Origin of the sequence: Reyranella sp., assembly GCF_052439685.1 — a bacterium.
Lineage (GTDB): Bacteria > Pseudomonadota > Alphaproteobacteria > Reyranellales > Reyranellaceae > Reyranella.
The window spans coordinates 226,706-278,635 of sequence record NZ_JBQVQG010000004.1; the positions used below are offsets into that span (position 1 = coordinate 226,706).

Consider the following 51,930-nt stretch of genomic DNA (forward strand, 5'->3'; position numbering starts at 1 on the left):
AAGGCGATGGATTCCGTCGGCGTCGACGGCGCGCTGCTGGTCTCGGTCTATACGATGTACCGCTGGGATGAGAGCTATGCGGTCGGCGTCCAGAAGGCGCATCCCGGCCGGTTCGGTGTCATCAAGCCCGTCAATGCCAACGATCCCGAGGTCGAGGGCACGATCGCCGACTGGGCGGCGATGGACGGCACGGTCGCCATCCGCATCATGTTCACGCCGGAAATCTCGACTGATGCGGCTGATCCCGGCATCAACCGCGTTCTCGCCGCCGCGGCCAAACATGATCTGCCGGTCAACCTGATGGCGCGCGGTCGCCTCCCGCAGGTCGCCGAGCTCGCCAGGCGCAATCCCAACACCACCCTGGTGATCGACCATCTCGGCCTGGAACAGCCGATGGCGCCGCCCGCACCGAAGGAGCCCTGGCACGAGCTGCCGCAACTGCTGGCCCTGGCGGAGCACAAGAACGTCGTCGTGAAGATCACCGGCGCCTGCACGCTCAGCCACGAGAAGTTCCCCTACAAGGACATGTGGGACCCGTTGGGCCGCATCTTCGATGCCTTCACCCTCGATCGCTGCATGTGGGGCACCGACTGGACCCGCGCCGTGGCGCTGCTCACCTACAAGGAGGGTGTCGATGCCTTCCGCGTCACCGACCGGCTGTCCGACAGCGACCGCGCGACGCTGATGGGCGGTTCCCTGCAGAAGATCTACGGCTGGTCGCCGGCGAAGAAGTAAGGCGGGCGGGCATCAGGGCAGGGACAGCGAGCCCCTGCCCAGGGGCCGCTGCATCAGGATCGAATCAACCCAGCGGCCGAACTTGAAGCCGACGGCGTCGAGCCTGCCGATCTGGCGAAAGCCCTGGCTGCCGTGCAGGCCGATCGAGCCGGCATTGGCGCTGTCGCCGATGACGGCCAGCATCTGCCGCCATGGCCCGCTCTCGCAGCGCTTGATGAGATCGCGCAGCAGCTCGCGGCCGACGCCGTTGCCCGCGAACCCGTCTCGGACATAGACCGAATCCTCGATCGTGTGGCGGTAGGCCGGCCGCGGGCGGTAGAGCGAGGCATAGCTGTAACCCACGATGCGGCCGTCCAACTCGGCCACGAGATAGGGCAGGCCGAGCTTCAGCACACTTTCGCGGCGGCCGATCATCTCGGCGACGGTGGGCGCTTCTTCCTCGAAGCTCGCCAGCCCGTGTCGCACATGGTGGGCGTAGATCTCCTGCACGAAGCGCATGTCGCCCTCGCGCGCGTCCCGAACTTCGACCGCCGTCCTCATCATCGTTCCTTCCGATAGAACCTGCTCGCGCGACAGGCCGATGTCCGACAGCAGCCGGTCGTCCAGGTTGCGCAGCGCCTCGCGCTGGCGGATGCGCGACCAGGGGGACCCGCCGATATAGCGACCGATCTCCATGAGGACCTCTCCCAACCCGCTGCGATGCGACACGGGTGCAATCTGCGGGCGACGAGTGCATAAGGAAAATCTTGTTTCCTTATGAAAAGCATAAGCAGGAATTTGAGATGCGCGGCCTCAATCTCGATCACGTCCATGCCTTCACCGAAGTCGTGCGACTGGGGTCCTTTTCTGCGGCGGCGTCCCATCTCAACCTGACGCAGCCCGCGATCAGCCAGCAGATCGGGCAGCTGGAGAGGCGGCTGGGCGTGCGGCTGCTAGAACGGATCGGGCGCCGCGCCATGCCAACGGCGGCCGGCAACGAGCTCCTGGACCATGCGGCCCGGATCGACGGCGCCGTGGCGTCGCTGCTCGAAGCGCTGGCACGGTTCGGAAGCGGCGAGGTCGGGCGGGTGCGGCTCGGTACTGGCGCGACGGCGGCCATCTTCCGCCTGCCGCCGCTGCTGCGGGCCTTGCGCCGCCGCCTGCCCGAGCTGGAGATCACCATCGCGACGGGCAACACGCCCGAGATCGTGAAGAGCGTTCAGGACAATGCACTCGACATCGGCCTGGTGACCCTGCCGGCGAGCGGGCGCGGACTAGACGTGACGCCCGTGCTCGACGACGAGTTCGTGGCGGTGACGGCGCGTGATGGCGTCGAACTGCCACGCCGGATCACGCCCGCGGTCATGGCGCGCCTGCCGGTCATCATGTTCGAGCCGGGCGGCCATACGCGCCTGGTGGCCGATCAGTGGTTCTTCCAGGGCGGCGTCGAACTCAAGCCGAAGATGGCGCTGGGCAGCGTCGAGGCGATCAAGCGGCTGGTGGAAGCGGGCCTGGGGTGCGCCATCCTGCCGGCGGTCGCCGTCCGCGAGGCGTCGGACCGTGCGAACCTCGTCGTTCGGCCCCTCTCACCGCGCCTCTACCGCAAGCTCGCGATCGTGATCCGCCGCGACAAGGTCCTGCATCTCGGCCTGCGCGAGACTATCCGTGCGCTGAAGGGACTGGCTAAAGCGCCTTGAGCGCTTCCTGGACCTCGTCGACGTGGCCGGCGACCTTGACCTTGCGCCAGATCCTGCGGACCATGCCTTCACTATCGATCAGGAAGGTGGCGCGGTCGATGCCCATGTACTTGCGGCCGTAGAGGCTCTTCTCGATCCAGGTCTCGTACTTCTCGCAGACCTTGCCGTCTTCGTCCGACACGAGCGGGAAGTTGAGCTCATACTTCGCCTTGAACTTGTCGTGGCGGGCGACGCTATCCTTCGAGACGCCGACCACCTGGGCCTTCAGCTTCTTGAAGGCCGCCGCGCCGTCGCGGAAGCCGCAGGCCTCGGTCGTGCAGCCGGGCGTGTCGTCCTTCGGGTAGAAATAGAGCACCACGGGCTTGCCGCGCAGGTCCGACAGTTTGAGCGTGCCGCCGCCATCGGTCGCAGCGGTGAAATCCGGGGCCTTCTTGCCTTCGACGACGCTCATTTCCTGCTCCTCGGTTGCCAGCCGGAAGCCAGGGCCGGCGTCTCCACGATCCGCTCGTATATAGCACGGACGATCTTCGATTCGGTTTGGATACGCGTCCGCAGGGCGGCCAGATCCGTCGCGCCCTCGGTGGCGGCGATCAGGCGCTGCTGGCCTTCTGGCGCTTTGCTCTCGTCGAACGCCGCCTCGTCGCCGTTGAGCGTGAGGCGGAGCAGGCTCTGGACATCCGACAGCAGAGTCCGCGTGGCGCGCAGCCGGTCGGCGTCCGCCGCCTCGATGAGCCCCGACGTCGTCATGCGTCGCAGCATCTCGGCGGGATGCGGATCGAGGATTTCGGGGTGTTCGCAGGCATGTCGGAGCGCCAGGTACTGCGCCACGAAGTCGATGTCGAAGAGGCCGCCGGGCAGATGCTTGAAGTCCCACAGGCTCTTGGCCGGCGCATGCTGGGCGATGCGGTCGCGCATGTCGGCGACGTCGCGGACCAGCGTCTCGGGATCGCGCGAGCGGCACAGCGTGCGCTTCACGATGTCGGTCAGGCGCTCGACCAGGGTCTCGGGTCCATGGATGACACGCATGCGCGTCAGCGCCATGTGTTCCCATGTCCACGACGACTGTGCGTGATAGTTCTCGAAGCCTTCCAGCGAGTTGGCGAGCGGTCCGGAGCGGCCCGACGGCCGCAGGCGCATGTCGACCTCGTAGAGCGCGCCCTCGTTGGTGTGGGCGGTCAGCGCCGTCACCATCTTCTGGCTGAGCCGCGTGTAGTACTGGATGGGTGACAGCGGCCTCGGCCCGTCGGACGCCTCCATGCCGCTCGGTATGTCGTAGACGAAGATCAGGTCGAGATCGGACGTCGCCGACATTTCGCGACTGCCGAGCTTGCCCAGTCCCAGCACCGCCAGCCGCTGACCCTGGAAGCCGCCATGGGTTTCCGCGAAGCGCTTCTCCACGCGGTCGCAGAGGGCGGAGATCGTGGCGGCGGCGATGTCGGAGTAGGCGTGGCCCGCCTCGGCCGGCGTGACGATGCGCTTCAGCTGCTGGACGCCGACCTGAAAGCGGCGGTCGTTGGCCCAGCGGCGCGCCAGGTCGAGAATGTCCTGTTCGTGATCGACCCGCGCGAGCGTCGCGGCGAGGTCGGCGGTCATCTCCGACGCGGGCGGCAGCGGGCCGTAGAAATCGGGTGAGAGCACCGAATCCAGCAGCAGGGCGCGGCGCGCGAGGTGGGCGGCGAGGCCCGGCGCGCTGCCCATGATCGTCGCCAGCAATTCGAGCAGGGCGGGATTGGCCTTGAACAGCGAGAAGAGCTGCACCCCTGCCGGCAGGTTGCTCAGGAACAGGTCGAAGTTCAGCAGCGCCTGGTCGGGCGCCGCCGTCCCGCCCAGTTCCTTCAGCAGGCCAGGCATTAATTCGGTGAGCAGTTCGCGGGCGCGGGCCGTCGCCGTCGACCGGTAGCGGCCGTGATGCCAGCGACGCACGATGCCCGCGGCGGCCGAGGCATCGCGGAAACCCAGCGACGTCAGGGTCTCGAGCGTGCCCGGATCGTCGTCGGTTCCCGTGAAAACCAGATTGCCGCCCGGGCCGGCGAGGCTGGGCGCCTCCTCGAAGAGCTTGGCGTAGTGGCCCTCGACGAGGCGCAACGTCTCGAGCAGGGCGGCCTGGAAGGCCTGCGACGTGTCGTATCCGAGAAAGGTCGCGACGGCCGCGACACCTGCCTCGCCGGCCGGGATCGAATGGGTCTGCCGGTCGTCGATCATCTGAAGGCGGTGCTCGACCCGGCGCAGGAAACCATAGGCCTCGATCAGCTCGTCGGCCGCCCGGTCGGTGATGTGGCCGGCAGCAGCGAGCGCCCGAAGGGTGGGGCAGGTGGCGCGCAGCCTGAGGGTGGGGTTACGACCGCCGAAGATCAGCTGCTGGGTCTGGGCGAAGAACTCGATCTCGCGGATGCCGCCGCGGCCGAGCTTCACATTGTGGCCCAGGACCTTGACCGTGCCGCCGCCGCGATGGGCGTCGATCTGGCGCTTGATCGAATGGATGTCGTGGATCGCCGCGAAGTCGAGATGCTTGCGCCAGATGTAGGGCGTCATGTCGGCCAGGAAGGCCGCGCCCACGGCTTCGTTGCCGGCCACGGGATGCGCCTTGATCATGGCGGCGCGCTCCCAGTTCTGGCCGACGCTCTCGTAGTAGAGCTCGGCCGCCTGCACCGACATGGCGAGCGGTGTCGAGCCCGGGTCCGGACGGAGTCGCAGGTCGGTGCGGAAGATGTAACCTTCGGCCGACGTCTCCGACATGAGCTGGACCAGCAGCCGGGCCGCCCGCACGAAGTGGCGCGACAACTGCTCGTTTCCGGCCAGCGCCGGCGCATCGCGGTCGTAGAAGAGGATCAGGTCGATGTCGCTGGAGTAGTTGAGTTCGCCGGCGCCCAGCTTGCCCATGCCCAGAACCGTGAAGGCCGCCGCGTCGGGCTTTCCGCCGAGCGTGAGTTGCCCGTCGCGTTCGAGCTGGAGCAGGATCGAATCGGTGAGGGCGCGGAGGCAGCCCGAGGCGAAGTCGCTGAGCTGGCCGGTGATGCGGTCGAGCGGCCAGGCGCCGGCGATGTCGGCGACGGCGACGGCGAGCGCCACGCGGCGCTTCAGGCGGCGAAGCCGGGAGGAGATCTCCGCCGGTGTCGCGCCCGTGCCGGAGTCGCTTCGCGCCACGGCGAGCTCGGCCATCAGGTCCGCGGTGGTGGCGTCCGGTCCACGACGCCATAGATCGGTCATAAAATCCGGGCTCTGTAGCGCCGTCTCCGTCAGGTAGGGACTGTTGCCGAACAAAGCATCGAGCAGCGCGACGGCCGCGGGATCGTCAGGCCGTGCGGCGCGCTCCTCCCAGCGAGTCCAGGCCACGGCGAGCCGCTCCGGATCGTGCGGACGTGGAAGGCGGGCAGTGGAAAGCCAAGACATTCAATCGGTCGACGGGTAAATTCTCATGTGCAGCGATACGCTTGCCCAAGCGTGTCGCCATCGTCAAGAAACGGAAGAGTCGAGTTTGGTCAAGCGGACCTGCCGGGTAGTTCTGCGTGTTGCGGTTGGTCTGGTGCTCGCCGCGACCGCGCTGGTCGTCGTCGCGGCGCTGCGGCTGATGGCGGGTCCCGTCGACCTCGACTTCATGAAGCCGCGCATCGCCCGGTTGATCGACGCGCCAGGAAACGACATCCATCCGGACTTCGACCGGATATATTTCGAATGGAGCGGGATAAGCCGGCCGATCCGGCTGGCCTTCACCGGTCTGCGTTTCACGAACGGGCAGAACCAGGTCATCGCCACCGCGCCTGAGGCGGCCCTGACGTTCGAACCGCGATCGGTCGTCCAGGGCATGCTCCTGCCGACCTCGATCTCCATCATCCGGCCGGTCATCGAGGCCGATGTCGCCCGCGAGGGCGGGGCCTTCCAGCGCATATTCACCTCGCCCGAGGGCGGTGCGCAGGGCGAGGCGATTTCGATTCTGGTCGACCAGCTGCTGGCGGAGCCCAATTACGACTCCCTGATCGGGCAGCTCGACTCGGTGGTGATCGAACACGCCAACGTCACGGTCCGGGATCTGAAGACCGGCCTCAGCTGGAATGCGCCGGACGCGGCGGCCGAACTCCGGCGCGACGCCGCGGGCGTCTTCATCACCGCCAACGCCCGGTTTGCCGGCCACGGCGACCCGGTCGACCTCTCCCTGTCGGGCGTTTATACGCGCGACCGCAGCCGCGTTTCCCTCGAGGCCAAGGTTTCCGGCTTCAAGCCCTGGATCTTCGCCGATCTTTCCTCGGATCTCGGCATCCTGCGCGGCGTCGACCTGGCGCTGGCGGGGCGGCTCCAGATCGAGGGCACGGGCAACGGCGAGGTCAAATCCGTCGCGGTCGACATCAACGGCGCCAATGGCACCGTGACCCTGCCGGGCATCCTGCCGGTGGCGCATCCGGTGCGCACGATGGATGCGCGCTTCAGCATCGACAATGTCGCGCACACCTCCAGGATCGATCACGTCGACTTCGATTTCGGGGCGGCGCGGGTCGTCGTCACCGGCGCCGGTCATCGCATCGCGGACACACGCCACTTCGCCGGCCGCGCCGAGATCAGGCGGATCCCGGTCGACAAGCTCGGCGACTATTGGCCGCTCGAGTTCGCCGAGGGCGGCCGAAAGTGGGCGATCGCCAACGTCACGGCCGGGACCGTCGACGTCGCCGCCGAGTTCACCGCGACCGCGCCGGTCGACCACATCGCCGACATCAAGGTGGACGGCATGGTGGCCTTCCTCGACTATGGCGGCCTGACCGTACGCTACATGCCGCATATGCCCGAGATGCAGGACGTGTCCGGCAAGGCCCGCTACGAGGGTGGCAGCCTGCACTTCGACATTGCCCGTGGTGGCGCGGTCAACCTGAAGGTGGCCGACGGAACGATCGACCTGACCGGGCTCGACAAGCAAGCGGGCCAGATGGCGGAGATCCGGCTGCCCATTGCCGGGTCTGCACAGGACGTCATGCGTTTCCTGGCGCGACCACAGCTCGGCCTGCCCAAGGAGACGCTCTACGACCACCGCCGGCTGGGTGGTCAGGTGGCGGTTGACGTGTCGCTGAGCTTCCCGCTGATCGATGCCCTGACGGTCGCCGAGATCGACGTCGGAGCCGACGCCCAGCTCACGTCCTTCTCGCTGAAGAACGTGCTGGGCAACGTCGATCTCACGGACGCTACGGCGCGGGTGAAGTACGGCAATTCCGAGCTGAGCGTGGTCGGACAAGGCAAGCTCGATGGCAGCACCGTCGACGTCACCTGGCGCGAGATGTTTGCGGCCAAGGCTCCGTTCCGCAGGCGTTACGACGTCAAGGGCACAGTGCCCGCGGGCCTCGTCGAAAAGGCCGGCTTCCCTTCGGTCGAACCCTATGTCGTCGGCCCCGTCGGCACCACCCTGCACTATCAGGTCGCGACGAACGGGACGGGCGAGGTCGGCGGCCGCTTCGACATGAAGGCTGCCAAGCTGTCGGTGGCGCCGCTGGCCTGGAGCAAGGAGGCCGGCACGGACGCTCTCGCCACCATGACCTTGAAGCTCGCCCCGGGCGGCAAGGTCACGACGACCGACTTCGATGCCCGGGGCGGCGGCCTGCAGACCAAGGGTCAGGTGCGCTTCGGCACCGATGGCAGCGTGCAGCAGATCAGCGTGCCGCAGGTCAGGCTCGACCAGACCGACGTGGCTGTCGACTGGCGGCGCAGTCCGGACGGTGTCGACATCGCGGTGAAGGGGCAGTCGCTCGAACTGCAGCGCGTTCGCGACATGCTGCGCGCGAGGAACGAGGTCCCGGCGGATGAGCCGAAGGGTGCGGCCTCGACTTCGAGGCAGAGCACGAGGGCCACGATCCAGCTGCAGAACGTGATCGTGAAACGGGGATCCCTCGGATACCTCAACGGCCGCCTCGAGATGAGGGGGGACCGGGTCGCCTCCGCGGATCTCACGATGGGTGGCGGCAAGGGGTCGACCTTCCGGGTGACGCCCTCCGGGCAGGGCCGCACGCTGTTCTTTTACGTGGCCGACTTCGGCCAGCTGCTGACGGAAGCGGGCTGGATCGACGGGCTGGTCAACGGGTACCTGCACATCGACGGGAAGTTCAACGATACCTGGGCCGACCCGCCACTCGAGGGCACGCTGAAGATGGGACCCTTCCGGCTCCAGCGCGTCACGGCCCGTCGCGACATCGGTACGCTGAACTCCGCGATCGACGGTCTGAACAGCGCCGGCAATGCGTTGCAGCAGTTCGATAGCCTGAGCGCCAACCTGACGAAGAGCGGCGACCGGATACAGGTCCGCAACGGGCGCACCAGCGGTCAGTCGATCGGGGTGACCACCCAGGGCGTCATCGACCTCGGCAATGATACGGCGCGGCTGAACGGCATCGTCGTGCCGGCCTTCGCGCTGAACAATATCCTGTCGAACGTTCCGCTTCTCGGACCGCTGCTGACCGGCGGCAAGGACGGCGGCATGTTCGCCGTGTCCTACCAGCTCCACGGTCCGTTTGACGACCTCAAGACGGATGTGAACATGATGTCGGCGATGGCGCCCGGTGCGCTGCGCGATCTGTTCAGCGCGCCCGCCAATGCCGGCGGGACGCCGACCCAGCCCGGCGGATCCCAGCCCGGCGGATCATCGGACGGGCAGCGCGCGCCCTGACCGAGGCTAGACGGCGCGGACCAGCACGTGGCGCTTGCGGCCGGCCGACAGCTTCAGCGTACCGTCGGAGCCGAGATCGGCTTCGGTCACCGTCACCGCGTCGTTGGCGATCGGCTTGTCGTTCAGCCGGCCGCCGCCGCCCTTGATGAGTTTGCGGGCCTCGTTCCTGCTCTCGGCGAGCCCGGCCTCATGCATGAGTTCGAACGCCGCGATGCCGGCTTTCAGCCTGGCGAGCGGCAGCTCGACGGTTGGCAGCGTGTCGGCCTTGGTGCCTTCCTCGAAGGTACGGCGCGCCGTTTCGGCGGCGGTCTCGGCGGCCTGCTTCCCGTGCGCGAGCGTGGTGACTTCGGTCGCCAGGATCTTCTTGGCCTCGTTGATCTCCTGGCCCTGCAGCGCTTCGAGGCGCGCCACCTCCGACAGCGGCAGGTCGGTGAACAGCTTCAGGAAGCGGCCGACATCGGCATCCTCGGTGTTGCGCCAATACTGCCAGAAATCGTACGGCGAGAGCCGTTCGGGATTGAGCCATACGGCGCCCGCCGCGGTCTTGCCCATCTTGGCGCCCGACGCCGTCGCCAGCAGGGGCGAGGTGAGGGCGAAGAGTTCGGCGCCCTGCATGCGCCGGCCGAGGTCGGCGCCCATGACGATGTTGCCCCACTGATCCGAGCCGCCCATCTGGACGATGCAGTCGTGGCGCTTGTTCAGCTCCACGAAATCGTAGGACTGCAGGATCATGTAGTTGAATTCCAGGAACGACAGTGGCTGGTCGCGTTCGAGCCGCAGCTTCACCGAATCCATCGTGAGCATGCGGTTGACCGAGAAGTGCCGGCCGACGTCGCGCAGCAGCGGAATGTAGAGCAGGCCGTCGAGCCAGTCGGCATTGTTGGCCATGACGGCGTCGGTCGCGCCCTCGCCGAAGCTGAGGTAGTTCGCGAAGCTTCTCTTGATGCTCGCCATATTGGCGTCGATCTGGGCGGTGGTGAGAAGCTGGCGCGTCTCGTCACGACCGGACGGATCGCCTACCTTGGTCGTGCCGCCGCCCATCAGCGCGATCGGCTTGTGGCCGCACTTCTGCCACCAGCGCAGGAGCATGACCTGCAGCAGATGGCCGACATGCAGCGAATCGGCGGTGCAGTCGAAGCCGATGTAAGCGGTGCGGACGCCACTCGACAGGAGTTCGTCCAGACGTGCGGTATCGCTGCACTGATGCACCATGCCGCGCTCGTGCACGATGCGCATGAAGTCCGACTTGAAGTCCGCCATCTCGCCGTCCGGCCGTTTGTTCCTGAAGGGCGGCGGGTGTAACACATTCCCGCCATGCCATCATCTCCCCTGCGGGCGCTCGGCCTGATGAGCGGCACCTCGCTCGACGGCGTCGACGTGGCGCTCATCGAAACAGACGGCGAGCGGATCGCGGCCTTCGGCCCCAGCCTGACCGTCCCCTACGCCGACGAGGTGCGTCGCACCGTCCGTGCGGCCTTCGGCGCCGAGCAGCCGTCGGACGCGACGCGCGCCGCCGAGGAGGCCGTGACCGCCGCACACGTGGCGGCGGTGCGCCGCTGGTCGAGCGAGCAGGGGGTGGACCTGTCGACCCTCGACCTCGTGGGATTCCACGGCCAGACCATCACCCACCGACCCGAACATCGCTTCACCTGGCAGATCGGCGACGGTGCGGCGCTTGCGCGGGAGTTGGGCGTGCGCGTCGTGAACGATCTGCGGACCGCCGACGTGGCGGCGGGCGGGCAGGGCGCGCCGCTGGTCCCCGTCTATCATGCCGCCTTGGCGGCGGACCTGCCGCGGCCGCTCGCGGTAGTGAACGTCGGCGGCGTCGGCAACGTGACCTGGATCGGTCCCGACGGGTCGCTGCTCGCCTTCGATACCGGGCCGGGCAACGGGCCGATCGACGACTGGTGCGCGCGTCGCGCCGGTCAGCGCTACGACAAGGAGGGGGCGCTGGCGGCGGCGGGCAAGGTCGATCGCGGCCGGCTGGAGCGCTTCGCGGAGCACCGCTTCTTCGCGAAGGTGCCACCCAAGTCGCTTGATCGCGGCGACTTCAACGATGCCTGGGCCGATGGCCTCAGCGTTGCCGACGGCGCCGCCACGTTGACCTGGGGCACGGCCCGCGCCATCGCATCTGCCGCACGGCATTTTCCGGCGCCCGTGTCGCACTGGGTGATCTGTGGCGGCGGTGCCCACAATCCGACGCTGCTTCGGGCCATTGCCGAAGAGACGGCGGCCAAAGTGCTGACGGCGGCGGACCTGGGCTGGGACGGCGATGCGCTGGAAGCGCAGGCCTTCGCCTTCCTCGCGGTGCGATCCCTGCGCGGCCTGCCGCTGACTTTTCCGGGCACCACCGGTGCCCCCCGTCCGATGACGGGCGGGCGCCTCAACGAACCTTAGTTCGGAAAGAGGGAGTCAGGGCTCTTTGTTGCTGGTGGCCCGGCCCGGCGGGTTGAGCAGGCTCTGGGCGACGTACTTGTCGACTTCGACGGCGAGCCGGTCGAGCGCGTCGTGGAAGAAGTGGTTGGCGCCCTTGATGGTCCGCGACTCGACGGTGATACCCTTCTGAAGCGACAGGCGCGCCACCAGCTTCTGGATGTCGGCCTGAGGCACGACTTCGTCCTTTTCCGCGCCGACGATGAGGCCGGATGAGGGGCAGGGGGCGAGGAAGGCGAAGTCGTAGGAGTTGGCCGGCGGCGCGACCGAGATGAAACAATCGATCTCGGGACGGCGCATCAGCAACTGCATGCCGATCCAGGCGCCGAACGAATAGCCGGCGATCCAGCACGACTTGGCGTTGGGATTCATGCCCTGCAGCCAGTCGAGTGCCGCTGCTGCGTCGGAAAGTTCGCCCATGCCGTTGTCGAAGCGGCCCTGGCTGCGGCCGACGCCGCGCGTGTTGAAGCGCAGCACCGAGAAGCCGCGATTCACGAACACGTGGAAGAGCGAAAAGACCACCTTGTGATTCATCGTCCCGCCATATTGCGGGTGCGGATGCAGGATCAGCGCGATGGGCGCGCGTTCTTCCTTGCTCTGGTGATAGCGACCTTCGAGACGACCCTCGGGGCCGGTAAACATCACGTCAGGCATCGAAACTCCGGTTCTTCACCTTATTCGACCCTCCGGTCGTAACCGATTCGGCGGCGGATTCGGGGGGATTCTTGATACTTGACCAACCTACTGGGATTAACTAAATCCGAGCTACGCAGTTGGTTTTGCCCAGAGCCCCAGTCTGGGGCGCTGGCATATCTTAGTAACGCTTTGGTTTTCAAGAACTTTAGGCGTTTCCATGGCGAAGGACGGCCGATTCGGGCCGTGAGGAGGATGCTGTGAAGCTCAGCACCAAGGGACGTTACGCTGTTATGGCGATGGTCGATCTCGCGCGCCACGCTCAGGTGAAGCCGGTTTCCCTGTCCGATATCGCGACCCGGCAGGAAATCTCTCTGTCCTATCTCGAGCAGCTTTTCGCCCGCTTGCGGCGCGCCGGTCTGGTGAAGAGTGTGCGGGGCCCCGGTGGCGGTTACCGTCTGGCCCGGGGCTCGTCGGAGACGCGGGTGTCGGAGATCATCCTGGCGGTCGACGAGCCGATCAGCGCCACGCGCTGCACCGAGATGGGCGCCACCGGCTGCCGCGCCGACCGCAGCAAGTGCCTGACCCACGATCTGTGGGAGGAGCTCGGCAATCAAATCCATCTGTTCCTGAGTTCGGTGACCCTGCTCGACGTGCTGGAGCGCAAGCTGGCGTCGCGCTTGATCGAGGCGCCGCCGGTCGCAACCTCCGAGACGATGGCAGCGGCCAGCTAGGCCGGTCCGTCGCTCGCGTCGATCTCATGCGCCCCATCGCTTACCTGGACCACAATGCCACCAGCCCCTTGAGGCCGGCGGCTTTCGACGCCATGGCGGAAGCGTTGCGGATGGGCGGCAATCCCTCGTCGGTCCACGCCTCGGGGCGACGGGCGCGGGCGACGGTCGACAAGGCTCGGCGGGAGGTGGCTTCGCTGTGCGGAGCCGCGTCTTCCGAGGTTGTCTTCACCTCGGGCGGTACTGAGGCCAACAATCTCGCCCTGTCGGGGGCTGGGCGCCGGCGCGTTCTGGTGTCGGCCGTCGAGCATGACAGCGTGCGTCGTGCGGTGCCGCACGCCGAAGTCCTTCCCGTCGACGGCGATGGTGTTCTCGACCTGGCGGCCTTGGAGCGCGCGCTCGCGGCGTCGGCCGAACCGGCCCTCGTGTCGGTGATGCTGGCCAACAACGAGACGGGTGTGCTGCAGCCGATCCGCGAAGTGGTGCGCCTCGCGCAGAGCGCTGGCGCCCTTGTTCATTGCGATGCCGTTCAGGGCGCAGGCAAGGTACCCGTCGGTTTGCGCGATCTTGGCGTCGACTACCTCAGCCTTTCGGCCCACAAGATCGGCGGGCCGACGGGTGTGGGAGCTCTCATGGTGCGCAAGTCTGCGCCGCTGTCGTCCGCTCTTCGCGGGGGAGGCCAGGAATCCAATCGCCGCGCCGGAACCGAGAACGTGGCGGGGATAGCCGGCTTCGGAGCCGCTGCCGTACTGGCGTCGTCGACACCGGACCTCGCGGGGTTGCGCGACGGGCTGGAATTTTCTCTTGTCCAGATTGCCCCGGCCGTCGCCGTTTTCGGCGCCGGTGCGCCGCGGCTCTCCAACACGAGCTGCATTTCCATGCCCGGCGTCCCTGCCGAGACGCAGGTCCTAGCGCTCGATCTTGCCGATGTCTGCATCAGCGCCGGGGCGGCCTGTTCCTCGGGGAGGGTTAAGCCATCGTCTGTGCTGGAGGCGATGGGGGTGCCGGCCACGGAAGCGGCCTGCGCGATCCGCGTGAGCTTGGGTTGGAATACCAAAGCCGCCGACATCGAATGCTTGATCGCGGCGTGGAAGGACTTATATCTCCGAGTGAAGCACTCGGATATTTCCCGGGCCGATCCTCAGGCAAGGGCAGCGTAGGAGTTTGAAGGGGTTAGCATGACAGCCATTACCCAAATCCGGCGCAACGATCAGCCGATTTACCTCGACTATCAGGCGACCACGCCGATGGATCCGCGGGTACTCGAGGCGATGATGCCTTACTTTACCCACAAGTTCGGCAATTCGGGTTCGCGCAGCCATGCCTACGGCTGGGAGGCCGAGGAGGGGACCGAGAAGGCGCGCGCCCAGGTCGCGAAGCTGATCGGCGCCGACGAGAAGGAAGTCATCTTCACCTCCGGCGCCACCGAGTCGAACAACCTCGCCATCCGCGGCGTGGCCGAGTTCTACAAGGACCGGAAGAACCACATCATCACGACGGTGACCGAGCACAAGTGCGTGCTCGACACCTGCCGCCATCTCGAGCAGCAGGGCTTCGAGGTCACCTATCTGCCGGTCCGCCAGGATGGGCTGCTCGATCTCGACGTGCTGCGCGCGGCGATCACCGACAAGACGGTGCTCGTCTCGGTCATGGCTGTGAACAACGAGATCGGTGTCATTCAGCCGCTGGCTGAGATCGGCAAGATCTGCCGCGAGAAGAAGGTGTTCTTCCACACCGATGCGGCCCAGGCCGCGGGCAAGATCTCGCTCGACGTCGAGGCGCTCAACATCGATCTGATGAGCATCTCGGGCCACAAGATCTATGGCCCGAAAGGCATCGGCGCGCTCTACGTCCGCCGCAAGCCGCGCGTGCGCCTCGTGCCGATGATCGTCGGCGGCGGGCAGGAGCGTGGCTTCCGGTCCGGGACCCTGCCGACGCCGCTGTGCGTCGGTCTGGGCGAGGCGGCCGAGATCTGCATGAAGGAGATGGAGGCCGAGGCGAAGCGGCTCAAGAAGCTGCAGGAGCGCATGCTGAACGGGCTGCGCGCCAAGCTCACCGACATCGTCGTCAATGGCGATCTCGAACAGCGCATTCCGGGCAACCTCAACATCAGCTTCGCGTATGTCGAAGGTGAATCGCTGATGATGGGCATCAAGAACCTGGCGGTTTCGTCCGGTTCGGCCTGCACCTCGGCCTCGCTGGAGCCCAGCTACGTGCTCCGCGCCCTCGGCGTGGAGGAGGAGATGGCCCACACGTCGCTGCGCATCGGCCTCGGCCGCTTCACGACCGAGCACGAGGTCGACACCGCGGTCGACGAGCTGGTGCGCCATGTCAACAAGCTGCGCGAGATGAGCCCGCTCTGGGAGATGGCCCAGGAAGGCATCGACATCAAGTCCATCGAGTGGGCTGCCCACTGACCTATCGGGCGCCGCTCGACAAATGAGGAGACAGTCATGGCTTACAGCGAAAAGCTGATCGATCACTACGAGAACCCGCGCAACATCGGCTCGTTCGACAAGGCGGCCGAGGATGTCGGCACCGGTCTTGTCGGCGCGCCGGCCTGCGGCGACGTGATGAAGCTGCAGATCAAGGTCGGTCCCGACGGGCTGATCGAGGACGCCAAGTTCAAGACCTTCGGTTGCGGCTCGGCCATCGCCTCGAGCTCGCTCGTCACCGAGTGGGTCAAGGGCAAGACGATCGACGAAGCCGAGACCATCAAGAACACCGACATCGCGCGCCACCTGGCGTTGCCGCCGGTGAAGATCCACTGCTCGGTCCTCGCCGAAGACGCGATCAAGGCGGCGATCGCCGACTATCGCGCGAAGGCGACCAAGAAGGCCGAGTAGCTCAAATCGGAGCCCAGCGTATGACCACGACCAGCGAAACCACCAAGCCGGCGGCGCCTGCCGCGCCGCGGGTACGCCGTCCCCGCCCGCAGCTGATGACGGTGACGCCGCTCGCGGGCGAACGCATAAAGGCGATGATCGAGGGACGGGGCAAGCCAACGGCCGGCATCCGCATCGGCGTTCGTACCAAAGGCTGTTCGGGCCTCAGCTATACGCTGGAGTTCGCCGACAAGCAGGAGCCGATGGACGAGGTCATCGAGGCCCACGACGTCAAGCTGCTGGTCGATCCGAAGGCGTCGCTCTTTCTGATCGGCACGGAGATGGATTACGAGGAGGAGAAGCTCAAATCGGGCTTCGTCTTCCGGAATCCGAACGAGAAGGGCCGCTGCGGCTGCGGCGAATCCTTTCACGTCTGAAGCCGGGGTCATGGATCATTTCGCGCGGCTGGGATTGCCGGCGGCGCTCGACCTGGACGCCGCGGCGTTGGACCGGGCCTATTTCACGCTCCAGCGGCAGTGGCATCCCGACCGTTTCGTCTCAAGGCCGCCCGATGAGCGGGCGCGCGCTTCGGCTGAGGCCGCCTCGCTGAACGAAGCCTATCGCACACTGAAGGACCCGCTGAGCCGTGCCTTCTACATGGCTGAGCTTGCGGAGGTCGACATGCCGGGCGACGGCAGGACGATCGACGATCCGGACCTGCTGATGGAAGCCATGGAAGCGCGTGAGGCGCTGCATGAGGCTGACACGCCGGGAGCGGTCGACCAATTGGCCGCCGAAGCCCGCCAGGACGTTCAGAAGGCCCTCGCGGGGCTGGGCAGTTTGTTCTTGGCAAACGACAGGGTCGCCCTCAGAAAGGCGCTCCTTCGCCTGCGCTACCTCGACAAGTTCGCCGAGGAGGCGCGGGCACGACGCATGAATCTTGATCGGTCGAACGCATGACCTTGCTGGAGATCCACGAGCCTGGCGAAACGCCGTTGCCGCATGCCGGCGAAGGCTCGCTGGCGGTCGGCATCGATCTCGGCACGACCAATTCGGTGGTGGCCATCGCACGTGACGGCAAGCCGGCGGCGCTCCACGACGAGACGGGCCGGGCGCTCGTACCGTCGGTGGTGGCCTATCCCGACGCGGGCGGTGTGCTGGTGGGAGACGAGGCGCGCGCCTTCACGGCCAGCGAGCCGCGCAACGTCGTGGCCTCGATCAAGCGCCTGATGGGCCGTGGGGCCGGCGATCTCCATGCTGTGGCCGGCGTACTGCCCTACGAGGTCGAGCCGGGCACCGGCGAGATCGACATGGTCAAGCTTCGCATCGGCGGCAAAGCGCGTTCGCCGGTGGAGATTTCCGCCGAGATCCTGAAGGCGCTGCGGACCCGCGCGGAGGCGGCCCTCGAAAAGCGGGTCGAGCGCGCCGTCATTACCGTGCCTGCCTATTTCGACGATGCCGCCCGCACCGCGACCCGGGACGCCGCCCGCGTCGCCGGCCTCGAAGTGTTGCGGCTGGTCAACGAGCCGACGGCCGCCGCTCTTGCGTATGGGTTGGATAAAGGCTCCGAAGGGCTCTACGCCGTCTACGATCTGGGCGGTGGTACTTTCGACTTCTCGCTGCTGCGGCTGGAGAAGGGCGTGTTCCAGGTGCTCGCGACCGGCGGCGACACGGCGCTGGGCGGTGACGATTTCGACCGCGCGATCGCCGAACGCCTTCTGGCGGAGCGCAAGCATGACGGTCTCGCGGACGAGGTCGACGAGACGGCCGTCAAGTCGGCGCTGGCGCTGGCGCGACACATGAAGGAGCAGCTGTCCGATCGCCACCAGACCTCGGGCCGGCTCGAGATTGCCGGCACACCGTCGTTCCATGCGCTTACCCGCGCTGAGTTCGATGCGATGGTGGCGACGCCCGTCGCGCGCACCCTGGAAATCGCCCGGAATGTGCTGGCCGATGCCGGCATGGTCGCAACCGAGATCGAGGGCGTGGTTCTGGTCGGCGGCTCGACGCGCGTGCCGCTGGTGCGTGCCAAGGTCGCCGGGATGATCGGCAAGCCGCCGCTGACGGACATCGATCCCGACGAGGTCGTGGCTCTGGGCGCGGCGCTGCAGGCCGAAGCCTTGACGGGTGGCGGCGATACGCTGCTGCTCGACGTCACGCCGCTGTCGCTCGGCCTCGAGACGATGGGCGGCATCGTCGAGAAGATCGTGCCGCGCAACACCCCGATCCCGGCGCAGCTCGCGCAGGATTTCACGACCTACGAGGACGGCCAGAGCGCCATGGCCATTCATGTCGTCCAGGGCGAACGCGAGATGGTCGCGGACTGCCGCAGCCTGGCGCGGTTCGAACTCACCGGCATTCCGCCGATGACGGCCGGTGCGGCGCGCATCCGCGTGAGCTTCGCGGTCGATGCCGACGGGCTGCTCACGGTCTCGGCCGAGGAGCGGACGACCGGCGTGGCGCAGCGGGTCGAGGTGAAGCCGTCCTACGGCCTCAGCCACGAGGACATGGCCGACATGCTCTACGACAGCATGGACAACGCCGAGGCCGATATGAACCTGCGCCTGCTGACCGAGGCGAGGGTGGAGGCGCGACGCGGTTTGCTGGCATTGGACGCTGCCCTCAAGAAGGATGGCGGATTGCTGTCGGCAGAGGAGCGCGCGGCAATCGACGCGGCGCGGATGCGGCTGGAAACGGCGATGGAAGGCGAGAGCCGGGACGAGATCAATGCGGCAGCCGAGGCGCTCGAGACGCTGTCCAAGCCCTTCGCGGAGCGGCGGATGGACCGCGGCATCCGCGAGGCGCTGTCGGGCATGTCGATGGGCGACCTCGAAAGCCGGGTCGGCGACTAAGCGGAGCGAGATCGGGACATGCCGAAGATGACGTTTATCCTGCGGGACGGGACGCGCAAGGAAGTCGATGCGCCACTGGGCCTCTCCGTGCTCGAGATCGCACACCGCAACCATGTCGACATCGAAGGCGCCTGCGAGGGCTCGCTCGCCTGTTCGACCTGTCATGTGGTGGTCGAGGGCGTGTGGTTCGAGAAGCTGGCGCCGGCCAGCGACGACGAGGAAGACATGCTCGACCTTGCGTTCGGTCTCACACATACCTCCCGCCTGGGCTGCCAGATCCGCATGACCGAGGCGCTCGACGGCCTGGTCGTCAAGCTGCCGGCGGCGACGCGCAACATGATGGTCGACAAGTAGGAGGGGCGGATGGCCCGGAAGCTGCGCTGGACCGACGTGCAGGACATCGCGATCGAGCTCGAGGAACGCCATCCCGATGTCGACAACGTCAATCTGCGGTTCACCGACCTGCATCGCTGGGTGATGGAGCTGCCGGGTTTCGAGGACGATGCGGCGCGCTCCAACGAGAAGATCCTCGAAGCCATCCAGGCCGCCTGGATCGACGAACGCGACTAGATCGGCGCTTGCCGCACGCCGTAATTTGGCCGGAAATATGGGCGACACACGGTGATCCGGGAGGGGTCCCCATGATCGCGACGAGAGTGCGTCCTCTGCTGCTGCCGCTGGTGCTGGCAGCGGGACTGGGCGCTTGTGCGTCCAACGCCGTTCAGCCCGGCATCGTGAGTTCGACGGCGCCGGCCTATGGCGGTCAGGCGAGCGCCCCGCCGCCTTCGCCGGCGGCGCCGACGCAGGTCGCCTACAGCGCGCCGGTCGGCGGGCCCGGACGTGTCGTGTCCATTCGCGACGTTGGCCTCGCGGGCGGCGGTGGCGGTTATGGCGGCGGCAACGGTGCCGTCATGGGCGGTATCATCGGCGGCGGCGTGGGTGCAACGATCGGCGCCATCACCAGCCAGACGGTGGGCGGCGGCCTGGTCGGCCTTCTGCTCGGCACGGTCGGCGGTGCAATCGCCGGCACCATCGCCGACGGACAGCGCAGCGGCGGTCGTGGCATCGAGGTCACCGTCCAGCGCGACGACGGGCAGAGCGTTACCGTTGCGCAGCGCGACGACGGGGACATCCAGCTCGGTGACCGCGTACAGATCGTGCAGGATGATCGCGGCGTCGCTCACGTCGTACGCGATACGTCGCGCAGCCTGGATTGAATTCCTCACGTTCGTTTTGATCGAGAGTACGAAAGGTGTTCCTTCAAATGTTCGGCAAATGGCGGGTCGGCTTCCTCGTTCCAGCGGTCCTCGCAATGGGGCTGAGCGCCTGTAACGGCAGCAGCGGGGCGGTTCAGCCCGGCGTGGTCAACACCTCCTCGCAGGGCGCGAGTTACCGCGGCGAGCACGGACGGGTGGTCTCGATTCGCGAAGTGCAGGTTCGCGGAGGCCGGAGTTCCGGCGTGAGCGACGGCACGCTGATCGGCGGCGGCCTTGGCGCCGTGGGTGGAGCCGTGGCCGGCGGTGCCATCACCAATTCGGCGGGCGGCGCCGTGGTCGGCGGCCTTCTGGGCGCCGTAGCGGGCGGCATTGCCGGGACGGCGGTCGACCAGAACGCACCTCGGCGCGGCATCGAGGTGACGGTCCAGCGCGACGATGGCCAGCGGGTGACGGTTGCCCAGCGCGACGACGGCGATATTCAGATGGGTGACCGGGTCGCCATCGTCTACGACCGCAACGGCGTCGCCAAGGTCGTCCGCGACAGCGGCTACCGCCGCGACTAGCCCCGGCTGGCGGGGGCAGGGAGCAGGACTTATATAGGCCCCGCCATGACCCGCCATTCTACCCTCAATTCCCTCGGAATCGACAAGGCGCCCGCGGATACCCGCGTGGTGGTCGCCATGTCGGGCGGTGTCGATTCGTCGGTGACGGCGGCGCTCCTGAAGGAGCAGGGCTACGACGTCGTGGGCGTCACGCTCCAGCTCTACGATCACGGCGTCGCGGTGGGAAAGACGGGTGCCTGCTGTGCCGGCCAGGACATCCAGGACGCGCGCCAGGTCGCGGAGCGGCTGTCGATCCCGCACTACGTGCTCGACTATGAGAGTCGCTTCCGCACCGAGGTGATGGAGTCCTTCGCCGATGCCTATGCGCGCGGCGAGACACCGGTCCCGTGCATCGCCTGCAATCGGACCGTGAAGTTCCGAGACCTGCTGCGGACCGCGCGCGAGCTCGGCGCCGAGGCGCTGGCGACCGGCCACTATGTCCGCCGCGTGATGGGCGAGGGGGGCCCGGAGCTTCATCGCGGCGCCGATCCGGCGCGCGACCAGAGCTATTTCCTGTTCGGCACGACGCGCGACCAGCTCGATTTCCTGCGCTTCCCGCTGGGGGATCTGCCGAAGAGCGAGACGCGCGCGTTGGCCGGGCGCTTCGACCTCGTGGTCGCCGACAAGCCCGACAGCCAGGACATCTGCTTCGTGCCCCAGGGCAACTATGCGTCGGTCGTCCAGAAGCTGCGGCCGGAGGCCGTCGAGCCCGGCGATATCGTCGACATGGCAGGCAACATCGTCGGCCGCCACGAGGGCATCGTGCGCTACACGGTCGGCCAGCGCCGCGGCCTGGCGCTGGGCGGACGCGACGGCACCGACAACGATCCTCTGTATGTGGTGCGCCTCGAGCCCGCGACCCGGCGCGTCGTCGTCGGGCCGCGCTCTGCACTCGGTCGTGACGAGATCGTCCTGTACGACGTGAACTGGCTCGCCGGGCCCATCGACGGTCCGCAGCCCGTGCAGGTCCGCGTGCGTTCCAGCCAGTCCTTGCGGCCTGCCGTGATCGAGCTGACGGAGGAGGGCGCCATCGTGCGCTTCTTCGAGCCGGAAGTCGGCGTGTCGCCGGGACAAGCCTGCGTGGTGTACGACGCCGCGACAGGCAGTCGCGTGCTGGGCGGCGGCTTCATCCGACGCTCGACATGATCCTGTAACCGCCGCGTCACCCATTGCCCGGATAAGGCCGGGCATGACGAGCGAACTCACCCAGCGTCCCTTCTCGCGTCGCGATTCCCTCGCGGCACTCCTTCTGGCTTTCTCGGCGGCGGCCCCTTCCTCGGTGCGCGCGGACACCTATCCCGCCAAGCCGGTCAAGTTGATCATCCCCTATCCGCCGGGCGGCGGCACCGACATCACCGGGCGCGTCATGGCGGCACGCCTGTCGGACGTACTCGGCCAGACGGTGGTCATCGAGAACAAGCCCGGGGCCACCGGCATGATCGGGGCCGCGAGCGTCGCGAAGGCGCCGGCCGACGGCTACACGGTGCTGTTCGGCGCGGCGAGCGAGATGGCGATCAACGCCAGCCTGTTCAAGAACATGACCTACGACCCGCGCACCGACTTCGAGCCGGTGACGCTGGTGGCGACCTTCCCCCTGGTCTTCGTGGCACCGGCGACGACCTCGCAGTCGCTGCAGGAGCTGATCGAGATGGCGAAGGCTAAGCCCGACACCGTCAGCTACGGCTCGATCGGCAGCGGCAGCCCGCAGCATCTCGCGGCCGAACTCCTGTCGAGCATGGCGAAGGCCCGGTTCCTGCACATCCCCTACAAGGGCTCGGGGCCGCTGGTGCAGGATGCCGTGGGCGGGCACATCAACATGGCCGTGAGCAGTGTGCCGCCCGCCGTGCCGTTGGTTCGTTCGGGCAAGCTGCGCGCGCTCGCCGTGACCTCCTCTGTCAGGTCCGAGGCACTGCCGGACGTACCGACCATGGCCGAGCTGGGCTTTGCCGGCTACGAGTTCAACACGTGGGTCGGTGTCGCCGTGCCAAAGGGAACGCCCCAGGAGGTCGTCGACAGGCTGCGGGTCGGTCTCGTGGGCGCGCTCACCGCCGCCGACGTCCAGAGCGCCTTGCGCGAGCAGGGCGCGGTGCCGGTCGGCTCGACGGCCGAACAGTTCCGCCAGTTCGTGCGCGACGAGGTGGCCAAGAGCGACCGCATCGTTTCGCAGGCAGGCATCCAGCCGGAATGACGATTCCCCGGGGCCGGGCATGGTCTATCATGGTCTGATGAACGCTTCCCGGCCCCGTAGGGCGATCCTGATCGTGTGCGACGGCCTCGGCGCCGAATGGGTCAGCGAGGCTCGTACGCCGACCCTGGCGCGGCTGCTGGCCGGCCATTTTCGCGCCGACGATCATCGAGCGGTCTTTCCCTCGGTCACGCGCGTCTCCGCCGCCTCGATTGCGACGGGCTGCTTTCCCGGCCGGCATGGCCTCGAAGGCAACCAGATGGCGCTGGTCGAGGACGAGCGGATCACCGTGCACAATGTCGGCGCGCCGTCCTTCCGGCAGACGATGCGCCGTGTGACCGGCCGCACCCTTCGGGTTCCCACGATGGCCGAGCGGCTGGCGAAGTCGGGCGGCCAGATCGCCTATTCGAACGTCTCGCCCGGCGCGGCCTATTTCCTCGACCCCGACCATTTCGGCACGGTGCTTCATCGGGCCGGCTCGTTCGGCCCCGGCGGCACCTCGCTCACCGGCGCGGCCCATCTCGACGTGAGTCACGATCTCGACGGTGACATCGAGATGGTGCGGCGCTTCTGCGCCGAGGTCGTGCCGTCTTCGGATTTCAGGCTGGCCATCCTGTGGCTCGCCAATCCCGATCTCACCCTGCATCACGACCCGCTGGGCTCGCCTGCGCACATCCATGCGCTGGAGGTCACAGACCGGCTGGTGGCACAGGTCATCGAGACGGTGGAGGCGCATGAGGACCGGTTCGACACGTTGCTTGCGGTCGGGTCTGACCACGGCCACGAAACGATCGGCCGCTCCATCCATATCGGCAACTGGCTGGCTAAAAAGGGCCTCGAGGCAGAGTTGAGGGAAGGCCGCATCGGGATCGCGTCGCAGGGCACGTCGGCGCTGATCTATGCGACGGGCGCGGCGAGGGCGGCCGTCGAAGACCTGCTGCCGAAGATGCTCCAGGAACCGTGGGCCGGCTCGATCCTGACCGGCGAGGCGCTGGCCGCGACCGGTCTGACGGCCGATGCGCTGGTGGCCGCCGTGGACACGACGCGCCACGACGAGAACAACGACCATGGCGTCCCCGGCACGCGCTGGCTGGTCGAGGACGGCGAGGGCATGCCGGAAATCGGCTGCGGGCATCATGGCGGCTTGGGACCGGCCGAGACCCGGCCGTTCCTGACCTTCATCCATCCCGCATTCGGCCAGGGCGAGACCGGCCGCACGACAAGCCTGGTCGACATCGCGCCGACCATCCTGCGCTTTCTGGGAGAACCCGGGGAGGGCATGGACGGCGCCCCGGTCGGGGCCTGAACCGCCGGCCATGCACTGGATCATCCAGAACGCGATGCTGAGCGAGCCAGGCGTTCGCGAACTCGCCGAGCGTTTGCCCCGGCTGGGGATCCCGCACAGCTTCCATGACCTGGGCGATGACTGGAAACTCGTGCCGGAAGCGAACCTGGTCGGGAATGTCATCGTGATCGGGGCCTACGCAATCCGGTACGAAGCCAGACGCAAGGGCTGGGTTCCAGGGTTGTTGGAGGTGGAACACGACCATCTCGCCTATGTCCGCCATTGGGGCGACGCGATGCTGAACGCCGCGGCTTCGGTGTGGCGCTTCGCCGACGTGCCGCTGTCCTTCCTGCCTGAGCGGTTCTTTTGCCGGCCCGCCGAGGACAACAAGCTCTGGAAGGCCGGGCCTACGAGGCGGGACGAATTCCTGGAATGGCACGCCCAGGTGAGGTCGCTATGGGACGATCCGGAGGTCGAGTCCTCCATCCTGCCCGATACGCACATCGTCATCGGCCCGTTGAGAGAGATCGTCGAGGAGCATCGGTTCTGGATCGTCGGCGGCCGGGTGGTCACCAACTCCCTCTACAAGCGCGGTCAGAGGGTCATCTACGAGAACCACAGCGATGCGGATGTCGTCGCCTTCGCGGAGACGATTGCCGCTCATCCCTGGCAGCCGCAACGGGCCTATGCTTTGGACATCAGCGTGGGGCCCAAACGTGAACTCCACGTGATCGAGGTCAACAATCTGGGCTCGGCCGGGCTTTACGCGGCGAATGTGCAGAAGCTCGTCGATGCGATCGAGCAGATGGAATACTGAGGAGAGGCAGCGAGATCCGATGCGGTCGCAGTACTACATGCTTGCCGTCATCGGCATTTTGCTGGCCGCCTGTTCACCTCGCGTCCGTTCCGTGGATGCCAGCTCCGATGTGGTCTTCGTCCCCTTGTCGGAGGAGCCAAAAGACAAGCGAAATGCCGACCGTGTGGTGATTGGCATGTCTCGCCAGCAGGTCGACGCCATCATGGGGCCGAGCGTGAAGACATGCTGGATGTACCCGGCAGGCAACGTCAGGCAGAAAGTCTGCTTCAGTGACGATAAGGTCACCTCTGTCGCGAGGACGGAGCATGTGCCCGGCACGGATCGCGCTCTCATTGACGCCACCTTCGCGACTGACACATCGATCTCGCATTCCGTCCCGCCTGACATAGTGGCCGTTGGCGCGTCATCTCAGCACGTGCGACGGCTGTGGGGGGCTCCGCCGGTAACGGAGGAACAATACGCTTTGGGAGGCGAGTATTGGGCGACGTTCGAAAATGGCAGGGTGACCGGATTTAAGCGTATTGCGGTCCCACCTGCGTTCGCGACCCGTGCTGGCAGCGGGAACGCCAGACCCTAGCCGCGCCTTTCTTGACAGATCGCGGCCCCGCCGCATAAAAGCGCCCACCCATGGCTGGGTAGCTCAGCTGGTTAGAGCACGGCACTCATAATGCCGGGGTCGGCGGTTCAAGTCCGCCCCCAGCTACCAACCCCCTCGCTAAGTCATTGATTTAGCTGGAGGTTTTGTTCGAAAAGCTCCCACCGTCTCGAACCGGTGGGAGCTTTTCGTACTTTCGGGCCCGATGTATCAGCATGTCGTCGATCTTAATTCCGATCTCCGATGCTAGCCCCTGCACCGCTGTGGCCGCATGATCCAGGCGAACCCGAAACCACTCCCCCGACGTGCGCCACCGTGCCAGATGTCTGTGGGTGGCGCTTTCTACCTGTCTTGCCTCATCGACGCTGCGGACGCGATAGAGCCGCGCCAGCCGCAAGATTGATCCGCTGCCGACCTGGAGATAGGCGAGGCGCCGCTCTGCGTTGTTGCTGATCCCAATTTGACCCGGCCGGAGCCATGCGCGTGGATGATGTAGACGTAGTGACCAGGAGGCCGGCTGATCGGCGTGGCGGCAATGGCTATGGCAGCGGCGGCAGCGACTTCAGCGGCGAATTCGGGCGTGCCGGGCGTTTCACGCAGTCGCACCTTGGGCAGACCTTTCCGCCAGTAATACCGTCTCAGGTTCCCGTGCCGATCCCGGTCCTCGATGACGTACTTCACCGCTTGAAGCCCAGTAACGGCGCTGCGTGACCCGCCAATTTCTTGCGATTCGCCCGCTTCGTGTAGCGGTTGGCTTCCTTCTCGGTTTCCCAGCCAAACAGCGCCATGAGCTGACGATCGGTCGCACCGTTGTCGGCCGCATGTGTCGCTGCCGCTTTCCGCAGTCCATGAGCGGCCAGCCCGACCGGTAGGCCCGCCGCCTTCACCCAATCTTGGAACTTGTTGCCAAAGCCGTTCGCGGTGAATGGCACGCCGCGTTCCGTCACGAGATATGCGAAAGGTCCGATGATTGCCTGGCTGGCGTCGAGCACCTCGCGTAGCGGCTCGATGATTGGGATGTCGCGCTTTTTCGGCACGGCGCCGGCCTTCCGGCTGCCTTTGGTTTCGGTGAAGTGCAGCCATCCGTCGCGCTCATGCTGGGGGCCGAGCTTCACGACGTCCGACCGACGGACGCCTGTGTAGAGCAACAGGGCGAGGCATAGCCGGGCCTGCGTGCCCACTGGGTGGGCTTCCTCGAAGCGCTCGATGTGTGCGGCCGTCCAGGTCTCGAAGCCGTCACCGTGCATCTTGAGATAAGCCACCTCGGCCGCGGGATTTTTCGCCCCCGGCTTCTTCGCTCCCTGTGCCCATTTGAACAGCCGCCGCAGCGCCTTCACGCGATTGTTGGCAGCGCCGGGCAGCTCGAGCTTTTCGTCGCGGATCTCCTCGACGTGCCGGGGCTCCAGCAGGGCGTAGGGCAGGGCGCCGCGCTCCTGTCCGGTCTTCGGCGTCTTCGATCGGCTGATATCCTCAAGGATGAGGCGGTTCTGGCGCTGGGTCTTCTTGTCCAGCATGCGGAAATTCGCGCTGGCGAAATAGTCTAGGCAGAGCGCACGGAACGATGCCGGCGCAATCTCCCGCGCGGACTTCGGAGCAGCGGCGTCGCTCGCTGTTTTGGCCGCCTCGACCTCCGCCGCAAAGGCGACAGAGCCGGGCTCGGCGCGCAGCCGGATCTTCGGGCGACCCTTGCGCCAATAGTAGAGCCGCACGTTGCCGTGCCGGTCTGTGTCGGCCACGACGTAGGGGATGTTGAACTTCAAGCCGCCCCGCCTCAGTCCCATGGGTTGGAGACCTCCTCACCGTCCGTCGGAAGGGCGTCGAAGGCAAGGTCGAGTTTCTGGGTATCCCAGACCCGGCGGGCGTCTATGACCTTGGCGCGAGGCATGCGGCCGTCGCCGACCATCTCGTCGAACTTCCTGACGCTAACCCCGATGTAGACAGCAGCCTCTTCCCGCGACAGGCCGCGGCGAGGCTGCGACGAGCGCCGCAGTTCGCGTCCTGGCGAGAGGGGCTGTTGCACCGTCATGGCTCGATGGCGTCCGGAAACGACCGCACCTGCGGCGCCTGGTCGGCAGGCCCCTTGGCGAACACGACGACGTCGCCCGGTGCGATCTCGCGCTGCGCCCGGAGGTCCCATCCGAGGTGGAAGAAGTCCGGCTCGCCCCAGACGCGGCGCGCGCTGATGTACTCGTCGCCGCGGAAGCCGACGAAGTGAAGGGCGGGGCGGTGCGCGCTCATGCTATGTCCCGCAGATGGAAAATCTCACTCGGGAAGCCACCGCCCGCCGGAACCTCGCCCAGCGCATGGAGCGCTTCCTCGTAACGGTTGGCGAGAGAGATAAGCCGCTTGGGCCATGGGAAACCGATCTCCTCTGCCAAGTGCTGGTGCACCTGGGGCAGGGCTCGTTCTGGCTGGGCGAGGACGTGATGCTTCGGGTGGAGCGTCCAGACCTCTACCGCACGTATGCTGATGTTGCCGACGGTCCGACCCTGACGGTCGCCGGCGTGCGGGCCAAACTGGCGAAGGTGCTGGCGGGAAAGTAAGGCGCTCATGCCGCCCTCGCTGCGTCGATGTTCCGGCGCTCGACGGAGAACGAAACCGCCACGATCCACGGGTTCGCGTCCCACGCGCCGGCGCCGTTGATGACGTTCCACAGATCGCGATAGCTGGTGCGGAAATATCCTTCCGAGAAGGGAGCCGTCACACCCTCGGCCAGAGCGTCCGCCTCGCTGATCTCCTGCAGCCGCTGCACCCGCATGTCCGTCACGGTGAGCGTCAGGCGCGAGGCCCAGCGCGGCATGTGGATGGCGACCTTCGGTTTGGTCCAGTCGCCCTCGCGAGGCTCACCGTCAGCCCAATACCAGATCGGACCGCACGGGATTTCGCTTGGCTTGACGCCGCTCCACAGGTGCTCGGCGCTCCACGTCTCGCGGACGTAGAGGCGGTCTCCCTTGGCGAAGCGAGGCGAATAATGCGGGCTCACGCTTCCTTTTCCGGTAGGGCGCGTCAGATGTCTGCCTGCGGCATCCTTCATCTCAAAGACCGGCACGCCGGTGCGGCTGTCAGTGCCGACATGCACGAATTCGACGACATTCGCGACGCCGGGGAGGTTAATGATCCTCCTCGTCTGAGTCTTCCTGCCGTCGAGCAGTGATTTCACCATCGGCGCGCTGAACAATATCGGTCGATCGGTCATCTCGGATTCTCCGCGTTGAACTTCTCGATGGCATGGACGACGCGCTCGTATTCGCGCGGGTCCGTGACGGAGGGGCGGTTGAGGGCGATGACGTTGGCGGCCCACCACGCATCGAGCTCGTCGCGGTCTTTCCAGGGGCCGGCGATCATGCGGGGAACCCGCGATGCTCGCAGCCATCAAGCAGTGCGCCGGCGCGCGTCTTGCCAACCCGCCGCACCGTGGCGCCATCCTCGAAAGAGTGATGACGCCCCGCGCCCTCGACTTCGCTAACGGAGACCCACTCGCCCCATTGCTTGAAAAAGAACGGCACGCCGGCCGCTGCGCACTGGTCCCTCAAGGTGCGAAACCAGTCGGGATGCGCCGGCCGGGCGCGCGGGCCGGATTCACCGCCGACGATGACCCAGTCGAGCGAGCGCGTGATGCCGTGGACCGGGCTCCAGATGAGCGGGTTTGGGATCACCTCCATCAGATCGATTGGCCCCAGCAGTGGCTCCGCCGAGATGAACCTCTTCGCAGCAGGCGTATGGTAAAGGTGCGGGATGCGCTCGTCGGCGCGCGGCTGGTCTTCCGTCGAAACACCGAGATGCACATTCTCTAGGGGAGCCATCATGCCTGGCGCAGTCACGCGGGCGATGCGGTCGCGCGCGAGACGCGACCTCTCGGTGCGCATGGGAAACATCCGGTCAATCTCGCCGCAAATCTGAAAGCGCCGATCGGTCGTTAGGTAGGTCCGCATCCGCTTTGCGCGCTTCGTCAGCACCTGAAGCGTGTGCTGCGGCACCAGGGCCATGACGGCGAACACCTTGTCGATCGCCTCGTCCGGCAGGTTCTCGTGGAACAGGTCGGACATGCTGTTGACGAAGATCCGGCGCGGCTTCTTCCAGCGCAGCGGCAGGGTGAGCATGTCGTCGACCAGCGCCATCTTGCCAGTCCAGCGCCCGCCCTGCGTCGTGCGCTCGGCGAAGCCCTCGAACGGCTGGCCGGGCCCGGGAAAGCGCGCGGCGATCTGCTCGGCATAGCAGCCGCCCTGCCGATTCGGCCCGCCGCACCCCGCCGAAATCCGCGTGCACCCCCGCACAGGATTCCAAGTGGCGTCGGTCCATTCGATGGATGAATTGTCGGCCATCACCCGATCTCCTTCAGTGCTTCGTCGCGCGCCGTGTTGAGCATCGCCATGGCTTCGTGGCTGCCGCCCTGCAGGTCGGGATGGAACTGTTGGGCCATCTGGCGATAGAGCCGGTCGAGCTCGCCGCGGTTGGGTGTCACCGCTTCGTCGAGGCCGAACACCTTGCGCCACGGGATCTTGGCGACCGCACCCGGAGGCGGAAGCGCGTCGTAGCCAGCGAAGGCTTGGTCGAGGGTGCCGACGCCGTAGCGGTCGATGCCTCGGATGCACTCAATGTGCGCGGCAATGGCGGCCATGTTGTCGGCAACCGTCGTGAACGTGTCGCAGGCCAGCACGCGCGGCTTGCCCTTGAGGGTGAAGTAGGCCGCCACCCCGCGATCCGCCGGCTCCGGACGGCCAGACAACGGGGCGCCGCGCGCGCCGCGCTCGACGTTGCACGAGACAAGCCGGTCTTTGGCGCCCAGACGATCAAGTTCCGAGACCAACCGTTCAAAGCCTTGCGTCACGGTGAGCCATTTGCCGTGTTTCCGGAAAGTGGCTGGCCGCCGGCCTCCCACGGGAGAACGCTTCCAGCCGGTCGGCCAAGATAGAGGGTAGCGGGTCGCGTCGGTCATCGGTCGGCTCGTCCTTCAATCGCTGCTGTCGACGGATAGATTGATGCCGCACTTCGAGCAGTGGGCCGGCCGCCATCCGCGCATACGTCCCTGCGGCGTGCTGGTATCGACGACCTCGTGCTTGCAGATCGATAGCAGCCACGCGCTCGGCATCGCCGACTCGAGTTGGTGGTAGGGCACGTCCTCCATCGCGAGGACGGCTGCGGCGAGATCGCCCCGAGGCGCCTTGCGGTCGTGGACGGCCCGGCTCGCAGCCTTCACGACCGCATCGATAAGATGCGAAGGCTTGCGACTCGGCCCGCGCTCCCAGACAAGGGCGTGAGCTTGTCCGGTGTAGCCGCCACCCTGTGTCGTGTGCAGGAAGATGCGAGCCCAGTCGGCGCGCGCTTCGCCGGGCTTGGTCACCCACGCGATGCCGGGATAGGCGGCCCAGCCCGCGCACGCGGCGACGTTCGACAGCGTCTTCGCGAGATTGACCGGCTCGACATGCTCCCACGGCAGAGCGCCTTGAGCGCGCGGCACGATCTCGGTCCGGTAGTCGAACGCGCCCGGCTTGCGCGGCGGGGCCGACTCCAACTCGTCGTCGGGAAATCCGCGCGATGAATAGCGATTGTCGATGGGCGAGCATCGGTAGCCGCTGCCGTGATACTGGTTGGCGTCGTACCGCTCGACCGTGATCAACAGATCGCCCGTCGGCTTGTGACGAACGACCTGCGGGATGGCCAAAGCCACCGGGGCGGCGAGCGTCGTCATGCCGGCGCCTTGAAATACACGCCGACGATCTGGTGCTGGCACCACTCGCCGACCGCGACATCGCCGCGCCAGACCCGGACATACGGGATGTTGGCGTGCATGCCGGACTTCGTGCAGGCCTCGATGCGGGTCACGCCGTCGTAGCCGACGCGGTACGATTCGGGATAGCGGGCGCCGACCTCGACCAAGCCCTCGGTGCCATGCTCGATCACGATGTAGTCGATGTCCTGCCGGACGGGATGCTCTTCCACTATGTCGCCTCCTTGATGACGCGTCCGACCTTCCAGCTGTAGCGGTAGCCCGGCGGCGGTTTGGGAAAGGTCGATCGATCACGGATGCCGCGGTCCTTGTGGCTCCGCCGGACGTTCTTCGCGATGCATCCCTTGTCGATCTTCGTCTTCGGCTTGTGGCAGCAGTCCCAACCGAGAAGCTTGCCGTCGTCCGCTATCAGCGGGCGGCTCTTATCGAGGAACAGGGCTTCGGGGATGGTGTGGTCGATGTGCCAGGGCTTCCGCCCAAGGACCAGGCCGCAGCCCTCGCAGCAAAGACGGCCGCGCTCGTTCGTGGCGCGGTGGACGATCTCAGCGCGGACTGGCTTGGAGAACTCTCGCCGCTTCATCGTGGATCCCTGATCTTGATCCCGTTCATCACGGCCCAGGCGATCGTGTATTCGATCAGGCTGGTGCTGCGCTCCACGGACATGCTGGCCGACGATTCCCGGATCTCGACCATCTCTCCTTCGAGGCCGATGACTACGTCAGCCTCTAAGCCGGTTGCCGTCGCATGTGCCGAGATCAGCAATGTCTTCCACTCCTTGGCTGTCCGCTGGCAGCCGGCCCATTCCTTCCCGGACTTCGCAATGTCGCCGCAGAGCGCGTGAAAGATGGCGTTCTGCGAGAGCGTTCGCTTAGGGAGAGGAACGGCGACACCCATCACCTGATCGCGGTCTTCAGGTCTTCGTAGATGCGGACGCCAGGGATATTGGCTTCCTCGATCTTCGTGCCGTTGGCCTTGAAGGCTTCGACGCGGGCCTTGATGGCGGCCGGGTTCGGCATCAGCAGGTCGCGCGGCAGAAGGCTGGCGTCGACGATCTCGTGCGCCCACTTGATCGTAGCGCTGGCTGTCACGCGGCCCGCCGAGGAGACGACGCGCGCAACTTCCTTCGCGGCGACCGGCGGCGGAGGAGGGGGCGGAGCAGTGGCCGGCTCATCGTCTTGCCCCAGGGCGAGCGCGGCTTCCTTCGCTTTCTGCTCTTCCTGGCGCCGGGCGGCGGCAGCCTCGGCCTCGGCCTTGCGCTGTTCCTGTAGCCGCTTGAGCTGGCGGGCGTTGATCTCGCCCACGATCGCGTCGGCAGCGGCCGTCACGGGACCGGCGAGGCCTTTGAAGAAGTCCTCGATCGTCCGGCCATCCTTGTTGACCTGGTCCTTGGCGGTCTTCCGTGCCTTCTCGATCGCGCCGGCGACATCCTTCAATGCCTTGGCACGCTCGGAGTACAGGGCAAGATCCTCATCGACCATGATGGGCGGCAAGGCTTCCAGGGCGAGAACGTCCGCCGCCTTCTGCGCGAGGTCGGCGTGGTCGATCGCCAGCCGCTCCGACAGCGGCGGCAGGTTGCCGCCGATCGTGTCCCGCTTGTCGGCGGGTACCTGTGAAATGCTCATGACCGTTCCCTCGCTGTTGCGGTTTCCTTGGCTTCTTCGAAGGCCGCGACCAGGCGGGCGTATTCGGCCGGCGCCTCGCTCTCGAGCCAGGCGAGTGGCGAAACCTTCGCGCCCGGGTTCACCTTCTCGTTCTCGTCCCACCACGTAGACAGGGCCTCGACGGTCTGGCCGGGCAGGGCGAACAGTGCGATGGCGTTGTCGACGAACTTACGGCCGCGTGCGGTGGCAGGGCTTTCCGCAGGTGCGGGAGCAGCGGCAGGCGCCGCGAGCTGCCCCTTCGGGCGGTCTTGGTTCAGGGTCCCGTCGCGACGAGACTCCTCGACCCAGTTGCCGCCACCACGACGCTCGGGCCGGAATTCGGTGCCACCGCCCGCCTTACCGGCCGAGGCGGCATTGCCATCGTCGTCGTAGCTGACAACGATGTTGAAAATCATGCCGAGCAGGTAGCGCTTGGCATAGGTGAGGGCGGAGCCTGTGGCGTGGGTCCACGTCATGACGTCGACGTCTTTGGCGTCGCGCCCGTCGATCGGCATGTCGAGGAAGGGATGCTCCCGGTGTCCGCTGCAGTGGGCCACGCGGCAGGTGACGCGCACATGATCTTCCGGCGCACGCTCGCCCGTGGCGAAGCTCAGCGAGAAGCCGTGCCGCTGATAGATCGGCCGGATGGCATCATCGAGCGCGCCATAGGAGGCGTACTTGCTCTGCGTCTCGGGATTGGTCGCATCGGCGCGGACGGGCCCCATCTCCTTCTGCGTCGCCTCCATCGCAGCATCGAAGGCGAGCCGGGCCTGCCGAGACTGCATGCGCTCGTCCAGGGCAGCCAGGCGCTCGACCCTGTCGAGATCGATGCTGGGATCGATCACCGCGCGCGCGATCAGGTCGCGGATTGCCGAGCCGCCCTCAGACATGGCCGCTGGCGGCGGCGCCTGCGTGAACTCGATCTCAAGATTGGTGTCAGGCATCAGGCCCTCCTGTAAGTGCGGTTGCGTTGCGGCGGCGGCTCATGCCGGGCCTGCCGGGTTGAGGGCGGCGCGCACGGCGATAATCGTCGGGTTCGCGTTCACCATGTCGGCGATTTCCTGTTCGTCGAAATCGCCGTCCGCCAAGCCGGCGCGGCATGCGGTTACGAGCGAACGTTCGGCCTTCTCCAGCGCCTCCCGCATCGGCTGATACGCCTTCGCCGCTGCCAGGATCGCCTCGTTAAGCTCGACCTCCCGTTTGATCTCCGGGTCGTCGATGCCACGGAATGTCTGCAGACCTTCCTCGGCGAGTTTGATCGCGGCGACGAGGATGGTGGGATCGGGGGCGGTCACGCCGGCGCTCCGGGAGGCAACAGCGCTTCAAGCAACGCCTGCCTGGCCTCCGCCTTCTCGCGCCTGGCGCCAGCGACGTACGCGCCCGTCGCGCGCTCGTAGTCGACGACCGCCTGCTCCAGCCGGTCGAGCATCTGGCTCGCCTTCTCAGCATCCAGTGCCATCGCTCACTCTCCAATCAGCATTGAGAAGAAGCCCTGCAGACCAAGTGGCAGGACGATCATGGTGAGGGAGACCGAGACGACATCCCAAAGGGCGTCCCAGATCATCAGTAGGCCCGCCGCGACTCGGCGCGCGCCTCTTCAGCCTCGTCCGCGCGGGCGGCCCAATCGTCCATGGCCTGCTCGGTGGCCTGCGCCTGGCCTTCGTCGCCCCGCAGCCATGCCTCGGCGATGGCGTCGAGCGCCGACTGCTCCAGGTCGGCATAGGCCCCGGATGGCGAGCTTTCCTTGCCTGCGGCATCGACATAGACGCACGATACGAACTCGATCTCGTCGGGATCGGCGGGCTGTCCTCCGCTGGCGTAGGTCGGTCCCTGCTCGGGCGCGCCTTTCAGGAACGTGTAGGTGATGCGCAGATCGACCTCGGCGCCGAGGTCCGGGTCGCCGATGCCGAGGCAGGTGTCGACCTTGTGGGTTGTGGCGGGCATCACGCAGCCCTCGCTGCTGCGTCAGTGCGGACCTTGTCGGCGTGATCGGCAGCTTCGACGAGCGTGGCCGCCAAACGCCGAGCCTCTGCAGCGCTCATGTTGAGGTTCTGGCTGATGTAGGCGGTCTGCGTGTCAGCGTGTGCGACGTTCGCGTAGACCGACAGCACCACCGACACGTCGGAGGACGGTGCGCCCCAAGCCTGAATGTCGCCGATGCTCGTACGGAGGAGGATCCTGTTGGGATCGCGGGTGCAAATGGCGTCCATCACGCAGCCCTCGCGAAGGCCGGAGCATCGATCTTGGCTCGCTCTACCTGATAGGCTCGCACGGCCTTGAGGAAGCCCGCCCAGAGGTAGCGGCGACGCGCCAGCCAGTCCGCCCGGGTCTTCGCCTTCCAGTCGCACCACGGCACGAAGTCGAAAGGCGTGCGCTTCGCACTCTCGTGGGTCTGGAGATGCAGCAGCCAGATGAGAGCAATGGCCGCCCGCGCCTCGTGGAGAAACTGGCCTTGCTCTTCGTAGGTCTCCGATCCGCGGAAGGACGCTTAGATGCTGACGTCTCAGCAACTCAAGCTGCTGGAGTTCATCCAGGCTTACATGACCGAGCATCGTGGCGCGGCGCCCAGCTACGACCAGATGGCGGTGGGGATCGGGCTTCATTCGAAGTCCGGCGTCTATCGTCTTATCGGCGGCCTGGAGGAGCGGGGCTTCGTCGAGCGTCGGGCCCGTCAGGCGCGATCCATCGAGATCCTGCGCATGCCGGGCGACCGCCGCGATCCGCTGGACGACCTGCAGCAGTCGGCGAGGCGCCTGCGGGACAAAACCGGGACCAAGACCGCGCTGGCGCTCATGGCCGACCTGATGCGCCAGATGGCGGACGATGACCGGACGCAGGCGCGTGCCGTCTATCTCTCGGCAGGGAGGGTCTAGATGGGCGCTCCGTCTCGCGTCACCAAAGGCCACTGCGGCGCCGTGTTCGGCCTGATGCTGGCCGGCATTTCCTTCACGAAGGCATCCGCCATCATCGGCGTGAGTTGCGAGCGCCTCCGGCCGTATGTGCCTGAGGATTGGCGCCGCTCGCCCATGCCGCTGCGCGTGCGTGAAATGACGCCCGACCAGCACAAAATCTATCGGAAGCTCATCCCGGTACTCGGTCGCAGAGCCACCCTGCAGGTGCTGACGGCATGACCTATCCATCATCGTACAACCGGGGGGACGCGGGCCACGCCTTGAACTGTGGGGTGGCGTGGCCCGCGCGCGATCGCCGAGCGGGGATGCACGGCGTTCGCGTTCTCGTCGATCACCAGACTGCTGCGAGTTCCCCCAACGCCATTGCTCGCAGCACAGGGCCGATGGGGCTCCGCCCCGCGCTTCATCGGCCCGCTTTTATCGGTCGCGCTGGCCTGGAGAATTGCGGCGGTGACGTCGCCCAGGCGCTTCCAGCTGCCGCCGCGCTTCAGTTCGTTCATGCACGTTGTTTAGCGGCGCGCATGCATTGCCAGCGACTGGAACAGCCCATGCATTTTCCCGGGAGGATCTGATGGGCAGCGTAGCCGCCTTCAATCCGATGAAGCCTCGCGACGTGACGACAACCAAGGGCGCGGTCTCAGCCCTGTTCGATCAGATCGGCGGGATCAAGGAGGCGATGTTCCGCCTCGAGATCAGCCAGACACGGGCATATGCCTTCGCTGATCCGATGGAGCGCGAATCGCACATCAGCTTCGATCGTGTTGCCGCACTGACATCGCCGACCTCGACCGCCGCCGCGGAATTCCTGTGTTTCCGGGCGGGCGGGATCTACCTACCCGTCGTCGACAAGGCGAGCTGCAGGACGCCCGAGCTCGTCGAGATCGCCGACCAGGCCAAGGCAAACGGCGAGGCGGTCTCCGCCCTCCTGCATGCAGTGCACGACGGGTCGGTCACAGCGGCCGAGCGCCAGCAGGTTCTTCCCCGCATCGATGAAGCTTTGCGCGGCCTTGCCCGTCTACGCGCCTGCATCGTTGCCGAAGGGGATCAGTGATGGCCCGGCAGGCGCGCACCCCAATCGACCCGGAACGGATGGCGACTGAACAAGCCGCCCTGCGCGAATCCATGCACGGGAGCCTCAACTGGCCCGCTCACTGGAGCGCCCAGCGCGAGGCCGCCAAGCCTTCCCTCTGGCAGCGCTTCAGGTGGTGGTTCGCATGAGCAGGCCGGTGAAGAGTGGGCCTGTTTCGGCGGGCCGCCTGAAGAGCTTTGTCGAGCGGATCGAAAGATTGCGCGAGGAAAAAAAGGCGATCGGGCAGGACGAGCGCGATGTCTTCGCGGAGGCAAAGGGCGTCGGCTACGACGCACCTACGATCCGATGGCTTCTGAAGGAGCGCGAGCTTGATGCCGCCGATCGGGCGGAACGCGACACTCTGCGCGATGTCTATGCCCATGCGCTTGGCGAGGCAGTGCACTTGGTGCTCGTCGAGGGGCTGTCCCTGAGACAAGCAGAGGCCGCCACTGGTGCGTCAAAGTCTAGCATTCACAGGGCTTTATCTGTCCCAGAACTGTCCCGCGAGATGGTCGCGGACGACCTCGGCACCTATCAGGCCGAGACTTTTCAGGAGGTGGAACCTCAAGGGCGAGCCGGAGCGCCCAGTGAACCAAGCTCCCCTGCGGCGGAAGCCGTCAATGCTTGTCCACCTTCTGCCGCCGGTGGCGGGGACGTGAGTATCGGGCAAGGGGAGTATTCCGGCACCCATTCAGAGCCGGGGGTTGCCAAGTCCCCGGCGCGGGCGGGAGGCACCTGCGAAGACGAGCGCAGCCGGCACCCGCCCGCCACCCCATCGGTCAGCTCGGCAGAGGCGATGCCGGCCGTCGATGACGACCTGACGATTCCGCACTTCCTTCGGCGGGTGAAGCCCGATGGCGAGACGTCCAAGCCTTCGTGACCAACACGCCGCCGCCTTGCGTGCTGCTCAGAACGCCCAGCGCGGCCGCAAGCAGTTCTGGCGGGCGGAGGTCGCCCGCCTGGCTACCGAGATCCTCAAGCACGACGTGAAGCGGGGAAGAGTATGCAAGTCGGATCAGCCCCAAGACGGCGCCCAGGCGTGACGGCTCACCGGGTCATCTCGACGCCGCTCGACGGCGCGGCCGTGAGGGACGGGCGGCTGACACTGTCGAGCCCGCCGCCGTCTCTCAACAACGCCTTCGTGAATGGCAAGCGCGGCCGCTTCAAGTCGGCAACCTACAAGGCCTGGCTGAGCCTCGCGCACGGCGATCTGCGAAATCATCCGTCCTGGCACGTGCCCGGGACGATCCGCGTGCGCATCGTCTACAGCCGCGCCGAAACTGGCGCCGATCTCGATAACCTGATCAAGCCTGTCCTCGACCTGCTCGTCGCGGCGGGCCGGATTTCCGACGATCGCAACGTCGCGAAGATCGAGGCCGGATTCGATCCAGCCATCCAAGGTGTCCTCGTCTTGGTGGACCGGTGGGCGGCGGAGCAGGCGAGGGCGGCAGCGTGACCCGCGACCCGTTCCTCATTGAAGGCTTCGGACTTTTTTCATTCAGCGGCGGGCGCACCAGCTCCTTCATGCTGCGCGAGATCGTGGTGGCCGCTGGCGCGCTGATGAGGTCGCCATGACCAGCTGGCGATCAGTCGAGCTCGATTTTGCCAATGCGGATGGTCAACCTCGCATTGTAGTCGGAGCCGTCATCGCCGGCGTGAACGCGTCGGTGGCAAGTAGGACACAAAGCAATGACGTGCTGGGGATGGTCCGGCCCGCCATCGCTCAGTCGCAGCAGATGGTGCGCCTCCATGTATGGCGTACCGTCCGGGCGCTTGAACGGCGCGGGGCAACCACACCCCTCGCAATTTCCGCCGGATCTGGCGAGGACATACTCCCGAACCGCTTGGCTCCGCTCATAGACCGTCCGCTTTGCCACGGACGATTGAACGGTCGTCGTCGCGGCCGCGATGGCGCGGGCCCTGAGTTCTTCCAAAGGGGCGGTACCGGCCCGCGCGCTCATGTCGGCGTCATCAAGAGCTTCGAGGGGCCGAAGCTCGAAAACCAAGGCCTTACGAAGTTCCCCCGTGCGGTCTGGGCTTTGTCTCGCGAAAAGCCCTTCGCAGACCATTTCTCCCTCGAATTGAACGCCGCCGCGCACCTTACGGAAGAGGAGAAGGGACTTGCCAGCGCGGGTGTGCTCGGCAATCGCGAGGTTCCCTCTCGTGAGGGTCATGTCTCCCACCTGGCCCTCGCCAAAATATTCGAAAGTGCCATCGGGGCGGAAGCGATCCTCGTAGCCATGCTGATGGCCCTCTTCGCCTGTGATGATGACCACCAAGCCGAACCGAGACGGGGTGACAATGCCACCCTGCTGCTGACCGCCGAAGCGGCCATGGATGTCCGCGCGCCGATTGTAGACGCGCCCACGTTGAAAGCCCCAGGCCATATAGTTCCCCCACACATATGGCGATCCGCAGGTCGAGAATTCTGCAGGATATCAATTCGCCAAGTCCAACTTCACCCAAGCCGAGCCGATGAGCGACTCCATTTTAGGAACGTCGTGCCGATCAGGATGGGCCGCGCCCTGGTGAGTGCGGCCCATTTGGACATGGCGGCATGAGGCGGCGCCTCAACTCCGAACGCGACATCAATCGCCACTCCGCCCGCGTCTACCTCGCTGAGGCCCGACGGCGCCGTGGGACCTGGTTCGCGCCGGTCCTGCTGCAGTGGGCCAAGAACGCCCGGCGCCGATCGAACGAAGCCACACAGCGCGACCTGTTCGGGAGAGTGGCATGACCGTCACCATCCTCCTGGGCGATGTCCGCGAGCAGCTGAAGACGCTGACCGACGAGAGTGTGAACTGCGTGGTGACGTCGCCGCCGTATTGGGCGCTTCGCGATTATGGCGTTGCCGGCCAACTCGGCCTCGAGCCGACGCCCCAGGAGCACGTCGCCGCCATGGTCGACGTCTTCCGAGAAATCCGGCGAGTACTTCGAAGGGACGGCGTCTGCTGGGTCAATTACGGCGACAGCTATGCCGGCAACGTGAACGGGCGCAGCGCGGCCGACACCAAGGCGACCGGCAACGACGACCGGACCTTCCGCGACAAACCGATCAACAATGCGGTCGGCGGCCTGAAACCCAAGGACCTCTGCATGGTGCCGTTCCGCTTCGCTTTGGCGATGCAGGACGATGGCTGGTGGTTGCGATCAATCTTGCCCTGGGTGAAACGCAACGGCATGCCGGAGAGCATCAAGGACCGGCCGGCCAGCGCCGTCGAGTACGTGTTCATGTTCACACGGGCGGCGCGCTATGCCTACGACGCCGACGCCGTGCGTCGTCTCCTGGCGCCGGCGAGCGTTGGCCGCCTGTCGCAAGATGTGGACGCGCAAGAGGGGAGCGCCAGGGCGAACGGCGGCCGCAAAACGAACGGCAACATGAAGGCAGTCGGACGCTTTCGCGCGGTCCCGCCGCGCCACGCCCAGTACGAAAGCTCCGACCAAAGTGGACTTGACGAAGTGCCGCGGGGTGACCGCAACTTCAGAAACGCCGACCTATTCTTCGAAAGCCTGGGCGGTCCCTATGGACTGCTCTCCGCCGAAAACGGCGAACCACTCGCGCTAGATGTTCCGCCGCAGCCCTTCCGAGACGCCCATTTCGCGACCTTCCCGCCGAAGCTGATTGAGCCGCTGATCAAGGCTGGCTGCCCCAAGGGCGGCGTGGTGCTTGATCCATTTGGTGGTGCCGGCACCACCGGCCTCGTCGCCGATCGCCAGCAGCGCGACGCCATCCTGATCGAGCTCAACCCTGAATACGCGGCCATCGCGGAGCGTCGCATCAAGGGTGACGCCAGCCTGCTCGCCGACGTCACCAGCCCGAAGGAGGCCGCGTAGATGGCCGACGCGCCGAAGTCCGACGTGTGGATGGCGTTCTACGTCGGGACCTACCTTGCCAACACCCTCAACCTCTCCCGCGAGCGCCACGGCAGTTACCTCATGCTGATCCTGGCGGCTTTCAAGAATGGCGGGTGGCTGCCCAACGACGATGTCGAACTGGCGATCATCGCTCGCTGCACCCCGAAGGAGTGGAAGGCGGAGCGTCGCGTCTACGAAGCGTTCTTCGAGGTGACCGAAGATCGGTGGGTGCACACGTTCGTCGAGGGCCAGCTCGAACGTGCGGCCCGGCTTACGCAGGCGAAGAGCGCGGCCGGAAAGAAGGGGGCGGAAAACAGATGGCAAAAGGATAGCAGACCCATGGCAGGGCCATCGCCCAGCCAAAGGCAAACCGATGCACAGTCAGAGTCACATCCACATAATTCTTGTTCTCATGGAAAGACCATTGATGACGCCGCGCGCGCGTCGGCTAGCCCTGACGGGCCGCCGCGCCCTCGGCTTCCCGAAAGCGCGAAGTGGGCCGAACGCTTGGACAGCTATCGCCCCTGGCTGCCGCACACCGATCCGCTGAGAGGCCGTTGGCACTCAAGTTGGGGCCTACCCCCTGACAGCGCGGGCAACAATCCCTTGATCCCAACGGACTTGCTCGCGGCATGGCGGGCGAAATTCGATGCCGAGATGGAAAAGCTCCGGAGCGCAGCATGACAGAGAAGACCTGCTCGAGATGCGACGGCCCGAGGAACCGCACAGGCCAGCGGTTCTGCCGAGCCTGTCACGCCGCCTATACCCGCACCTGGCGAAAGACACACGGGCCGTCAGAAGAGGAGCGGCGGAAGGGCATTGCACGCGCAACAGCTCGCGTGGCGGTGATCCGAGGGCACATGAAACAAAAGCCCTGCCAGAAATGCGGGGAGGGCAAATCCGAGCGCCATCACCCTGACTATTCTCGGCCGCTTTTCGTGATTTTCCTCTGCCGGCCGTGTCACCTCGCACTGCATGCAGCGGAGCGCCGACAAAATGTTTCATGTGAAAAAGCCGAACAACGCAGGGTGGCATGACCGATCTGGCGGAGACGGTGGCGTAGTGGCGCGTCCAATCTACTCTCCTATCACCAAGAACCGCTACGCCAGCGACCGCATGCGCAGCAGCCTCGACCGCGTCGTCGGAGAAGCGCCCACGGGCGAATCCGCTCTCAGGGCGATGCTGGCGAAGGCGCGAGAGGAGCATGACGTGGTCGTCTTCAAGCTGGCCGACCTGCGCGATTGGGACCGGGAAATCGTCAGGCGCATCCATAGCGAGACCTATCCCAAGCAGCATCTTCCGGCGCTTCGGGGCCAAAAATGAACCTCGAACCCCTCTACACGACACGGAGAACAACCATGGCAAAGGCGAGTGAAGTGGCGAAGGACTGGGGCCTCGGCAGCCAGACCCGCGCGAAGGCCAATCCGCCCGCGAGGGCGCCGAAGGTCCAGGAGGTGAAGCCGTCCGGCAAGCCGCGAAAAGAGCAGGCCACCCCCGAGACGCGCGAGAAGCTGCAGCCAGACTTTCTCGAAAAGCTCCTGCGCGCCGGGCCGGACGAGGGGGGAATCGACGACCAGCAGTTTGAGGCGCTGTTCGAGATCGAAGATGCGCACACCATCATCGGAAAGCTCACGTCGGCTCGATCCTCCTCCTTGGAATTGTCAGGCGGGGGCGATCCGACCGACATGTCTGACGGAGAGGCGAGGGTGTGGGCTATCTGGATCGCCTGGGGGACTACATTCCATCAGCGCACCGGCATTGCTGGCACGAGGATCGCCGAGCTCATCAAGGCCCGCTTCCCGGTCGATGAGGCATTCGTGGGCCATTACCGGACGGCCGCCGCCTTGTGGGACGAAGAGAAGCGGAAGCACCACGCCGGCACCAAGAGCGGTCGGGACCAGGCACTGTCTCAGTTTGAAAATTGACGCCCCACCGGCCGTGCAGGCGGCTCGGCATCCGGTATACTATGTCGCGACATACTGGAGGAAGGCATGCGCTCCACAGACTACGCAGATTTGCTCAAGGAGGCGCGCGAAGGCAGCGCTAGAATCGAACTTCTTAGGCTGAAGGGCGATGCCCTAGAGGCGGTTCGGTTTTCTTGGTGGCCCAATGAAAAGATGGCGCTTCGGCCGCTAGATATTTCCGAGATTGATTTCTTTTTCCTCTTTTCCAAGGCGCTGAAAGCCGGCGTTTTTTCTCCCGAGTTTAAGAGCAAGCTCCGGGCCGAACTTGATTCCGAGGAGTAGCCATGCCCACCGGACCCAAAGGCCAGAAGCGCCCCGCCGACGTGATCGGCAACGCCGTCAAGGTGATGCGGATCGCGACGGGGGAAGAGCAGGAAACCGACCCCAGCGCCGGGAAGAACCCTACGGCCGTTGCTTTGGGGAAGCTCGGCGGCGCGAAGGGCGGGAAGGCCCGGGCTTCTTCTCTTTCGCCTGAGGAGCGGAAGAGGATCGCTCAAGCTGCTGCGTCGGCTCGGTGGAAGAAGAGCTAGCTTTAGAATCGGCGCCTTCTTGCCTCAAAAAAGTGAGGTGCGCGCACAATATCTCCTCGCCGACACCTGTGCTCAAGTAGGCTTCAATACGTCCCGGCGCCGCTACAGCAACTGGCGCGAGATGGCTGCGAACGATTACTCCAGCGTAGGGCTTGTCGGCGGCAAGCTCTCTTGCGCGATTGACCACCGCAGCATCTATCTGCCCTAAAGACTCTCTAGATCCGTCCAGCATTCGAATCGTGATTTCCATTGGATTTGGATCAATCTTCGGGTCGATCTGCAAGCGTAAGTAGAAGGCGATCCTCGGAACCATGCCAGGTATTTCCTCCAGCGCGACACTGTCGGGCAAGATACCAACCAGGCTGTCGATGCCGCCTATCTCTCGGCGGATTGAATCACAAAACAGCGCCAAAGCAATAACCGGCGGCCTCATGCTGGCTGAGCCTCCAGAGGCTTGGCTGACGCCGCATCAAAGCGACTCCCAGAGTCGCTCGCATCCGGGTTGCCGACACGTTTGTTCGTGCGCCTTGCGCGAGAAGGCAATGACACGCGGATTGGTCGGTCCAACGCAAAAGCGAGGTCGGCTAGCGTTTCAAGGGTCATATTGCGGGAGCCAGAAAGCAATTTGGTGATCGACGCACGATTCCATCCCAAGGCCGCAGCCATCTGCGCGCGCGTGAGATTGCGGTCCTCGTGCTCCTCTACCAAGGCTTGATTCAGTGCGTGGCTGATTTCTCCAACAAGTCGAGTGTAGGTGCGCCGGCGCTTGTCGCTTGAAGGCTTAACAGATTTCATTGGGCCTAATTCCTTCAAGTTGCTTTGGCTCATCAAGATCGAGGTCGTCTCTAACGCTAACCACCTCCAGAATGAACGGCGTATAGAAGGCCTTCTTTTGAAGGTGACGCTTCATCTGCCCATTAACCACGACGAAATGCCGCTTACGAGGAAGCCAGCCAAAAATACGAACATGAGATGTAATGAACTCCCAAACGAAAGAAGCATCAGGCTCCAGGCGCTTACGACTTTCCGCGTACTGCATGACTCGTCCGATAATGTAATCGTGAAATATTTCCTCTACCTGTTCTCGCGGCGACACTCGGCTGCCGTATGCCACCTCCCCGGGCAGTACATCCTGAAACCACTTCAGTCCGGACGGGGTGAAAGATACCCAGCGCTCCGCAAATTCCTCAATGTCCAATTCCGTCTCATATGGAATCAGCTTTCCGCTTAACCTCAATTCTTGTATTGTTGCCATATAAGCCAACAGCCCGAAAGGTGAAATGCCGAAACAGCAGCGGTGCATTCCGCTGCACGCATATCAGCGTGTCCACCCTTAATGCGGGAGGTATTCTCCGAGGTTTCTAACGAAAAGAATATGAACATTATGCTTGAGCGATTAAGCAAAAAGTCTATATTGAGAGCCATGAACAAGCTCTCAACCGCCCAGCGCGCCCAAATCCTCGGAATGCTCTGCGAAGGCATGTCGATGCGGGCGATCTCCCGGCTGGCGGACGTGAGCATCAACACCGTGACCAAGCTGCTGATCGATGCCGGATTGGCCTGCGCCCGCTTCCATGACGAGAACGTGCGCGGCGTGACGACCAAGCGGGTCCAGTGCGACGAGATTTGGTCGTTCTGCTACGCCAAGGCGAAGAACGTCGCGAAGGCGAAGGCCGCCCCGGAGCGTGCCGGCGACGTGTGGACTTGGACCGCCCTCGATAGCGATAGCAAGATGATCCTGTCTTATCTGGTCGGCGGCCGTGACAGCGAATACGCGCTGGAATTTATGGACGATCTGCGCGGCCGGCTGGCGAACCGAGTGCAGCTCACGACAGACGGCCACAAGGCCTATCTGCAGGCCGTGGAAGAGGCCTTCGGCGCTGATATCGACTACGCCATGCTGGTGAAGCTGTACGGCGAAGGCCCCAAGACAGAGGCCCGCTACTCCCCGGCCGAGTGCATTGGCTTCCGGAAAGACATCGTCACCGGCCGCCCGGCCAAGGCAGATATCTCAACCTCGCACGTCGAGCGGTCCAATCTGTCGATGCGGATGCACATGCGCCGCTACACCCGCCTCACGAACGCCCACAGCAAGAAGTTCGAAAACCATTGCCATATGGTTGCAATCTACACGGTCTGGTACAACTTCGTCCGGATCAACAAGGCGGTGAAGATGGCTCCGGCTATGGCGGCTGGCGTGTCCAAGACGCTGTGGACCATGGACAATGTCGTGGCGCTGATCGACGCTGCGGCTCCGAAGTCAGGCCCGCGCGGTCCCTACAAGAAGACCGCGCAACGGCGGGAAGGACATGCTTAAACCCATTCTGGGCGGCGCAGCGGCTTTTCTGATTCTGTTCATCGGCTTGGGCTTCGTGCTGCCTGGGCCGACATGCCGAGACGGCCGGATGTCCTCTTCCATTGGCCGGCCGGGCGCTTGCTCCCACCACGGCGGAGTTGATCGCTCAATGGGCGAACTTCGCTTCTGGCTCGCCATCGGCGCGGCCGTCGCTGCCGGGTTCTATATCCGGCATCGAGAGCAAGGCGGCCGAACAACTGAATCCAACCCGCCGCCGCCGAGCCCTCCTCGGCCCACCACCCGGCCTAGGGTCTCGTGCCCTAAGTGCTGGAGCTTGATCGCTAGGTACGAAAGGGCCGATGGCGTTCAGCAGTGGGAGTGCTGCAATTCCAAGTGCGGCTGGAAATCCGAAACAAACGGTTCGGGAATTTCAAACTGAGACAGTGCCCGGGACCACTAGGTATTGACACGGATAGCGACTTGACACACTCTCCGCATGATCAGTTGCGCCCGCAGGGAACTCTCCCTCGCGGGCGTTTCTATTTCTGAGGTCCCGCCCATGGACTGGTCCGACATAGGCATCCTTGCAGGCGCGCTCATAGGCAGTGCCGCGGGCTATGGCCTGCATCTGTGGATGCGGCGTAGGCGAGAGGGCTGGAAATAGACCGGAGGCACAATGCCTGCATTGAAGAACGCTCGACACGAAGCGTTCGCGCAGGCGCTTGCCGCCGGTAAGCCAGCGTCTGAGGCCTACGTCTCCGCTGGATACAGGGATAGCCGATCCTGTGCGTCACGCCTGTCAACAAAAGCGAACATCGGTCAACGTGTTGCCGAGATCGTGGCGCGCGTTTCCGAGAAAGCCGAATGGGACGCCGCAGCGCGCCTCAAGATGCTGGCCGAGATCGCCCAGAAGACGGCCAACGACGATCCCCGCGTCGCTGTGAGCGCGATCGCCGAGGCGAACAAGATGCAGGGCAGCCACGCCCCGACACGGGCAGAGCTGACCGGCAAGGACGGGAAGGACCTACCGGCGCCGACGGCCCCGGTGACGATCTTCCAGTTGCCCGACAATGGCAGGAGCTGAGCAGGGGCAGGTTGCCCCGACGATCATCCGGCCGCAGCCGGGCCCGCAGACAACGTTTCTGGGCTCGCCCGCTGACATCGCCATCTATGGCGGCGCTGCCGGCGGCGGCAAGACATGGGCGCTCCTCATGGAGCCGTTGCGCCACGTGGCGAACCCACAGTTCGGCGCGGTGTTCTTCCGTCGCAACCTGACGCAGGTCCGAAACGAAGGCGGCCTGTGGGACGAGAGCGAGAAGCTCTACCCGCACCTGAACGCGGCGCCACGATCGGCACCGGACCTGAGCTGGACGTTTCCCTCTGGGGCGGGCGTCTCGTTCGCCCATCTCGAGCACGAGAAGACGATCTACAATTGGCAGGGATCGCAAATCCCGCTGATCTGCTTCGACGAGCTGACGCACTTCACCGCCAAGCAGTTCTGGTACCTGCTGAGCCGCAATCGATCGATGTGCGGTGTCCGCCCCTACATGCGGGCGACCTGCAATCCCGACGCGGATAGCTGGGTCGCCGAGTTCATCTCCTGGTGGATTGATCAGGAGACCGGCTTCGCAATTCCGGAGCGGGCGGGCGTCCTTCGCTGGTTCATCCGGATCGGCGACGCGATCATCTGGGCCGACAGCCCGCAGGAGCTTGCACACCACGTCAACCCGCTCGACGGACAGCCGATCCCGCCGAAGTCGGTAACGTTCATCCCGGCCAAGCTGAGCGACAACGCGCTGCTGATGGCGGCCGATCCCGGCTACCTCGCCAACCTGATGGCGCAGCCGACGGTCGAGCGCGAGCGCCTCCTCGGCGGCAACTGGAAGATCAGGCCGGCGGCCGGGCTGCTGTTCCAGCGTGGCTGGTGCCAAGTCGTAGACGCCGTGCCGCCAGTAAAGCGTTGGATGCGTGGCTGGGACTTGGGCGCCACGCCAAAGACGGAAGGCAACGACCCGGACTGGACGGCGGGCAGCGTCCGCGCACAGGATGTCCGAAAGGTATGGATCGCGACGAGGGACAAACGCACCCGCGACACGCATGCAGAGCTTAACGGCGAATCGGTAGGGCTCACGGAGCGCTTCGCAAATGGCCTACTCTATCCGGGCGATTCCGACGGCGCGGCGGAAGAGGTAATCAACTGCCGCTGCACCCTGCATTATCGCATCGATTTCTTTGCGAACCTGGAATAAGGCCGTGGCCAACACCTTTGCCGGAGCTATCGACAAGTGGGTAATGGAGACGAAGGCGCGTCAGGAGGCGGTGTTCAAGGCGTCGGCGCTGGCGGTGTCGAAGGAGATCATCGACAGGATGTCCGGCACGTCACCGCACGTGATCACCGGCTTCCTGCGGGCCTCGTTCACGGCGTCGCTGGTCGAGCCGCCACAGATCGACCCTGACGCCTATCCACCAAAAGGCGCCGGGAAGAACAGCTTTCCGCCGCCGACCAACTACAGCCTAGTCATCAACAGCATGAAACTCGGCGACACTTACTATGCCGGCTTCGTGGCGGCTTACTCGGCGCACGTAGAATATGGGACGCACGGAAGACCGGGCGCTCGCATGGTTGGCCTCTCTGTCCAGAACTGGCCGCAGCACGTCGCTAATGCTGTTCGGGCGGCGAAGGCATCGGTGGCTTCTCGGTCAAAGTGATCAGCGCCGACATGAGGCACAGCAAGGCCGCGCGCGCCGTCTTCAGGGCGAAGTCGCCGTCGGTCGTCTCCCCGCTCAGCGACTGAAGATCGAAGACCATGCGGTGCAGGACGTCCTGCACCTCGAGATCAGACAGCGGTTCCGGCATGTCGAAAGGCTAACCCATGACCGTTGAGGAGAAGATCGAAGATGCGCTTTTCGCGCGCGTCGCGACACTGGAATTGACGCCGGCGCTTCCGGTAGCTTTTCCAAATCTGGACTTCCCCGGCAAGGCGGAAGGCGGCTCACCCCGACCGAAGCCGGCAACCTATCTGGGAGTCCAGCACTTCCCGAACCGCAACGTCCGCATCGTCATCAAGGGATCCGGCCCGCACCTCAGGCAAGGCATCCTGCAGCTGACCGTCGTTGCCGAACTGAACACGGGCCACGCCGTCGCCACCAAGGCGGCCGGCGAGGTCGCTGCGCATTTCCCGGCGGACCTCCTCCTCGAAATCGAGGACGTGCAGGTCCGGATCACACAAGCCCCCAGCATCGCGGGCGCGCTGAGATCGGACGGCTCCTGGGATGTCCCTGTGAGCATTCAGTACGAGTGCTTCGCGTAGCCGCTCGTTTTCACATCTTCATCGCGTCCTAGAAAGGAACCACCATGGCTGTTCAGCTCAGCGTTGCCGCGCGCAACGCCCGTCTCGATGCCATCGAGACCACGATCGGTACGACCCCGACCCTGGAAATCCGCACCGGCGCCGCTCCGGCGAGCTGTGCTGCCTCGGATTCCGGCACCGTGCTGGCGACTTTTACGCTGCCGTCGGACTGGATGGCGGCGGCTTCGTCCGGCGCTAAGGCCATCGCCAACGGGCCGTGGCAGGACACCTCGGCCGATGCCAGCGGCACCGCGGCGCATTTCCGCATCAAGGCGTCCGGCGGCACCGTGCACCTGCAGGGCACCGTCGGGCAGGGTTCCGGCGATCTGTCGCTCGACAACACGACCATCGTTGCCGGGCAGACGGTGAGCATCACGGCGTTCACGCTGACCGACGCGAACAGCTGAAGATGCTCCGCCGCAGGCTCCTTCTTGGTGGCGGCGCTGCCGCCATCATCGCCGGTTGCGCGCCGTCGCTCCCGGCTGTTGCCCAGTCCGCGCCGATGGCGTGGGGCGTCAACATCCACAAGAGCTATGCCAACCTCGGCCAGCCCGGCGTGCTGGCGCTGGCGGCATCGATGGGCCTGCGAAGCATCCGTGTCGACATCTATGACGGCGGCGCGGCCACGATCAGCTATCTCGCCGGCTTGATCGCCGCCGCGGCGCCGCATGGGATCGGCGTTATGCCCGTCCTGGTGCCGAACGCGGCCGCCAGCAATACCGAGACGAACGCCTACAACTGGGGCTACGCGCAGGCCCGCGCACTGGCGACGGCTTTCCCGCAGATGACGTGGGAAGCGACGAACGAGCTCGACCAGTTCTGCGGCATCCCCGGCAATACCGGCGAGAGCATGAGCCATTTTGACCCGGCGAAGTACGTGCTCTGTCGCGGCGCCATCAAGGGCATGTATGCCGGCTTCAAGTCGAAGTCGTCGCAGCCCGTGGGTGTCGGCATGTCTGGCCGCAGCTTCGGCTTTCTCGACCTGCTGAAGCGCGACCGCGTCCCTTGGGACATCACGACGTGGCACATCTACATCAGCCCCGGCACCCCGGCTTCCGAGATCGACGCCGGCGCCGAGTTGTATCTCACGCGACTGGCCGGATACGGCAAGCCGATCGCCATCACCGAGATGAACCAGCAGGACGGGCACCTGTCGACGTCGAGCCCGCAGACCCTGCTCGACATGATGGCGGCAATCGAGGCGCGCGCGGCTTCGAAGAAGATCGTCGCAACCTACATCTACGAGCTGCTTGACGAGCCGCACCTTGCCGGCGGCGAGGCGGCCTACGGGCTGGCCGATACCTATGGCAATCTCAACGCTCTTGGCCAGGCGGTGAAGGCAAAGCTGCAACCGGCCTAAGCAAGGTAGCGGACAATGGCCACCCCAGAACTTGTCGGCGCCAATACTTCAACGAACTCGACAACCGTTTCATTGCCGGGCGGCATCGCGGCCGGGCAGCGCGCATTCTTCTTCGATAGTGCCGTTGCCAGTGGCGGGACGCCACCGACCGCCGTGGCGCCGTCCGGCTTCACCTTGCTGGCAACCAACACCGCAGCCGGCGGCGGCTTCGCGGTTCGGCATAGCGTCTACTACAAGGATCTCGTCGGCAGCGAGACCACGCTGACCGGTATGGCCGTTGGTGTGACCTGCAACAAGGCCGTGGTGGTCTGGGAAGCGCCATCCGGCAGTAAGTTCATCGCGCCATCCAGCGTCAACGTCGTGGCGTCCGTCTCGACGATCTCGAATCAGAGCGTCACAGCCTCCGGGATGGACGGCATCGTACTCGCCTACGGCGACGATTTCGGCACGTCCGGCAGCGGCGCTGCATCGCTGACGATGAGCCCGGCCGGCGACTATTCTGATGCCGGCACGGTTCGCCTCGGTGTCGCCCTCGGCGGCGCCAATGTCACGGTTTCGTCTGGCACCACTGCCGGTGGTGTTCTTTCCTCGCTTTTCCAGCGCCTGCTGGACACGATCACCGGCACAACGAGCCAGACGCTCGGCGCAGCGACCCTCGCCGGCACTGGCAAGCTACTCGCGCAAGGCACGCTTTCCTCGACGCTCGGCGCGGCGACCCTATCCGCCGAAGGCGAGGTCACCGAGTCGGGCGCCGAAGGGGCTCTTGACGTCACGCTGGGCGCGCTCACCGCCGCGGCCACGGGTGCTGTCCTCGTCGAAGGCACCGCCGGCATTACGCTCGATGCGGCGACCTTGGCCGGCGAAGGCGCCGTCACCGATACCGTCATCCCCGGCGCGCTCGACGTCACGCTCGACGCCGCCACTCTCTCCGCGAGCGCTGCGGCGTTGGCTTCCGGGACGGCTGCGATCACCCTCGGCGCGGCGACGCTGGCCGCCACAGGCGTCTCGCCGGTCCAGGGCGCTGCGGCAATCACGCTGGACGCCGTCACCCTGGCCGGTGAAGGCGAGGTCTTCGACACCGTCCACGAGGGCGCCCTCGACGCGACGCTGGGGGCCGCCTCGCTGGTGGCGTCCGGTATCGTTCCTGCGGCCGGCACGCTGGCTGCTACTTTGGGTGCGGCAACCCTTGCGGCCGAAGGTGCTGTAACCGAGACCACGCACACCGGCGAACTGGCGGTGACGCTGGGCGATGCGACGTTGGCTGCTACCGGCGTCGTGCTCATCGAAGGTGCGCTCGACGTCACTCTTGGCGCGGTCGTGCTGGCTGCGTCTGGCGAAGTCGAGGACGGCGTCGCCGAGGGCAGCCTTGCGGTCACGCTCGACGATCTGACCCTGGCGGCCGCGGGCGTCGTCCCGGCTCAGGGCCAGGCCGCGATCACGCTGGATGCGGCCGCGCTCAACGCCGCTGGCGCCGTGGAGATCGAAGGCACGCTGACGGCGACACTCGGCGCGCTGACGCTCTCCGCGACGGGTCAGAACCTCATCGCCGGGGCACTGTCGCAGACCCTCGGCACCGCGACCTTGGCCGCGACCGGCACCGTCACGGTCAAGGGCAGTCTTGACGCCACGCTGGGCACGCTCACGGTTTCGGCAACTGCCGGGCTGCTGGTCAAGGGATCGCTGGCGCAGACGCTTGGCGCACTGACGCTGTCGGCATCGAGCGAGGTCGGCGATACAGTCTCGACGGGCGCGCTCAACACCACGCTCGGCGCCGCGACGCTATCGGCCAGCGGCAAAGTCATCATCGGAGCTGCGCTCAACACCACGCTCGCCGCACTCACCGCGGCCAGCACGGGACGAGTCGATATCAGGGGATCGCTCGGCACGACGCTGGGTGCCGTCACCGCCATTGCCACCGGCAAGGTTCTAACCCGCGGCACGCTGGATGCGACGCTATTCGCGCTGACATCAGCCGGCATCGGCAGGGTCATCGTCGACGGCGC

General features: G+C 65.8%; 70 protein-coding genes and 1 tRNA gene (2 of these 71 only partly in view). 42 read left to right on the forward strand and 29 right to left on the reverse strand.

The annotated features are described in order from the left end of the window. Positions 1-735, forward strand: the 3' portion of a protein-coding gene (locus ACT6UX_RS08095; protein WP_444774634.1) for an amidohydrolase family protein. 108 nt of this gene lie to the left of the window's left edge; only the last 735 of its 843 coding nucleotides appear in the window; the start codon falls outside the window, past its left edge; its stop codon occupies positions 733-735. 12 nt (positions 736-747) lie between these two features. On the opposite strand, the gene ACT6UX_RS08100 is transcribed toward ACT6UX_RS08095, so the two are convergent. Next, positions 748-1,410, reverse strand: a complete 663-nt coding sequence (locus ACT6UX_RS08100; RefSeq protein ID WP_444774635.1) for a GNAT family N-acetyltransferase — start codon at positions 1,408-1,410, stop codon at positions 748-750. 107 nt (positions 1,411-1,517) lie between these two features. Here ACT6UX_RS08100 and ACT6UX_RS08105 point away from each other — a divergent pair, with 107 nt between their 5' ends. Next, positions 1,518-2,411 (forward strand): LysR family transcriptional regulator, encoded by an 894-nt coding sequence (locus tag ACT6UX_RS08105; RefSeq protein ID WP_444774636.1) that lies wholly within the window; start codon positions 1,518-1,520, stop codon positions 2,409-2,411. On the opposite strand, the gene bcp is transcribed toward ACT6UX_RS08105, so the two are convergent. Both bcp and ACT6UX_RS08115 read right to left on the reverse strand, forming a co-directional pair. Then, a complete protein-coding gene (gene bcp, locus ACT6UX_RS08110) occupies positions 2,398-2,862 on the reverse strand; it encodes a thioredoxin-dependent thiol peroxidase (RefSeq protein ID WP_444774637.1) in 465 nt (154 codons plus the stop codon). The genes ACT6UX_RS08105 and bcp overlap by 14 nt on opposite strands. After that, positions 2,859-5,744 carry a bifunctional [glutamine synthetase] adenylyltransferase/[glutamine synthetase]-adenylyl-L-tyrosine phosphorylase gene (locus ACT6UX_RS08115; protein WP_444774638.1) on the reverse strand — a complete coding sequence of 962 codons (2,886 nt, stop codon included), beginning with the start codon at positions 5,742-5,744 and terminating at the stop codon, positions 2,859-2,861. The genes bcp and ACT6UX_RS08115 overlap by 4 nt, the downstream gene beginning before the upstream one ends. A gap of 190 nt (positions 5,745-5,934) precedes the next feature. Here ACT6UX_RS08115 and ACT6UX_RS08120 point away from each other — a divergent pair, with 190 nt between their 5' ends. Further along, positions 5,935-9,048, forward strand: a complete 3,114-nt coding sequence (locus ACT6UX_RS08120; RefSeq protein ID WP_444774639.1) for a YhdP family protein — start codon at positions 5,935-5,937, stop codon at positions 9,046-9,048. 6 nt (positions 9,049-9,054) lie between these two features. On the opposite strand, the gene tyrS is transcribed toward ACT6UX_RS08120, so the two are convergent. Continuing rightward, positions 9,055-10,308, reverse strand: coding sequence for a tyrosine--tRNA ligase (tyrS, locus tag ACT6UX_RS08125; RefSeq protein ID WP_444774640.1), 1,254 nt, complete (start codon positions 10,306-10,308; stop codon positions 9,055-9,057). 54 nt (positions 10,309-10,362) lie between these two features. Here tyrS and ACT6UX_RS08130 point away from each other — a divergent pair, with 54 nt between their 5' ends. Beyond that, positions 10,363-11,445, forward strand: coding sequence for an anhydro-N-acetylmuramic acid kinase (locus ACT6UX_RS08130; RefSeq protein ID WP_444774641.1), 1,083 nt, complete (start codon positions 10,363-10,365; stop codon positions 11,443-11,445). 15 nt (positions 11,446-11,460) lie between these two features. On the opposite strand, the gene ACT6UX_RS08135 is transcribed toward ACT6UX_RS08130, so the two are convergent. After that, positions 11,461-12,135 carry an alpha/beta hydrolase gene (locus ACT6UX_RS08135; RefSeq protein ID WP_298304799.1) on the reverse strand — a complete coding sequence of 225 codons (675 nt, stop codon included), beginning with the start codon at positions 12,133-12,135 and terminating at the stop codon, positions 11,461-11,463. 239 nt (positions 12,136-12,374) lie between these two features. Between ACT6UX_RS08135 and ACT6UX_RS08140 the strand changes: the two genes are divergently transcribed. From ACT6UX_RS08140 to ACT6UX_RS08220, 17 genes are all read left to right on the forward strand, one after another. Continuing rightward, a complete protein-coding gene (locus ACT6UX_RS08140) occupies positions 12,375-12,848 on the forward strand; it encodes an Rrf2 family transcriptional regulator (protein WP_444774642.1) in 474 nt (157 codons plus the stop codon). A 26-nt stretch (positions 12,849-12,874) separates the two neighbouring features. Continuing rightward, entirely contained in the window at positions 12,875-14,005 is a 1,131-nt protein-coding gene (locus ACT6UX_RS08145) for a cysteine desulfurase family protein (RefSeq protein WP_444774643.1), read from the forward strand. A gap of 18 nt (positions 14,006-14,023) precedes the next feature. Beyond that, positions 14,024-15,262, forward strand: coding sequence for an IscS subfamily cysteine desulfurase (locus tag ACT6UX_RS08150; protein ID WP_444774644.1), 1,239 nt, complete (start codon positions 14,024-14,026; stop codon positions 15,260-15,262). Positions 15,263-15,298: 36 nt separating this feature from the next. Next, a complete protein-coding gene (gene iscU / locus ACT6UX_RS08155; protein ID WP_444774645.1) occupies positions 15,299-15,691 on the forward strand; it encodes a Fe-S cluster assembly scaffold IscU in 393 nt (130 codons plus the stop codon). 20 nt (positions 15,692-15,711) lie between these two features. Next, positions 15,712-16,107: a HesB/IscA family protein gene (locus tag ACT6UX_RS08160; RefSeq protein ID WP_444774646.1), complete on the forward strand. Its 396-nt coding sequence runs from the start codon at positions 15,712-15,714 to the stop codon at positions 16,105-16,107. A 10-nt stretch (positions 16,108-16,117) separates the two neighbouring features. Then, positions 16,118-16,630, forward strand: a complete 513-nt coding sequence (gene hscB / locus ACT6UX_RS08165; protein ID WP_444774647.1) for a Fe-S protein assembly co-chaperone HscB — start codon at positions 16,118-16,120, stop codon at positions 16,628-16,630. Beyond that, positions 16,627-18,522 (forward strand): Fe-S protein assembly chaperone HscA, encoded by a 1,896-nt coding sequence (gene hscA / locus ACT6UX_RS08170; RefSeq protein ID WP_444774648.1) that lies wholly within the window; start codon positions 16,627-16,629, stop codon positions 18,520-18,522. The genes hscB and hscA overlap by 4 nt, the downstream gene beginning before the upstream one ends. Before the next feature lie 18 nt (positions 18,523-18,540). Continuing rightward, on the forward strand, positions 18,541-18,876 hold the full coding sequence (locus tag ACT6UX_RS08175; protein ID WP_298304819.1) for a ferredoxin family 2Fe-2S iron-sulfur cluster binding protein: 336 nt from the start codon (positions 18,541-18,543) through the stop codon (positions 18,874-18,876). A gap of 9 nt (positions 18,877-18,885) precedes the next feature. Beyond that, positions 18,886-19,092: a Fe-S cluster assembly protein IscX gene (gene iscX / locus ACT6UX_RS08180; protein ID WP_444774649.1), complete on the forward strand. Its 207-nt coding sequence runs from the start codon at positions 18,886-18,888 to the stop codon at positions 19,090-19,092. A 71-nt stretch (positions 19,093-19,163) separates the two neighbouring features. Beyond that, positions 19,164-19,739, forward strand: coding sequence for a hypothetical protein (locus ACT6UX_RS08185; protein ID WP_444774650.1), 576 nt, complete (start codon positions 19,164-19,166; stop codon positions 19,737-19,739). A gap of 47 nt (positions 19,740-19,786) precedes the next feature. Next, positions 19,787-20,302, forward strand: a complete 516-nt coding sequence (locus ACT6UX_RS08190; RefSeq protein WP_444774651.1) for a hypothetical protein — start codon at positions 19,787-19,789, stop codon at positions 20,300-20,302. A 45-nt stretch (positions 20,303-20,347) separates the two neighbouring features. After that, on the forward strand, positions 20,348-21,487 hold the full coding sequence (gene mnmA, locus ACT6UX_RS08195) for a tRNA 2-thiouridine(34) synthase MnmA (protein WP_444774652.1): 1,140 nt from the start codon (positions 20,348-20,350) through the stop codon (positions 21,485-21,487). A gap of 43 nt (positions 21,488-21,530) precedes the next feature. Further along, positions 21,531-22,529, forward strand: coding sequence for a Bug family tripartite tricarboxylate transporter substrate binding protein (locus tag ACT6UX_RS08200; protein WP_444774653.1), 999 nt, complete (start codon positions 21,531-21,533; stop codon positions 22,527-22,529). A gap of 37 nt (positions 22,530-22,566) precedes the next feature. Then, a complete protein-coding gene (locus ACT6UX_RS08205; RefSeq protein ID WP_444774654.1) occupies positions 22,567-23,832 on the forward strand; it encodes an alkaline phosphatase family protein in 1,266 nt (421 codons plus the stop codon). Positions 23,833-23,842: 10 nt separating this feature from the next. Further along, positions 23,843-24,628 carry an ATP-grasp domain-containing protein gene (locus ACT6UX_RS08210; protein ID WP_444774655.1) on the forward strand — a complete coding sequence of 262 codons (786 nt, stop codon included), beginning with the start codon at positions 23,843-23,845 and terminating at the stop codon, positions 24,626-24,628. Positions 24,629-24,665: 37 nt separating this feature from the next. Then, on the forward strand, positions 24,666-25,205 hold the full coding sequence (locus ACT6UX_RS08215; RefSeq protein WP_444774656.1) for a hypothetical protein: 540 nt from the start codon (positions 24,666-24,668) through the stop codon (positions 25,203-25,205). Positions 25,206-25,257: 52 nt separating this feature from the next. Next, positions 25,258-25,334 (forward strand) — tRNA-Met (locus ACT6UX_RS08220). A gap of 22 nt (positions 25,335-25,356) precedes the next feature. Here ACT6UX_RS08220 and ACT6UX_RS08225 read toward each other — a convergent pair. The 4 genes from ACT6UX_RS08225 to ACT6UX_RS08240 form a co-directional block, all read right to left on the reverse strand. Next, positions 25,357-25,683, reverse strand: a complete 327-nt coding sequence (locus ACT6UX_RS08225; RefSeq protein WP_444774713.1) for a GIY-YIG nuclease family protein — start codon at positions 25,681-25,683, stop codon at positions 25,357-25,359. Between the two features lie 217 nt (positions 25,684-25,900). Next, positions 25,901-26,737: a tyrosine-type recombinase/integrase gene (locus ACT6UX_RS08230; RefSeq protein WP_444774657.1), complete on the reverse strand. Its 837-nt coding sequence runs from the start codon at positions 26,735-26,737 to the stop codon at positions 25,901-25,903. 257 nt (positions 26,738-26,994) lie between these two features. Then, positions 26,995-27,249, reverse strand: a complete 255-nt coding sequence (locus tag ACT6UX_RS08235) for an XRE family transcriptional regulator (protein ID WP_444774658.1) — start codon at positions 27,247-27,249, stop codon at positions 26,995-26,997. Beyond that, on the reverse strand, positions 27,246-27,461 hold the full coding sequence (locus ACT6UX_RS08240) for a hypothetical protein (RefSeq protein ID WP_444774659.1): 216 nt from the start codon (positions 27,459-27,461) through the stop codon (positions 27,246-27,248). Before ACT6UX_RS08240 ends, ACT6UX_RS08235 begins: the two co-directional genes overlap by 4 nt. Before the next feature lie 14 nt (positions 27,462-27,475). Here ACT6UX_RS08240 and ACT6UX_RS08245 point away from each other — a divergent pair, with 14 nt between their 5' ends. Then, on the forward strand, positions 27,476-27,766 hold the full coding sequence (locus ACT6UX_RS08245; protein WP_444774660.1) for a hypothetical protein: 291 nt from the start codon (positions 27,476-27,478) through the stop codon (positions 27,764-27,766). A 5-nt stretch (positions 27,767-27,771) separates the two neighbouring features. On the opposite strand, the gene ACT6UX_RS08250 is transcribed toward ACT6UX_RS08245, so the two are convergent. From ACT6UX_RS08250 to ACT6UX_RS08315, 14 genes are all read right to left on the reverse strand, one after another. After that, on the reverse strand, positions 27,772-28,419 hold the full coding sequence (locus ACT6UX_RS08250; RefSeq protein ID WP_444774661.1) for a hypothetical protein: 648 nt from the start codon (positions 28,417-28,419) through the stop codon (positions 27,772-27,774). Beyond that, complete coding sequence (locus ACT6UX_RS08255; protein ID WP_444774662.1) at positions 28,416-28,568, reverse strand: hypothetical protein; 153 nt, start codon at positions 28,566-28,568, stop codon at positions 28,416-28,418. Before ACT6UX_RS08255 ends, ACT6UX_RS08250 begins: the two co-directional genes overlap by 4 nt. Further along, a complete protein-coding gene (locus ACT6UX_RS08260; protein WP_444774663.1) occupies positions 28,565-29,545 on the reverse strand; it encodes a DUF5131 family protein in 981 nt (326 codons plus the stop codon). The genes ACT6UX_RS08255 and ACT6UX_RS08260 overlap by 4 nt, the downstream gene beginning before the upstream one ends. After that, entirely contained in the window at positions 29,545-30,159 is a 615-nt protein-coding gene (locus ACT6UX_RS08265; protein ID WP_444774664.1) for a J domain-containing protein, read from the reverse strand. Before ACT6UX_RS08265 ends, ACT6UX_RS08260 begins: the two co-directional genes overlap by 1 nt. A gap of 15 nt (positions 30,160-30,174) precedes the next feature. Beyond that, positions 30,175-30,912, reverse strand: a complete 738-nt coding sequence (locus ACT6UX_RS08270; protein ID WP_444774665.1) for a hypothetical protein — start codon at positions 30,910-30,912, stop codon at positions 30,175-30,177. After that, complete coding sequence (locus tag ACT6UX_RS08275; protein WP_444774666.1) at positions 30,909-31,163, reverse strand: hypothetical protein; 255 nt, start codon at positions 31,161-31,163, stop codon at positions 30,909-30,911. Before ACT6UX_RS08275 ends, ACT6UX_RS08270 begins: the two co-directional genes overlap by 4 nt. Beyond that, positions 31,163-31,531, reverse strand: coding sequence for a hypothetical protein (locus ACT6UX_RS08280; RefSeq protein ID WP_444774667.1), 369 nt, complete (start codon positions 31,529-31,531; stop codon positions 31,163-31,165). The genes ACT6UX_RS08275 and ACT6UX_RS08280 overlap by 1 nt, the downstream gene beginning before the upstream one ends. Then, entirely contained in the window at positions 31,528-31,845 is a 318-nt protein-coding gene (locus ACT6UX_RS08285) for a recombination protein NinB (protein ID WP_444774668.1), read from the reverse strand. The genes ACT6UX_RS08280 and ACT6UX_RS08285 overlap by 4 nt, the downstream gene beginning before the upstream one ends. Further along, positions 31,845-32,573: a hypothetical protein gene (locus tag ACT6UX_RS08290; RefSeq protein ID WP_444774669.1), complete on the reverse strand. Its 729-nt coding sequence runs from the start codon at positions 32,571-32,573 to the stop codon at positions 31,845-31,847. The genes ACT6UX_RS08285 and ACT6UX_RS08290 overlap by 1 nt, the downstream gene beginning before the upstream one ends. Next, positions 32,570-33,535 carry an ERF family protein gene (locus tag ACT6UX_RS08295; RefSeq protein WP_444774670.1) on the reverse strand — a complete coding sequence of 322 codons (966 nt, stop codon included), beginning with the start codon at positions 33,533-33,535 and terminating at the stop codon, positions 32,570-32,572. The genes ACT6UX_RS08290 and ACT6UX_RS08295 overlap by 4 nt, the downstream gene beginning before the upstream one ends. Positions 33,536-33,574: 39 nt before the next feature. Beyond that, complete coding sequence (locus ACT6UX_RS08300; RefSeq protein ID WP_444774671.1) at positions 33,575-33,886, reverse strand: hypothetical protein; 312 nt, start codon at positions 33,884-33,886, stop codon at positions 33,575-33,577. After that, the gene (locus ACT6UX_RS08305) at positions 33,883-34,050 is read right to left on the reverse strand and encodes a hypothetical protein (RefSeq protein ID WP_444774672.1); all 168 of its coding nucleotides are present in this window, start codon (positions 34,048-34,050) and stop codon (positions 33,883-33,885) included. The genes ACT6UX_RS08300 and ACT6UX_RS08305 overlap by 4 nt, the downstream gene beginning before the upstream one ends. Before the next feature lie 104 nt (positions 34,051-34,154). Then, the gene (locus tag ACT6UX_RS08310; RefSeq protein WP_444774673.1) at positions 34,155-34,535 is read right to left on the reverse strand and encodes a hypothetical protein; all 381 of its coding nucleotides are present in this window, start codon (positions 34,533-34,535) and stop codon (positions 34,155-34,157) included. Beyond that, positions 34,535-34,804 carry a hypothetical protein gene (locus ACT6UX_RS08315; RefSeq protein WP_444774674.1) on the reverse strand — a complete coding sequence of 90 codons (270 nt, stop codon included), beginning with the start codon at positions 34,802-34,804 and terminating at the stop codon, positions 34,535-34,537. Before ACT6UX_RS08315 ends, ACT6UX_RS08310 begins: the two co-directional genes overlap by 1 nt. A 279-nt stretch (positions 34,805-35,083) precedes the next feature. Between ACT6UX_RS08315 and ACT6UX_RS08320 the strand changes: the two genes are divergently transcribed. Next, complete coding sequence (locus ACT6UX_RS08320) at positions 35,084-35,464, forward strand: LexA family protein (protein WP_444774675.1); 381 nt, start codon at positions 35,084-35,086, stop codon at positions 35,462-35,464. Then, positions 35,465-35,722 carry a hypothetical protein gene (locus ACT6UX_RS08325; RefSeq protein WP_444774676.1) on the forward strand — a complete coding sequence of 86 codons (258 nt, stop codon included), beginning with the start codon at positions 35,465-35,467 and terminating at the stop codon, positions 35,720-35,722. Positions 35,723-35,730: 8 nt separating this feature from the next. On the opposite strand, the gene ACT6UX_RS08330 is transcribed toward ACT6UX_RS08325, so the two are convergent. Next, on the reverse strand, positions 35,731-36,003 hold the full coding sequence (locus tag ACT6UX_RS08330) for a hypothetical protein (protein WP_444774677.1): 273 nt from the start codon (positions 36,001-36,003) through the stop codon (positions 35,731-35,733). Between the two features lie 98 nt (positions 36,004-36,101). Between ACT6UX_RS08330 and ACT6UX_RS08335 the strand changes: the two genes are divergently transcribed. The 4 genes from ACT6UX_RS08335 to ACT6UX_RS08350 all read left to right on the forward strand — a co-directional run bounded on the left by ACT6UX_RS08335 (position 36,102) and on the right by ACT6UX_RS08350 (position 38,147). After that, the gene (locus tag ACT6UX_RS08335; RefSeq protein ID WP_444774678.1) at positions 36,102-36,554 is read left to right on the forward strand and encodes a hypothetical protein; all 453 of its coding nucleotides are present in this window, start codon (positions 36,102-36,104) and stop codon (positions 36,552-36,554) included. A 163-nt stretch (positions 36,555-36,717) separates the two neighbouring features. Next, complete coding sequence (locus ACT6UX_RS08340) at positions 36,718-37,452, forward strand: DUF2312 domain-containing protein (RefSeq protein WP_444774679.1); 735 nt, start codon at positions 36,718-36,720, stop codon at positions 37,450-37,452. A gap of 159 nt (positions 37,453-37,611) precedes the next feature. Beyond that, on the forward strand, positions 37,612-38,028 hold the full coding sequence (locus tag ACT6UX_RS08345) for a RusA family crossover junction endodeoxyribonuclease (RefSeq protein ID WP_444774680.1): 417 nt from the start codon (positions 37,612-37,614) through the stop codon (positions 38,026-38,028). Beyond that, a complete protein-coding gene (locus tag ACT6UX_RS08350) occupies positions 38,025-38,147 on the forward strand; it encodes a hypothetical protein (RefSeq protein WP_444774681.1) in 123 nt (40 codons plus the stop codon). Before ACT6UX_RS08345 ends, ACT6UX_RS08350 begins: the two co-directional genes overlap by 4 nt. Before the next feature lie 11 nt (positions 38,148-38,158). On the opposite strand, the gene ACT6UX_RS08355 is transcribed toward ACT6UX_RS08350, so the two are convergent. After that, complete coding sequence (locus ACT6UX_RS08355; protein ID WP_444774682.1) at positions 38,159-38,959, reverse strand: HNH endonuclease; 801 nt, start codon at positions 38,957-38,959, stop codon at positions 38,159-38,161. A gap of 170 nt (positions 38,960-39,129) precedes the next feature. Between ACT6UX_RS08355 and ACT6UX_RS08360 the strand changes: the two genes are divergently transcribed. The 6 genes from ACT6UX_RS08360 to ACT6UX_RS08385 all read left to right on the forward strand — a co-directional run bounded on the left by ACT6UX_RS08360 (position 39,130) and on the right by ACT6UX_RS08385 (position 42,673). Continuing rightward, positions 39,130-39,309, forward strand: a complete 180-nt coding sequence (locus ACT6UX_RS08360) for a hypothetical protein (protein WP_444774683.1) — start codon at positions 39,130-39,132, stop codon at positions 39,307-39,309. Beyond that, complete coding sequence (locus ACT6UX_RS08365; protein WP_444774684.1) at positions 39,306-40,406, forward strand: DNA-methyltransferase; 1,101 nt, start codon at positions 39,306-39,308, stop codon at positions 40,404-40,406. The genes ACT6UX_RS08360 and ACT6UX_RS08365 overlap by 4 nt, the downstream gene beginning before the upstream one ends. Beyond that, positions 40,407-41,111, forward strand: a complete 705-nt coding sequence (locus ACT6UX_RS08370) for a YdaU family protein (RefSeq protein ID WP_444774685.1) — start codon at positions 40,407-40,409, stop codon at positions 41,109-41,111. A gap of 312 nt (positions 41,112-41,423) precedes the next feature. After that, positions 41,424-41,750, forward strand: coding sequence for a hypothetical protein (locus ACT6UX_RS08375; RefSeq protein WP_444774686.1), 327 nt, complete (start codon positions 41,424-41,426; stop codon positions 41,748-41,750). A gap of 35 nt (positions 41,751-41,785) precedes the next feature. After that, positions 41,786-42,352, forward strand: coding sequence for a hypothetical protein (locus ACT6UX_RS08380; RefSeq protein WP_444774687.1), 567 nt, complete (start codon positions 41,786-41,788; stop codon positions 42,350-42,352). Between the two features lie 66 nt (positions 42,353-42,418). Beyond that, positions 42,419-42,673: a hypothetical protein gene (locus ACT6UX_RS08385; protein WP_444774688.1), complete on the forward strand. Its 255-nt coding sequence runs from the start codon at positions 42,419-42,421 to the stop codon at positions 42,671-42,673. Positions 42,674-42,793: 120 nt separating this feature from the next. Here ACT6UX_RS08385 and ACT6UX_RS08390 read toward each other — a convergent pair whose 3' ends face one another. The 3 genes from ACT6UX_RS08390 to ACT6UX_RS08400 are packed head-to-tail and all read right to left on the reverse strand — an operon-like array spanning position 42,794 to position 44,119. Further along, positions 42,794-43,354 carry a hypothetical protein gene (locus tag ACT6UX_RS08390; RefSeq protein WP_444774689.1) on the reverse strand — a complete coding sequence of 187 codons (561 nt, stop codon included), beginning with the start codon at positions 43,352-43,354 and terminating at the stop codon, positions 42,794-42,796. Then, on the reverse strand, positions 43,351-43,716 hold the full coding sequence (locus tag ACT6UX_RS08395; RefSeq protein ID WP_444774690.1) for a helix-turn-helix transcriptional regulator: 366 nt from the start codon (positions 43,714-43,716) through the stop codon (positions 43,351-43,353). The genes ACT6UX_RS08390 and ACT6UX_RS08395 overlap by 4 nt, the downstream gene beginning before the upstream one ends. Continuing rightward, complete coding sequence (locus tag ACT6UX_RS08400) at positions 43,703-44,119, reverse strand: hypothetical protein (RefSeq protein ID WP_444774691.1); 417 nt, start codon at positions 44,117-44,119, stop codon at positions 43,703-43,705. Before ACT6UX_RS08400 ends, ACT6UX_RS08395 begins: the two co-directional genes overlap by 14 nt. A gap of 225 nt (positions 44,120-44,344) precedes the next feature. Between ACT6UX_RS08400 and ACT6UX_RS08405 the strand changes: the two genes are divergently transcribed. From ACT6UX_RS08405 to ACT6UX_RS08420, 4 genes are all read left to right on the forward strand, one after another. After that, entirely contained in the window at positions 44,345-45,238 is an 894-nt protein-coding gene (locus ACT6UX_RS08405) for an IS1 family transposase (protein ID WP_444774692.1), read from the forward strand. Between the two features lie 655 nt (positions 45,239-45,893). Beyond that, a complete protein-coding gene (locus ACT6UX_RS08410) occupies positions 45,894-46,301 on the forward strand; it encodes a hypothetical protein (protein WP_444774693.1) in 408 nt (135 codons plus the stop codon). Continuing rightward, positions 46,288-47,466, forward strand: coding sequence for a terminase large subunit domain-containing protein (locus tag ACT6UX_RS08415; RefSeq protein ID WP_444774694.1), 1,179 nt, complete (start codon positions 46,288-46,290; stop codon positions 47,464-47,466). The genes ACT6UX_RS08410 and ACT6UX_RS08415 overlap by 14 nt, the downstream gene beginning before the upstream one ends. Positions 47,467-47,470: 4 nt before the next feature. Continuing rightward, on the forward strand, positions 47,471-47,926 hold the full coding sequence (locus ACT6UX_RS08420; RefSeq protein ID WP_444774695.1) for a hypothetical protein: 456 nt from the start codon (positions 47,471-47,473) through the stop codon (positions 47,924-47,926). On the opposite strand, the gene ACT6UX_RS08425 is transcribed toward ACT6UX_RS08420, so the two are convergent. Further along, the gene (locus ACT6UX_RS08425) at positions 47,877-48,074 is read right to left on the reverse strand and encodes a hypothetical protein (protein WP_444774696.1); all 198 of its coding nucleotides are present in this window, start codon (positions 48,072-48,074) and stop codon (positions 47,877-47,879) included. The two genes, ACT6UX_RS08420 and ACT6UX_RS08425, sit on opposite strands and share 50 nt — an antisense overlap. A 16-nt stretch (positions 48,075-48,090) precedes the next feature. Between ACT6UX_RS08425 and ACT6UX_RS08430 the strand changes: the two genes are divergently transcribed. The 4 genes in view from ACT6UX_RS08430 to ACT6UX_RS08445 are tightly spaced (at most 44 nt apart) and all read left to right on the forward strand, a layout consistent with a single transcriptional unit that may run on beyond the window. Beyond that, positions 48,091-48,528 carry a phage tail terminator-like protein gene (locus tag ACT6UX_RS08430; protein WP_444774697.1) on the forward strand — a complete coding sequence of 146 codons (438 nt, stop codon included), beginning with the start codon at positions 48,091-48,093 and terminating at the stop codon, positions 48,526-48,528. Between the two features lie 44 nt (positions 48,529-48,572). Beyond that, positions 48,573-48,974, forward strand: coding sequence for a hypothetical protein (locus ACT6UX_RS08435; RefSeq protein ID WP_444774698.1), 402 nt, complete (start codon positions 48,573-48,575; stop codon positions 48,972-48,974). 2 nt (positions 48,975-48,976) lie between these two features. Further along, positions 48,977-49,927, forward strand: coding sequence for a hypothetical protein (locus ACT6UX_RS08440; protein ID WP_444774699.1), 951 nt, complete (start codon positions 48,977-48,979; stop codon positions 49,925-49,927). Positions 49,928-49,942: 15 nt separating this feature from the next. After that, positions 49,943-51,930, forward strand: partial view of a beta strand repeat-containing protein gene (locus ACT6UX_RS08445; protein ID WP_444774700.1) — the 5' portion only. It continues 181 nt past the right edge of the window; 1,988 of the gene's 2,169 nt are visible here — the first part of the coding sequence; it begins with the start codon at positions 49,943-49,945; the stop codon falls past the right edge of the window.

Excerpts from the sequence above, each read along its gene's own strand:
- ACT6UX_RS08100 (WP_444774635.1), bottom strand. The coding sequence starts at position 1,410 with ATGGAGATCGGTCGCTATATCGGCGGGTCCCCCTGGTCGCGCATCCGC.
- ACT6UX_RS08105 (WP_444774636.1), top strand. The coding sequence starts at position 1,518 with ATGCGCGGCCTCAATCTCGATCACGTCCATGCCTTCACCGAAGTCGTG.
- bcp (WP_444774637.1), bottom strand. The coding sequence starts at position 2,862 with ATGAGCGTCGTCGAAGGCAAGAAGGCCCCGGATTTCACCGCTGCGACC.
- tyrS (WP_444774640.1), bottom strand. The coding sequence starts at position 10,308 with ATGGCGGACTTCAAGTCGGACTTCATGCGCATCGTGCACGAGCGCGGC.
- ACT6UX_RS08130 (WP_444774641.1), top strand. The coding sequence starts at position 10,363 with ATGCCATCATCTCCCCTGCGGGCGCTCGGCCTGATGAGCGGCACCTCG.
- ACT6UX_RS08135 (WP_298304799.1), bottom strand. The coding sequence starts at position 12,135 with ATGCCTGACGTGATGTTTACCGGCCCCGAGGGTCGTCTCGAAGGTCGC.
- ACT6UX_RS08145 (WP_444774643.1), top strand. The coding sequence starts at position 12,875 with ATGCGCCCCATCGCTTACCTGGACCACAATGCCACCAGCCCCTTGAGG.
- ACT6UX_RS08150 (WP_444774644.1), top strand. The coding sequence starts at position 14,024 with ATGACAGCCATTACCCAAATCCGGCGCAACGATCAGCCGATTTACCTC.
- iscU (WP_444774645.1), top strand. The coding sequence starts at position 15,299 with ATGGCTTACAGCGAAAAGCTGATCGATCACTACGAGAACCCGCGCAAC.
- ACT6UX_RS08160 (WP_444774646.1), top strand. The coding sequence starts at position 15,712 with ATGACCACGACCAGCGAAACCACCAAGCCGGCGGCGCCTGCCGCGCCG.
- hscB (WP_444774647.1), top strand. The coding sequence starts at position 16,118 with ATGGATCATTTCGCGCGGCTGGGATTGCCGGCGGCGCTCGACCTGGAC.
- hscA (WP_444774648.1), top strand. The coding sequence starts at position 16,627 with ATGACCTTGCTGGAGATCCACGAGCCTGGCGAAACGCCGTTGCCGCAT.
- ACT6UX_RS08175 (WP_298304819.1), top strand. The coding sequence starts at position 18,541 with ATGCCGAAGATGACGTTTATCCTGCGGGACGGGACGCGCAAGGAAGTC.
- iscX (WP_444774649.1), top strand. The coding sequence starts at position 18,886 with ATGGCCCGGAAGCTGCGCTGGACCGACGTGCAGGACATCGCGATCGAG.
- ACT6UX_RS08185 (WP_444774650.1), top strand. The coding sequence starts at position 19,164 with ATGATCGCGACGAGAGTGCGTCCTCTGCTGCTGCCGCTGGTGCTGGCA.
- ACT6UX_RS08190 (WP_444774651.1), top strand. The coding sequence starts at position 19,787 with ATGTTCGGCAAATGGCGGGTCGGCTTCCTCGTTCCAGCGGTCCTCGCA.
- mnmA (WP_444774652.1), top strand. The coding sequence starts at position 20,348 with ATGACCCGCCATTCTACCCTCAATTCCCTCGGAATCGACAAGGCGCCC.
- ACT6UX_RS08200 (WP_444774653.1), top strand. The coding sequence starts at position 21,531 with ATGACGAGCGAACTCACCCAGCGTCCCTTCTCGCGTCGCGATTCCCTC.
- ACT6UX_RS08205 (WP_444774654.1), top strand. The coding sequence starts at position 22,567 with ATGAACGCTTCCCGGCCCCGTAGGGCGATCCTGATCGTGTGCGACGGC.
- ACT6UX_RS08210 (WP_444774655.1), top strand. The coding sequence starts at position 23,843 with ATGCACTGGATCATCCAGAACGCGATGCTGAGCGAGCCAGGCGTTCGC.
- ACT6UX_RS08215 (WP_444774656.1), top strand. The coding sequence starts at position 24,666 with ATGCTTGCCGTCATCGGCATTTTGCTGGCCGCCTGTTCACCTCGCGTC.
- ACT6UX_RS08230 (WP_444774657.1), bottom strand. The coding sequence starts at position 26,737 with ATGCTGGACAAGAAGACCCAGCGCCAGAACCGCCTCATCCTTGAGGAT.
- ACT6UX_RS08235 (WP_444774658.1), bottom strand. The coding sequence starts at position 27,249 with ATGACGGTGCAACAGCCCCTCTCGCCAGGACGCGAACTGCGGCGCTCG.
- ACT6UX_RS08240 (WP_444774659.1), bottom strand. The coding sequence starts at position 27,461 with ATGAGCGCGCACCGCCCCGCCCTTCACTTCGTCGGCTTCCGCGGCGAC.
- ACT6UX_RS08245 (WP_444774660.1), top strand. The coding sequence starts at position 27,476 with ATGGAAAATCTCACTCGGGAAGCCACCGCCCGCCGGAACCTCGCCCAG.
- ACT6UX_RS08250 (WP_444774661.1), bottom strand. The coding sequence starts at position 28,419 with ATGACCGATCGACCGATATTGTTCAGCGCGCCGATGGTGAAATCACTG.
- ACT6UX_RS08255 (WP_444774662.1), bottom strand. The coding sequence starts at position 28,568 with ATGATCGCCGGCCCCTGGAAAGACCGCGACGAGCTCGATGCGTGGTGG.
- ACT6UX_RS08260 (WP_444774663.1), bottom strand. The coding sequence starts at position 29,545 with ATGGCCGACAATTCATCCATCGAATGGACCGACGCCACTTGGAATCCT.
- ACT6UX_RS08265 (WP_444774664.1), bottom strand. The coding sequence starts at position 30,159 with ATGACCGACGCGACCCGCTACCCTCTATCTTGGCCGACCGGCTGGAAG.
- ACT6UX_RS08270 (WP_444774665.1), bottom strand. The coding sequence starts at position 30,912 with ATGACGACGCTCGCCGCCCCGGTGGCTTTGGCCATCCCGCAGGTCGTT.
- ACT6UX_RS08280 (WP_444774667.1), bottom strand. The coding sequence starts at position 31,531 with ATGAAGCGGCGAGAGTTCTCCAAGCCAGTCCGCGCTGAGATCGTCCAC.
- ACT6UX_RS08285 (WP_444774668.1), bottom strand. The coding sequence starts at position 31,845 with ATGGGTGTCGCCGTTCCTCTCCCTAAGCGAACGCTCTCGCAGAACGCC.
- ACT6UX_RS08290 (WP_444774669.1), bottom strand. The coding sequence starts at position 32,573 with ATGAGCATTTCACAGGTACCCGCCGACAAGCGGGACACGATCGGCGGC.
- ACT6UX_RS08295 (WP_444774670.1), bottom strand. The coding sequence starts at position 33,535 with ATGCCTGACACCAATCTTGAGATCGAGTTCACGCAGGCGCCGCCGCCA.
- ACT6UX_RS08305 (WP_444774672.1), bottom strand. The coding sequence starts at position 34,050 with ATGGCACTGGATGCTGAGAAGGCGAGCCAGATGCTCGACCGGCTGGAG.
- ACT6UX_RS08310 (WP_444774673.1), bottom strand. The coding sequence starts at position 34,535 with ATGCCCGCCACAACCCACAAGGTCGACACCTGCCTCGGCATCGGCGAC.
- ACT6UX_RS08320 (WP_444774675.1), top strand. The coding sequence starts at position 35,084 with ATGCTGACGTCTCAGCAACTCAAGCTGCTGGAGTTCATCCAGGCTTAC.
- ACT6UX_RS08325 (WP_444774676.1), top strand. The coding sequence starts at position 35,465 with ATGGGCGCTCCGTCTCGCGTCACCAAAGGCCACTGCGGCGCCGTGTTC.
- ACT6UX_RS08330 (WP_444774677.1), bottom strand. The coding sequence starts at position 36,003 with ATGAACGAACTGAAGCGCGGCGGCAGCTGGAAGCGCCTGGGCGACGTC.
- ACT6UX_RS08335 (WP_444774678.1), top strand. The coding sequence starts at position 36,102 with ATGAAGCCTCGCGACGTGACGACAACCAAGGGCGCGGTCTCAGCCCTG.
- ACT6UX_RS08340 (WP_444774679.1), top strand. The coding sequence starts at position 36,718 with ATGAGCAGGCCGGTGAAGAGTGGGCCTGTTTCGGCGGGCCGCCTGAAG.
- ACT6UX_RS08355 (WP_444774682.1), bottom strand. The coding sequence starts at position 38,959 with ATGGCCTGGGGCTTTCAACGTGGGCGCGTCTACAATCGGCGCGCGGAC.
- ACT6UX_RS08360 (WP_444774683.1), top strand. The coding sequence starts at position 39,130 with ATGAGGCGGCGCCTCAACTCCGAACGCGACATCAATCGCCACTCCGCC.
- ACT6UX_RS08365 (WP_444774684.1), top strand. The coding sequence starts at position 39,306 with ATGACCGTCACCATCCTCCTGGGCGATGTCCGCGAGCAGCTGAAGACG.
- ACT6UX_RS08370 (WP_444774685.1), top strand. The coding sequence starts at position 40,407 with ATGGCCGACGCGCCGAAGTCCGACGTGTGGATGGCGTTCTACGTCGGG.
- ACT6UX_RS08375 (WP_444774686.1), top strand. The coding sequence starts at position 41,424 with ATGTTTCATGTGAAAAAGCCGAACAACGCAGGGTGGCATGACCGATCT.
- ACT6UX_RS08380 (WP_444774687.1), top strand. The coding sequence starts at position 41,786 with ATGGCAAAGGCGAGTGAAGTGGCGAAGGACTGGGGCCTCGGCAGCCAG.
- ACT6UX_RS08385 (WP_444774688.1), top strand. The coding sequence starts at position 42,419 with ATGCGCTCCACAGACTACGCAGATTTGCTCAAGGAGGCGCGCGAAGGC.
- ACT6UX_RS08390 (WP_444774689.1), bottom strand. The coding sequence starts at position 43,354 with ATGAGGCCGCCGGTTATTGCTTTGGCGCTGTTTTGTGATTCAATCCGC.
- ACT6UX_RS08395 (WP_444774690.1), bottom strand. The coding sequence starts at position 43,716 with ATGAAATCTGTTAAGCCTTCAAGCGACAAGCGCCGGCGCACCTACACT.
- ACT6UX_RS08405 (WP_444774692.1), top strand. The coding sequence starts at position 44,345 with ATGAACAAGCTCTCAACCGCCCAGCGCGCCCAAATCCTCGGAATGCTC.
- ACT6UX_RS08410 (WP_444774693.1), top strand. The coding sequence starts at position 45,894 with ATGCCTGCATTGAAGAACGCTCGACACGAAGCGTTCGCGCAGGCGCTT.
- ACT6UX_RS08415 (WP_444774694.1), top strand. The coding sequence starts at position 46,288 with ATGGCAGGAGCTGAGCAGGGGCAGGTTGCCCCGACGATCATCCGGCCG.
- ACT6UX_RS08425 (WP_444774696.1), bottom strand. The coding sequence starts at position 48,074 with ATGCCGGAACCGCTGTCTGATCTCGAGGTGCAGGACGTCCTGCACCGC.
- ACT6UX_RS08430 (WP_444774697.1), top strand. The coding sequence starts at position 48,091 with ATGACCGTTGAGGAGAAGATCGAAGATGCGCTTTTCGCGCGCGTCGCG.
- ACT6UX_RS08435 (WP_444774698.1), top strand. The coding sequence starts at position 48,573 with ATGGCTGTTCAGCTCAGCGTTGCCGCGCGCAACGCCCGTCTCGATGCC.
- ACT6UX_RS08440 (WP_444774699.1), top strand. The coding sequence starts at position 48,977 with ATGCTCCGCCGCAGGCTCCTTCTTGGTGGCGGCGCTGCCGCCATCATC.